Origin of the sequence: Streptomyces sp. NPDC059010 (assembly GCF_042740355.1) — a bacterium.
In the GTDB taxonomy this organism is placed as follows: Bacteria; Actinomycetota; Actinomycetes; order Streptomycetales; family Streptomycetaceae; genus Streptomyces.
Map to the genome: position 1 here is coordinate 122,362 of NZ_JBHYJA010000011.1, position 57,671 is coordinate 180,032.

A 57,671-nucleotide genomic window follows, 5' to 3' on the forward strand; every position below is an offset into this window, starting at 1 on the left:
CTCGGCCTGGGCATCAAGAACTCCGCCGACCTGGCCGCCAAGACGGCCAACAAGAAGGAGTACGTGCCGCCCGCCCGCCTCGTGCTTGTTCACACCTCTTGCCGTGACGCTTCTCTCGCATGGCCTAAAGAGCGGGAAGTCGTACATACCTGGCTTTCGTGGTGCTTTCGTCCCGCGTCCGACGTGTAGGGTCCCGTGGCTGAGCCATGGAAGGGACCAAACCGGTGAACAAGAAGCTCGCGGTCGCACTGTCCGGCGGTGCGGTACTGACGCTGGCACTGACGGGATGCACGAGCGACGAGGGCAATCCGGAGCTGGATGCCTGGGCCAAGAAGGTCTGCGACGCCGTGCCGGCGCAGAACGCGAAGATATCCGCCGCCTACGTCGCGATCACCAAGGCGGCCAAGGACACCACCAGCACGCCCAAGGAGCTCCAGCAGGCCGACTCCAAGGCCTTCCAGGACCTCGCGGACGGCTACAAGGCCCGCGCGGGCCTCATCGGCACTGCAGGGGCGCCTCCGGGCGTCGAGGACGGCGCGAAGGTCCAGAAGGACGTCGTCAAGCAGCTCACCGACCTCTCCGCGGCCTACGCCGACCTGAAGAAGCGGGTCGACGGGCTGAACACGAAGGACCAGGCGAAGTTCGCGTCCGGTCTGAAGGACGTGTCGGCCGAGATGAAGCAGGTCGAGATCCAGCGCAAGACCGCGGTCAACGCGCTGAAGAAGCTGGAGTCGGGCGACACCAAGAAGGCGCTGACGTCCCAGGAGGGCTGCAAGCAGGCCGCCGCGGCGTCCGAGTCGGCCGGGGGCACCGGCAGCTGAGCCGCCCCGCGGGGCGGGCACACGTCACAATGAGGGCGTGAGTGACTCCACGCTGCCTTCCCTGCCCGCCTCCGACCGCCCCGATGTCGCCGCCCGGCTGCGGGAGGCCCTGCTCAGGGCCTCCTTCACCGCCGACGGGTTGCTCGAACTGCTCGGTGCGCCCGCGTACACGGCGCTCGCCCGGAGCGAGACCGTGCCCGCGCTCCGGGCGACCCGCGGAGACACACCACTGGAGGCGCTCGTACGCCTCTTCCTGCTGCAGCAGCCCGTGTCGCACGCGCGCGTGGCGGACGTTCTGCCCGTCGACGCCCTCCTGGAGAGCGGCTGGCTGGTGCGGGTCGGGGGTGACTCCGACGACGACCTCGCCGCGACCGTCGACGTACGCCCTTACGGCGGGCCCGGCGGCGAGGACTGGTTCATCGTGTCCGACCTCGGATGTGCCGTCGGCGGTGCGGGCGGCATCGGCAGCAAGGACGAGGGTGTCGTCCTGGGTGTCGGCGGCGCCTCCACGACCCTCGCCGGCATCACCGTCCGTACGCCCGTCGCCTCCGCCCTGGACCTCGGCACCGGTTCCGGCATCCAGGCGCTGCACGCCGCGCAGCACGCCACGCGCGTGACGGCGACCGACCTCAACCCGCGCGCGCTGCACATCACCGCGCTGACGCTCGCGCTGTCCGCCGCCCCGGCCGCCGATCTGCGGGAGGGTTCGCTGTTCGAACCGCTCAAGAACGGCGAGACCTACGACCTGATCGTGTCCAACCCGCCCTTCGTGATCTCACCTGCCGCCCGGCTGACGTACCGCGACGGCGGGATGGGCGGGGACGATCTGTGCCGGTCGGTCGTTCAGGGAGCGGGGGAGCGGCTGAGCGAGGGCGGGTTCGCGCAGTTCCTCGCCAACTGGCAGCACGTGGAGGGGGAGGACTGGCAGGACCGGCTGCGGTCGTGGGTGCCGCGCGGGTGCGACGCCTGGATCGTGCAGCGCGAGGTCCAGGACGTCACTCAGTACGCCGAGCTGTGGCTCAGGGACGCCGGTGACCACCGGGGTGACCCGGCCGAGTACCAGGCGCGGTACGACGCGTGGCTGGATGAGTTCGAGGCGCGCAAGGTGAAGGCCGTCGGGTTCGGGTGGATCACCCTGCGGAAGGCGTCGGCCGCCGTGCCCTCGATCGTCGCGGAGGAGTGGCCGCATCCGGTCGAGCAGCCGCTCGGGGACGTGGTCCGGGCGCACTTCGACCGGGTCGACTACCTGCGCGCCCGCGATGACGCGGCCCTGCTGGAGGACCATTTCAGGCTCGTCGGCGAGGTCGTGCAGGAGCAGGTCGGGCTGCCCGGTGCCGAGGACCCCGAGCACGTGGTGCTGCGCCAGCACCGCGGTATGCGGCGGGCCACCCAGGTGGACACGGTGGGCGCGGGATTCGCGGGCGTGTGCGACGGTTCGCTGAGCGCGGGCCGCATTCTGGACGCGATCGCCCAACTGATGGGCGAGGACCCGGTGTTGCTGCGCGACCGCACGCCCGCACAGATCCGGCTGCTGGTGGAGCAGGGGTTCCTCGAACCGGCACGGTGACCTGACTGGGGTCGCGCCGCGGGGAGCCTGCGCGGCCTTGCTCTGCCTGACGTGGCCCTGCCCTGCCCGATGAGAGCCTGCGTCGCCCGTGTCGCGCCCGAGGTATTTTGTCCCCTCTGATGCCATGCGTCCGATCTGATGGGATTGCTCACGAAAAGGTCTCCTGTCAGTGGTGGGTGCGAAGCTACCTTCGAGACACGGAATCGACGCGTCCTCGGGGGAGGCGCGCTGTCTCGGCTCGGGGGAGGCGTGATGGCGGGGGAGACGTCGGAGCACGGCGAAGGCAGGGGCATCAGCGGCCGGTACCGGCTGCTGCGGACGCTCGGCGCGGGGGTGTGGGCCGCGCGCCGGACGCTGTGGATCTCCACGGCGGTCGTACGGCGTTCAGGGCCGCTGACGCCTGTTCAGGTGGCCCACGTCGGACTCGCCGTACTCGACGCGCTGACCGCCGGGCACCGGATCGGCATCCTCCACAGGGAAGTGAAACCGGCCAACATCCTTCACGCGCTGGGCGCTTCGGGCGCCCCCTACGCGCGCGTGCCGCTCACCGACTACGGCATCGCCCTCCGGCCCGAGTCCCGCGAGCCCCGGCTCACGGCCGCCGCGAGCCCGTTCGGCACCCCCGGCTACCTCGCCCCGGAAAGCGCCTGTGGCGAACCGCCCACCCCGGCCGCCGACCTCTTCTCCTTCTCCCTCGGCGCCACGCTCTACACCGCCGTGGAGGGCCGCGGCCTCTCCGACCGGGCCGGTGTATCCGTACAGCGAAGTCGTGGGGCTCACCGAGCCGCTGGAGACGGGGGAGTGTGTGCAGGCGGTTACGCCATGTCTCGTACTCGGGCGGCATGCCGCGACAGGCGGCGAGGTGGGCCGATTCCGGGACGACGGCGAGAACCTGTGGGTCGGTCAGATGAGCGTCGGCGACTGCTGGGTCTACGTGGAACAGATGGAACGGACGGAACAGGAGGACGGATACAACGCCCCGTTGATCGACTGCGCCAAACCCCACACCGACCAGGTCATGGGCACTGTTCAGGCGCCCGGGGAAATGAGCCACAAGAACGGTTCCGACAACGCAGCCAAGCTGTGCGGCAACAAATTCGAGTCGGTCTGGGCGCCGGGTCCGGAGCGCCACGGTCTATGGCCGGATCTCGGACGCGGAGGACGAGAACTGGGAACAGGACCGGAGATACCCGCGCCCGGTCAGGTCTGAGGCGGGTGACACCCATGACATCCAGGAGACCCATGAGATCCGTGAGGTCAACAAGGTCCATGAGGTCCATGAGGTCTCTGAGGTCTGTGAGGCCCACCAGGGCAATGGCTCCTATGGGATCGATGGGTCCCTTGGGGCTGTCGTGGCGGACGCGGTCCGTCGGGCTTCCGGAGTCCACCGCCGTGTCGGCCCCGCGTTCACCTGAGGTTCGCCTGTGCGCCGTCCGCGCGTGTCAGCCTCGCCGGGCTGGGCACTCGCGGACAGGAGAAAAGGGGCGAACGGAACCATGGAAAGGGGACCGGCGATCTTCGCGGGGGTCGTGTTCGCCCTGTTCGGAGGTGGGCTGCTGGCATGGACGGCGGTCCGGGTACGACAGCGTCAGCCCGTCGCTCACGGTGTGAGCCCCGTCGCATCGGCGACACTCGCGGGCCTTGCCTCGGTGATCGCGCTGATCCTCGGAACGTGGTGCTTCACCCGCCTGTGAGAACGGCCCGCGAGCTGGGCGGCCGATAATTGGGAGGGCCTCTTCCGGAAAGGCTCGAAAAGGCCGGTGAGCACTCCGGGCGGCAGGAATGGCGGAAGTCGGGTTACCGTTCGAGTGGCCGTTGCGGGCTTTTCCCGTTTGACAACGGGGCGGGATGTACCGTCACACTCCGCAGCGTCACCACCACCCGCCCCCGGGAGCCAAGCGACCCTGGGGAGGCCCCAGCGTCGACCGGAGAGAAGAGCGAAGTTGTCCCCGACCAGCGAGACCGCACAGGGCGGCCGCCGACTCGTCATCGTCGAGTCGCCTGCCAAGGCGAAGACGATCAAGGGCTACCTGGGCCCCGGCTACGTAGTCGAAGCGAGCGTCGGGCACATCCGCGACCTCCCCAACGGCGCCGCGGAGGTGCCCGAGAAGTACACCGGTGAGGTCCGCCGCCTCGGTGTGGACGTCGAACACGACTTCGAGCCGATCTATGTGGTGAACGCCGACAAGCGGGCCCAGGTCAAGAAGCTCAAGGACCTGCTGAAGGAATCCGACGAGCTCTACCTCGCCACCGATGAGGACCGCGAGGGCGAGGCCATCGCCTGGCACCTCCAGGAGGTGCTCAAGCCCAAGGTCCCGGTCAAGCGGATGGTCTTCCACGAGATCACCAAGACCGCGATCCAGGCCGCCGTGGCCAACCCGCGCCAGCTCAACCAGAAGCTGGTCGACGCCCAGGAGACCCGCCGCATCCTCGACCGGCTCTACGGCTACGAGGTCTCGCCGGTCCTGTGGAAGAAGGTCATGCCGCGCCTGTCGGCCGGCCGTGTCCAGTCGGTCGCCACACGACTCGTGGTGGAGCGGGAACGCGAGCGCATCGCGTTTCGTTCTGCCGAGTACTGGGATCTGACAGGCACCTTCGCGACCGGCCGCGCGGGGGACCCGTCGGACCCGTCGTCGCTGGTCGCCCGCCTGCAGACCGTCGACGGCAGGCGGGTCGCGCAGGGCCGCGACTTCGACTCCCTGGGACAACTCAAGAGCGCGAACACCCTGCACCTCGACGAGGCGAACGCCCGCGCCCTCGCCGCCGCCCTGGAGCAGACGCGGTTCGCCGTCCGGTCCGTCGAGTCCAAGCCCTACCGCCGCTCGCCGTACGCCCCGTTCCGTACGACAACGATGCAGCAGGAGGCCAGCCGCAAGCTCGGCTTCGGTGCGAAGGCCACCATGCAGGTCGCGCAGAAGCTGTACGAGAACGGCTACATCACCTACATGCGTACGGACTCCACGACGCTGAGCGACACCGCCGTCGCGGCCGCTCGCGCCCAGGTCACGCAGCTGTACGGCGCCGACTACCTGCCGTCCGCCCCGCGCACGTACGCCGGCAAGGTCAAGAACGCGCAGGAGGCGCACGAGGCGATCCGCCCCTCCGGCGACCGCTTCCGCACCCCTGCCGAGACCGGGCTGACCGGCGACCAGTTCAGGCTCTACGAGCTGATCTGGAAGCGGACCGTCGCCTCCCAGATGAAGGACGCGACCGGTAACTCGGTCACCGTCAAGATCGGCGGCACGGCGGCCGACGGACGCGACGTCGAGTTCAGCGCCTCCGGCAAGACGATCACCTTCCACGGCTTCCTGAAGGCCTACGTCGAGGGCGCCGACGACCCGAACGCCGAGCTGGACGACCGCGAGCGCCGGCTGCCGCAGGTCAGCGAGGGCGACGCCCTCAGCGCCGAGCAGATCACGGTCGACGGGCACGCCACCAAGCCCCCGGCCCGCTACACCGAGGCCTCCCTGGTCAAGGAGCTGGAAGAGCGCGAGATCGGCCGCCCGTCGACGTACGCGTCGATCATCGGCACGATCCTCGACCGCGGCTATGTGTTCAAGAAGGGCACGGCACTCGTCCCGTCCTTCCTGTCGTTCGCCGTGGTCAACCTCCTGGAGAAGCACTTCGGCCGGCTCGTCGACTACGACTTCACCGCCAGGATGGAGGACGACCTCGACCGCATCGCCCGCGGTGAGGCCCAGTCCGTGCCGTGGCTGAAGCGCTTCTACTTCGGCGAGGGCACCCACAACGGCGGCGCGGCCGACGCCGGCAACGGCGACGGGGACCACCTCGGTGGCCTCAAGGAGCTGGTGACGGACCTGGGCGCGATCGACGCGCGCGAGGTGTCGTCGTTCCCGGTGGGCAACGACATCGTGCTGCGGGTCGGCCGCTACGGCCCGTACATCGAGCGCGGTGAGAAGGACTCCGAGAACCACCAGCGCGCCGACATCCCCGAGGACCTGGCGCCCGACGAGCTCTCCGTCGAGCTGGCCGAGGAACTGCTGGCCAAGCCCAGCGGTGACTTCGAGCTGGGCACCGACCCGATCTCCGGCCACGCGATCGTCGCCAAGGACGGCCGCTACGGCCCGTATGTCACCGAGGTGCTCCCCGAGGGCACCCCGAAGACCGGCAAGAACGCCGTGAAGCCGCGTACGGCCTCGCTGTTCAAGTCGATGTCGCTGGACACGGTGACGCTGGACGACGCGCTCAAGCTGATGTCGCTGCCGCGGGTCGTCGGTGCCGACGCCGAGGGCCAGGAGATCACCGCGCAGAACGGCCGCTACGGGCCGTATCTGAAGAAGGGCACGGACTCGCGCTCGCTGCAGACCGAGGAGCAGCTCTTCACCATCACCCTCGAAGAGGCGCTGGAGATCTACTCCCAGCCCAAGCAGCGGGGCCGCGCGGCCGCCAAGCCGCCGCTGAAGGAGCTGGGCGAGGACCCGGTCAGCAAGAAGCCGGTCGTCGTCAAGGACGGTCGCTTCGGGCCGTACGTCACCGACGGGGAGACCAACGCGACCCTGCGCTCCGGCGACAGCGTCGAGGAGATCACCCCGGAGCGCGGCTTCGAGCTGCTCGCCGAGAAGCGCGCGAAGGGGCCCGCCAAGAAGACGGCTGCGAAGAAGACCGCCGCGAAGAAGACGACCGCCAAGAAGGCCCCGGCCAAGAAGACGGCTGCGAAGAAGACCGCGGCGAAGAAGACGACCACGGCCGCGAAGACGACGGCGAAGAAGACGGCCGCCAAGAAGGCGACGGCTTCCAAGTCGGCGGCGGAGGACTGAACCGCCCTCGCTCGGGACCAACCGGGTCCTGACCGGGGCCGGTTGACGGTCCGGTTCTTCACTTCCGGTTCGCAAAACGAACGCCTCGGCATCAGTTTGGTGTCGGGGCGGGCGTACGTTCGGGCGCGCGCGTCGGGCTGTCAGTGCGTCCCGATAGGCTGAAAGCATGACCCGAGCCGACGAGCCAACGGCGCCCGACACCGCTTCCGACGACGCCTTCGCAGCGGATTCCCGCGAGCGCGCCGTCCGTGCCCTGCTGCGCCGACCGCAGCTCAAACGGCTGTGGAGCGCGCAGTTGGTGGGCGGTGTCGGCGACATCCTCGCCCTTTTGGTGCTGGTCCTGCTCGCCCTGCAGGCGGCGATCGCCGAGGGCTCGTTCGGCGGCGGATACCGAGGCGTGGCGTTCGCAGTGGCGACCGTCTTCGGCGTGCGCATCCTGGCGACGCTGCTCTTCGGCGCCGTACTCCTCGGCCCGCTGACCTCGCTGACCTCGCAGGAAGGCCCGCTCGACCGGCGCTGGACCATGGTCGGCGCGGACGGCCTGCGGGTCGCCCTGCTGATCGTCGCGCCGCTGTGGATCGACTGGACGCCGGACAGCGCGCTGGCGGTCCTCCTGGTGACCGTCTTCGTGACCGGCGTCGCCGAGCGCTTCTGGACGGTGTGCCGGGAGAGCGCGGCGCCCGCGCTGCTGCCGCCCCCGCCGCCGGAGGGCGCGACGGTCCGACCGCTGCCGGACCACATGGACGCGCTGCGCCGCCTGTCGCTGCGTACGGGCTTCGTGGCGATCCCGCTGGGCGCCGCCGCACTCGTCGCCGCCGCCCTGCTCAACAACCTGCTAGGTGCCGGGCTCGACTGGTTCGAGCAGCACCAGGCGGCCCTCGCGTCGTATGTCGCGGCCGGTCTGTTTGCCGCGTCGTTGTCCGTGCTGACCTTCCTGGAGCTGCCCGACACGCGCACCCCGCGCGCGCGGTCGCCGCTGGAGGGGCTGCGCCGGCCGAAGACCGGCTCCGGCGTCGACAAGGGCCGTACCGGTGCGATCCCGCTGCTCGTGCTCGCCTGCGCCGCGGTCGCCGGGGCGGTGTCCGCCGTGGTCGCCGTGGCCGTCCTGCACGCCAAGGACCTGGGCGGCGGGCCGGTGCTGTACGGCCTGCTGGTGCTCGTGCTGACCGGCGGCGTGGTCGTCGGCATCCGTACGGCGCCCGCCGTGCTGCCCGCCCTGTCGCGGCGCCGCCTGCTGGCGCTGGCGATCGCCTTCACCGGCATCGCGCTGCTGGCCGCGGGACTCGTCCCGGACGTCACCACCGTGCTGCTGATCCTCGCGCTGGCCGGGATCGGCGCGGGTGTGTCCGCCAACACCGGGCACACCCTGCTCGACCAGGAGGCCGAGGAATTCCGCCGGCCGCGCACCACGGAGCACCTGCACGCGGTCGTACGCGTGTGCGTGGCGCTCGGTTCGGTGATCGCCCCGCTGGTGGCCGCGCTCATCGGGCCGCACCGGCTGGAGAGCGGCAAGTTCGTCTTCGCGCACGGCGGCGCGGCGTTCACGCTGATGCTGGTCGGGGCGCTGCTGCTGCCGGTGGCCGTGCTGGTGCTGGCCAAGGTCGACGACCGTTCCGGCGTGCCGCTGCGGAAGGACCTGCGGGACGCGGTGCTCGGCGGGGACGACCCCGAGCAGGTGCCCGCCACGACCGGCTTCTTCATCGCCCTGGAGGGCGGCGACGGCGCCGGCAAGTCCACTCAGGCCGAGGCGCTCGCCGAGTGGATCCGGGGCAAGGGCCACGAGGTCGTCGTCACGCGCGAACCGGGCGCGACGCCGGTCGGCAAGCGGCTGCGCTCGATCCTGCTGGACGTGTCGAGCGCCGGGCTGTCGCACCGCGCGGAGGCGTTGCTGTACGCGGCGGACCGCGCGGAGCACGTGGACACGGTGGTCCGGCCCGCGCTGGAGCGCGGCGCGGTCGTGATCTCGGACCGCTACGTCGACTCCTCGGTCGCCTACCAGGGGGCGGGCCGCGACCTGTCGCCGACGGAGATCGCCCGCATCAACCGCTGGGCGACAAACGGACTCGCACCGCATCTGACCGTGCTGCTGGACGTCTCGCCGGAGGTCGCCCGCGAGCGGTTCACCGAGGCACCGGACCGGCTGGAGTCGGAGCCGGCCGAGTTTCACGCGCGTGTGCGCTCCGGATTCCTGACGCTGGCCGCGGCCGACCCCGGCCGGTACCTGGTGGTGGACGCGGGCCAGGAGCCGGAAGCCGTGACCACGGTCGTCCGGCACCGGCTCGACCAGATGCTGCCGCTGTCCGAGGCGGAGATCCAGGCGCAGGAGGAAGCGCGCCGCAAGGCCGAGGAGGAGGCCCGTCGCAAGGCCGAGGAAGAGGCCGCCCGCAAGGCCGAGGAGGAGCGCCTGGAGCGCGAGCGCCAGGAGCAGCTCGCCCGGCTGCGCGCCGAGGAGGAGGAGCGCAAGCGGCGCGAGCTGGAGGAGGCACAGCGCCGCGAGGCCGAGCGGCAGGCGGAGGAGGCCCGGCAGCGGGCCGAGGAAGCGCGCAAGCGGGCCGAGGAGGAGCGGCAGCGGCTCCTCGCGGAGGAGAAGGTGCGCGCCGAGGAGGAAGCGCGCCGCAAGGCCGAGGAGGACCGGCGCCGCAAGCAGGCCGAGGAAGAGGCCCGGCTGCGCGCCGAGGCGGAGGCGGTCCGCCTGGAGAAGCAGCGCAAGGCGGAAGAGGCTCTGCTGCGGGCCGAGGAGGCACGCCGGCTGGCCGAGCAGGCGGCGGCCGCGGCGGAGGCGGGGCCGAAGTCGACGGGGCCCGGATCCGGTACGCAGCACGGGGATGCGGCGACGGTTCCCACGCCCGTGGTGACGCCGGGGAAGGCGCCTTCCGGGGCGTCGAACGACGAGACGACCGTGTTGCGGCCGGTGCGCGACGAGGAACGGCCGCCCCGTGACCGTGCCGCGCGGGAATCCGAGTCCGAGGTGACCACGAGGCTGCCGCAGCCGCCGGCGCCTTCGGGTCCGGCCGACGAGACGACGGTGCTGCCGCCGGTGGCGCCGGGTGCCGCGGACGAGACGACCGTCCTGCCTCCCGTGGCGCCGGGTGCGGCCGACGAGACGGCGGTGCTGCCGCCGGTTCCTCCGGGTGCCGCGGATGAGACGGCCGTACTGCCTCCCGTGCCGGCGGACGAGTCCGAGGGTCGGGTTCCGCCCGGCTACTTCCGGGACGAGGAACGTACGCGCGAGATGCCCCAGGTCGACGACACGGGCACACCACGGCGCCGAGCCCGGTCCGACTGGGCCGAGGAGACACCGCTGGACGATCTGCCGACGCTGGCGGACGAGCTGCTGGGCCCGCATGAGGACGAGTACGACGACGAGGGCGGCCGGGGGCGGGGGCGGCAGCGCTGACGTCGGTGAGCCGGGCGTCGGCGTGAGGTTGGTCGGTGAGCTGGGTGGCGGCGTTGAGGTTGGTCGGTGAGCTGGACGGCGTTGGTGCTCGGCCGCGTTGCCGCGTCGGCCGCATCGCTCGCGTCGGTCCGCTCACCGGCGCCGACTGTGGTGTCGCGCTGGCGGACGCCCGCGGCTGCTGGTACTTCCGCCCACCCGGCCCCCGTTGCCGTTGGCTGGCCCCCGTTGTCAGTGGTGCCGCGCACAATGGATCTCGCACCGCGAAATGTGAGCGAAGGGCGGCGTGACCCATGACGGTATGGGACGACCTGGTCGGCCAGGAGAGGGTGAGTGAGCAGCTGGGCGCTGCCGCTCGGGACGCCGACGCGCTGGTCACCGCCGCTGCCGCCGACGCACCACCCCCCGAGGCGTCCAAGATGACGCACGCCTGGCTGTTCACGGGGCCCCCCGGGGCGGGCCGGAACCAGGCGGCGCGGGCCTTCGCCGCCGCGTTGCAGTGCGTCAGCCCGGACCGGGCGCTGGGCGGCGCCCCTGGATGCGGTTTCTGCGACGGATGCCATACGGCGCTCATCGGCACGCACGCCGACGTCACCACCGTCGCCGCCGTCGGAACCCAGATCCTCGCCGACGACATGCGGGACACCGTCCGAAAGTCGTTCACCTCGCCGGCGAACGGCCGCTGGCAGATCATCCTCGTCGAGGACGCCGAGCGGCTGAACGAGAAGTCGGCCAACGCCGTGCTGAAGGCCGTGGAGGAGCCCGCCCCCCGCACGGTCTGGCTGCTCTGCGCCCCCTCCATCGAGGACGTCCTGCCCACGATCCGCTCCCGCTGCCGCCACCTGAACCTGAGCACTCCGTCGGTCGACGCCGTGGCCGACATGCTCGTACGGCGAGAGGGCATCGAGCCCGACGTGGCCGCAGCGGCGGCACGCGCCACCCAGGGCCATGTCGACCGGGCCCGCCGACTGGCCACCGACCCGGCAGCCCGCGAGCGCCGGGCCTCCGTCCTCAAGCTGCCGATGCGCCTCGGTGACGTCGGCGGCTGCCTCAAGGCCGCGCAGGAACTCGTGGACGCCGCCAGCGAGGACGCCAAGCAGCTCGCCGAGGAGATGGACGGCAAGGAGACCGAGGAGCTGAAGGCTGCGCTCGGTGCGGCCCAGGGCGGCAGGATGCCGCGCGGTACGGCGGGCGTGATGAAGGAGTTGGAGGACAAGCAGAAGCGGCGCCGTACGCGGACGCAGCGCGACAGTCTCGACCTCGCCCTGACCGACCTCACCGCCTTCTACCGCGACGTCCTCGCCCTCCAGCTCGGCTCCCGCGTCGCCCTCGCCAACACCGACGCCGAGGACGCCCTGCAACGCCTCGCCCGCGACAGCGCCCCGGAGGCCACCCTCCGCCGCATCGAGGCGATCGCCGCCTGCCGTGACGCCCTGGACCGCAATGTGGCGCCGCTGCTGGCGGTGGAGGCGATGACGATGGCGCTGAGAGCGGGCTGAGGGGCGGGGCCTCGGGGCTGGTTGCCGGGGCTCAGGGCCGGATGTCGGGTCTCGGGGTCGGATGCCCGGGCCTGCGCCACCGTTGCACGGCCGTGCGCGTAGTTACGGCCCTCGTTGAGTTGTCGGGCCCTCGCACCGCGCTGCCCCGGCGTGCGTGAGACCCCATCCGACGCACTCGTACTCCCGCCGGGGTGCTCTCCCCCCGGGGCTCCCGGGCCCACCCGACGCACTTCCCCTCGCCCCACAAGTGATCAACAGGAGGTTGACCATGTAACTCGTACGAGCCGCGATGTGCACGCAGGGCATCCAATCCACTGCACAGAGTTACGCTCGCCAGATGCACACCAGGCGCAGCTCTCCAGTCAGCCCGGACCCGAGCCCGACCGGGCACGGCCGCCAACGCAACAGCCGCTCAAGCCCTTGGCGAATCCGCACGGCCGGTGCCTTCCTCGCCGCCGCCGCGATGATCGTCTCCGCCTGTACGTCCGGTGGGTCGACAGGGTCGGCGAACCCGGGAAGGCCCGCGGCCGAGGCGGCCCTGGCCGCGCTGCCGCAGGCGACACCGGACGCGCTCGCGCCGTACTACGGACAGAGGCTGACCTGGCGCAGCTGCGGGGCGCCCGGCTTCCAGTGCGCCACTATGAGGGCGCCGCTCGACTACGCGAAGCCGGAGGCCGGGAGCATCCGGCTCGCCGTGGCCCGCAAGAAGGCGACCGAACCGCGGGAGCGGCTCGGGTCGCTGCTCGTGAACCCGGGCGGACCGGGCGGCTCGGCGGTCGGCTACCTGCAGCAGTACGCCGGGATGGGCTACCCGGCCGGCGTGCGCGCCCGCTACGACATGGTCGCGGTCGACCCGCGCGGAGTCGCCCACAGCGAGCCCGTCAAATGCCTCGGCGGGCGGGCGATGGACACATACACGCAGACGGACTTCACGCCCGACGACGCGAAGGAGACCGACGAGCTCGTCGTCGCGTACAAGAGGTTCGCGGAAGGCTGCGGGGCGGACGCGCCCGGCGTGCTGCGCCACCTCTCCACCACGGAGGCGGCCCGGGACATGGACATCCTGAGGGCGGCGCTGGGGGACGAGAAGCTGACGTACGTGGGGGCGTCGTACGGCACCTTCCTCGGGGCGACGTATGCCGGGCTCTTCCCGAACCGGGTGGGCCGGCTCGTGCTGGACGGCGCGATGGACCCCTCCCTGCCCGCACGCAGGATGAACCTCGACCAGACGGCGGGCTTCGAGGCGGCGTTCCGGGCGTTCGCGCGGGACTGTGTGCGACAGCGGGACTGCCCGCTGGGCACGAAGGCCGCCGAGGTGGGCAAGAACCTCAACGCCTTCTTCAAGAAGCTCGACGCGAAGCCCATCCCGACCGGCGACACGGACGGCCGTGCACTCGGCGAGTCCCTCGCCACGACCGGCGTGATCGCGGCGATGTACGACGAGGGGGCGTGGGCGCAGCTGCGGGACGCGCTGTCCGAGGCGATGAAGGAGAACGACGGCGCCGGCCTGCTCGCCCTGTCCGACAGCTACTACGAGCGCGACGGCGACGGCCGCTACACGAACCTGATGTTCGCCAACGCGGCCGTGAACTGCCTGGATCTCCCGGCGGCCTTCGCCACCCCCGACGACGTCCGCAAGGCACTCCCCGCCTTCGAGAAGGCGTCCCCCGTTTTCGGTGAGGGGCTCGCCTGGGCCACTCTGAACTGCGCGTACTGGCCGGTGGCCCCGACCGGCGAGCCGCGCCGCATCGAGGCGAAGGGTGCGGCCCCGATCGTCGTCGTCGGTACCACCCGCGACCCCGCGACCCCGTACCGCTGGGCCAAGGCCCTCTCCCGCCAGCTCTCCTCCGCCCGCCTTCTCACCTACGAGGGGGACGGCCACACGGCGTACGGTCGAGGCAGCGCGTGCATCGACCGGACGATCAACGCGTACCTCCTCCGCGGAACCCCGCCCACCCGCGATAAGCGCTGCTGAGAGCCGGTTTCTACGGCCCCGGTGCGCCGCGCTCCCGCCGCACTCCGGGGCCGTCGAGGGGCTGGTACGGAGCACCTCGGAAACTGTGTAGACTTACCGACGTTGCTGATCGCACCATAGTGCGGACAGCGCGCCGCCTTAGCTCAGATGGCCAGAGCAACGCACTCGTAATGCGTAGGTCTCGGGTTCGAATCCCGAAGGCGGCTCCATTAAAACCCCAGGTCGGATAGTCGATGACCTGGGGTTTTCTGTTGCTCGGGTCATGGCGGGGCGTGCGGCCGCTCGTCGGTGGCCTCGGCGGTGTTCTTGCCGACTTGGCGCAATCCGATCGGTTCTCGATCGAGATGCCGAGGCCGACCCCTTGACCTCGGTGGCCTCGGCCACTAATTTGCGGTAGACGTCGACCCATAACGACCGAAAGGAGGCGACCAGCAGATGAACACCAGCTCTGATCTTGGTCGCCTCGCCCAGCGCACGGTCTGGGTTCCGGGTCGGATCGCGCACGGCTGCTGAGCACGCCGTTCTGATGTGCCCGTCCGTGGCACATTCCGGGTTTCCCGTCACCACCTTCCGGTACGTCGCTGTTGCGTGCCGTTTTGCGCCCGCTCCTCTCATGTGGCGCGCCTGAACACAGAAAGCTGCCTGAAATTGGCGAACATGATGAATCGACCTATCACGCACCGGAACGAAGGCCTGTCATGACAGAGGCGCGGATCACGGTCAACGGGAAAGAAACACCGATTTCACCGGCTGCGCCCCACACCACCGTGCTGGACTTTCTGCGCGAGCGTGGCCTCACAGGCACCAAGGAGGGCTGCGCCGAGGGTGAATGCGGCGCCTGTTCGGTCCTGGTGGCCCGTCCCGGGGTGAACAAGCCCACTGACTGGGTGGCGGTCAACGCCTGCCTGGTACCGGCCGCGGCGCTCGACGGTCAGGAGATCATCACCTCCGAAGGCCTCGCCACTGTCGGCGAACCCGGCACGCCGCCCACCCTGCACCCGGTGCAGGAGGAGATGGCGGTCCGCGGCGGCTCCCAGTGCGGTTACTGCACACCGGGATTCATCTGCAGCATGGCCTCCGAGTACTACCGGCCCGACCGCTGCGCGCACGCGGGCTCGGGGGTGGACGCGGACGCGGCCGACAGTTCCGACCACGAGCACGGTCCGAACGGTTTCGACCTGCACGCGCTGAGCGGAAACCTCTGCCGCTGCACCGGCTATCGCCCGATTCGCGATGCCGCGTTCGCCGTTGGGGAACCCGCCGACGAGGACCCGCTGGCGCAGCGTCGCGAGCAGGCCCCGCCCGCACCGATCGCCACCGAATACGCCCAGGACGACAGCACGTTCCTGCGGAAGAGCACCCTGGCCGAAACGCTGCAGCTGCTGCGCGAGCGGCCCGACGCGGTGGTGGTCGCCGGCTCCACCGACTATGGCGTCGAGGTGAACATCCGCTCCCGCCGGGAGGGTTGCGTGGTCGCCATCGACCGACTGCCCGAACTCCGGGAGCTGCGCGTCGAGTCCGACCACATCGAGATCGGGGCGGCGCTGACGCTCACCGAGATCGAGCGCCGCCTCGACGGCGACGTCCCACTCCTCGCAGAGCTGTTCCCGCAGTTCGCCTCCCGGCTCATCCGCAACAGCGGGACCCTCGGCGGCAACCTGGGTACCGGCTCGCCCATCGGTGACAGCCCGCCGGTGCTGCTCGCCCTTGAGGCGTCGTTGGTGCTCGCCGATGCCGACGGTGAGCGCGTGGTCCCGCTGGTGGAGTACTTCACCGGCTACCGGCAGAGCGTGCGTCGTCCCGGTGAGCTGATCCGCGCGGTGCGCATTCCGCTGCCGCTGTCGCCGGTCGCGGCCTTCCACAAGATCGCAAAGCGGCGCTTCGACGACATCTCCAGCGTGGCGGTCGCCTTCGCGCTGGACATCGAGGACGGGATCGTCCGCAAGGCGCGCATCGGCCTGGGCGGCGTGGCCGCCACCCCGATCCGCGCGCTCGCCACCGAGGCGGCCCTGGAGGGCAAGCCGTGGTCGGCGGAGACGGTTGAGGCCGCGGCCCGGGTGCTGCGGGGTGAGGGCACGCCGATGGACGACCACCGAGCCAGTTCCCTCTACCGTTCCGCGATGCTCGGCCAGAGCCTCAAGAAGCTGCACGCACAGAACACCGAGGCGGTGTCGTCATGAGTCACCTGTCCGAGCGTCCCGAGAAGCCGGTCGTCGGCGTCTCCCTGCCGCACGAGAGTGCCTTCCAGCACGTCACCGGCACCGCGCTCTACACCGACGACCTGGTGCAGCGCACCAAGGACGTGCTGCACGCCTACCCGGTCCAGGTCATGAAGGCCCGCGGCCGGATCACCGCACTGCGCACCGAGCCCGCGCTCGCCGTGCCCGGCGTGGTCCGCGTGCTGACCGGTGCCGACGTGCCCGGCGTCAACGACGCCGGCATGAAGCACGACGAGCCGCTGTTCCCCGACGAGGTCATGTTCCACGGCCACGCAGTCGCCTGGGTGCTCGGCGAGACCCTTGAGGCGGCCCGGCTCGGTGCGGCGGCCGTCGAGGTGGAATTCGACGAACTGCCCTCCTTGATCACGCTGCAGGACGCGATCGTGGCCGAGAGCTTCCACGGCGCCCGGCCGCTCATGGTGCACGGCGACATCGACGCCGGCTTCGCCGACTCCGCGCACGTGTTCACCGGCGAGTTCCAGTTCTCCGGCCAGGAGCACTTCTACCTGGAGACGCACGCGGCCCTCGCCCAGGTCGACGAGAACGGGCAGATCTTCATCCAGAGCAGCACCCAGCACCCGTCGGAGACGCAGGAGATCGTCTCCCACGTGCTCGGCGTGCCCGCCCACGAGGTGACCGTGCAGTGCCTGCGGATGGGCGGCGGCTTCGGCGGCAAGGAGATGCAGCCGCACGGGTTCGCGGCCATCGCCGCGCTCGGCGCCAAGCTGACCGGCCGGCCGGTCAGGTTCCGGTTCAACCGGACCCAGGACCTGACCATGTCCGGCAAGCGGCACGGGTTCAACGCCACCTGGAAGATCGGCTTCGACGCCGAGGGCCGTATCCAGGCCCTGGACGCCACCCTGACCGCGGACGGCGGCTGGAGTCTGGACCTGTCCGAGCCGGTCCTCGCCCGCGCGCTGTGCCACATCGACAACACCTACTGGATCCCCAACGCGCGCGTCGCCGGACGCATCGCCAAGACCAACACGGTCTCCAACACCGCTTTCCGCGGCTTCGGCGGGCCGCAGGGCATGCTGGTGATCGAGGACATCCTGGGCCGCTGCGCGCCGCAGCTCGGCCTGGACCCCATGGAGCTGCGGGAGCGCAACTTCTACCAGCCGGGCCAAGGCCAGACGACGCCGTACGGGCAGCTCGTCACCCAGGCCGAACGGATCTCCACCGTCTGGCAGCAGGTGCGGGACGACGCCGGCATCGCCGACCGGGGGCGCGAGATCGCCGCCTTCAACGCCGCGCACCCGCACACCAAGCGGGCGCTCGCGATCACCGGCATCAAGTTCGGTATCTCGTTCAACCTCACCGCCTTCAACCAGGGCGGGGCGCTGGTGCTGATCTACAAGGACGGCTCCGTCCTGATCAACCACGGCGGCACCGAGATGGGCCAGGGCCTGCACACCAAGATGATCCAGGTGGCCGCGACCACGCTGGGCATCCCGCTGCACAAGGTGCGCCTCGCCCCGACGCGTACCGACAAGGTGCCCAACACCTCGGCCACCGCCGCCAGTTCCGGTGCGGACCTGAACGGCGGGGCGATCAAGAACGCCTGTGAGCAACTGCGCGAGCGGCTGCTGCAGGTCGCCGCCACCCAGCTGGGGGTGAACGCCTCGGACGTGCGCATCATCGAGGGCGTCGCGCGCGCCCTGGGCAGCGACAAGGAGCTGGCCTGGGACGACCTGGTGCACTCCGCGTACTTCCAGCGCGTTCAGCTGTCGGCGTCCGGCTTCTACCGGACCGAGGGGCTGCACTGGGACGCGAAGTCTTTCCGCGGCACGCCGTTCAAGTACTTCGCCTACGGCGCCGCGGCGACCGAGGTGGAGGTCGACGGCTTCACCGGCGCGTACCGGATCCGGCGCGTGGACATCGTGCACGACGTCGGCGAGAGCCTCTCCCCGATGATCGACATCGGTCAGGTCGAGGGCGGTTTCGTGCAGGGCGCGGGCTGGTTGACGCTTGAGGACCTGCGCTGGGACACCAGTGACGGCCCGAACCGCGGTCGGCTCCTGACCCAGGCGGCGAGCACCTACAAGCTGCCGAGCTTCTCGGAGATGCCGGAGGAGTTCAACGTCAGGCTGCTGGAGAACGCCACCGAGGAGGGAGCGGTCTACGGCTCCAAGGCGGTGGGTGAGCCTCCGCTGATGCTGGCGTTCTCGGTGCGCGAGGCGCTGCGGCAGGCCGCCGCCGCGTTCGGGCCGAGCGGGGTCAGCGTCGATCTGGCCTCGCCCGCGACGCCGGAGGCGGTGTACTGGGCGATCGAGGAGGCCCGCCGGGGCGATGCCTCGCGGCTCGGTCATGTCGTGAACGGGGTTGCCGCGGGCGGCCACGTCGACGGCAGGATCAGCACCGGCGCAGCAGCGTTGAGCGGTGCCTGACATGACGTGGGTCGCCGCGGTCGCGCGGTTGCGGGCACGCCGGGAGCCCGGCGTTCTGGTGACCGTCGCGACCGTGCGCGGCCATGCCCCGCGTGACGCCGGTGCGAAGTTGGTCGTGGGTCAGAGTGCGACGTGGGGCTCGATCGGCGGTGGCAACGTCGAGGCCGTCGCGATCGATCGGGCCCGCGAGATGATCGCAGCGTCCAAGCCGGAGCCCGAGCTGATGGATTTCGCGTTGAACGACAAGGTGACCAACCAGCATGGCGTGCAGTGCTGCGGTGGCACGGTCCAGGTGCTGCTCGAACCGCTGCCGGTGGTACGGGCGGTGGCAGTCTTCGGTATCGGGCACGTCGGTCTTGAGCTGGCGCGCATCCTGGCGCGTCAGGACCTCGACCTCCATCTGATCGACAGCCGGGCCGACATGTTCACCGAGGAACGGCTCGACGTCCTTGGGGACGCGGTGGCGCAGGTGCACACGCATCACACGCCGCTGCTGCCCGAGGAGGTGCTGGAGGAGTTGCCGCGCGGCACCCACATCCTGATCATGACCCATGATCACGCCGAGGACGCCGCGCTGTGCGACGCAGCCCTGCGCACCCCCCATCTCGGCTCCATCGGGCTGATCGGGTCGGCAGCCAAGTGGGTGCGGTTCCGTAAACGTCTCGCCGACGAGGGCGGTCACGACGAAGCCACCATCGCTCGGATCAAGACCCCGATCGGGCTGGCCGACATCACCGGCAAGGAACCCGCGACGATTGCCGTGAGCGTCGCTGCCGATCTGCTGCGCACCCTCGAAACCGAGGAGAACTGACTCTCCGGACGCTCTTCGCTCATGTTGCGGGCGGAAGGCGCTGGAGTTACCGAATCCTGCCATTCATGCGAATCTACAAGAGGGGCCACCCGACCAGCAGACTCCTTCATGGTTTCGGTGACTGACCCTCAACGGGGCCCGGCGGGTGTACTGGGGCTGTTCCGCTTGAACAGCACGTGAACGAGTCACGGAAGGGACTTCAGCCCTCCGGCTCGAAACGAACGGCGCCGACACGAATGAAGAGAGCCATCGTGAGCACATGGTCGGCGTCCAGCCGCGCTGATATCCGCGGGTGTCGCCGACCGGGCTGATCTCAAAAGCGGCGTCTGCGGAGCCCCACTATTTGCCCCACCGTCTGCAAAAAAGGAGTGCCCGTGACCGCGCACACCCAAGAAGCGAGCATCCAGGAAGTCGAGCGCGCCTGGATGGAAAAGGCCATCGGCCTTGCCACCGACAGTGTGAGGAACGGCGGCGGCCCGTTCGGCGCACTGATCGCCAAGGATGGCGAGATCGTTGCCATCGGGAACAACAAGGTCACTTCGCACTTGGACCCGACGGCGCACGGCGAGGTGAGCGCGATCCGTGCCGCCTGCCAGAAGCTGGACACCTTCTCGCTTGAGGGCTGCGTACTGGTCACCTCGTGTGAGCCGTGCCCGATGTGTCTTTCCTCCGCGCTGTGGGCGCGAGTCGACCGGATCATCTTCGCCGCTGATCGAGATGATGCTGCAGTGGCCGGTTTCGATGACCGCAGGTTCTACGACCTGTTCGAAAAGAAGCCCGCGGAGCTGTGGCCGATGGCGATCGAGCGAGTGGACACGCCGAACCGTACGGCGCCGTTCGACGCATGGCTGGCCAAGTCCGACCGCATCGACTACTGAAACCCGGTTCACCGGGCCGGGCCGGCCGACGCGAACCCGAACGAGGCCCCTGGGCTGTTGAGCGAGATGCCTGACATCTCGGCACAGCAGCCCAGGGGCCTCGTTGGCTTTCGGCGTCGGCCCGGTCCTGTTCGGCCGGACGATGCAGCACCCTTTATGTGGCCACCAGTTACTCCCGATCTGCCTGAATCCCCTGAGCTGCAGTTTCGTAGAAACACACGAAGTGCGGATCTCAGGTCGATCAAGGTTTCATGGTTTCAACGCCTGGCTGGAACAGGCCAGTTGGCGATGAACTCCTTGGACAAGCCGAATCGACGAACTGGAAAAGCCTTGTCCGAGAAGCTGCCTGGCCGTCAGATCGAGATTTCCTGGCCCGACCTTGGCATCGTGGTCACCGCCGACCTTGACGACCGCAATCCGGCACTCGCCGACGCCCTGTGGGAGTCCTTGCCCTACCAGAGCCTCCAGGGACACGCCCTCATCGCGGGAGAGCACCTTTACCACGTAGCTCCGATCCCCACTCTGCTGCACACCCCTCACAACACCCGCATCCCCGACCGGCGCGAGGCCCCCAACGGCACCGTGTTCTGCTCCGGCTTGCAGCATCTGGGTATCAAGTACGGCACCCTGACCGAGCCGATGCCCGCCACCCCCGTCGGCCAGGTTCGTGAGGCAGACATGCCCGCCCTGCTGGAAGCCGGGGCCGCGATCTGGGACGCCGTCTACTCCACGAAGAAGCAGATCCTCGCCGAAGTCCGCCGCGCGGGCGAGCCAGGCGGCCACCGCATCCCGATGCTCCACGCCACCAACACGGCTGCCAGCCACCTGATCGCCGACATCTACGCCGAGACCGAGAAGATCTGGCTCGCACCCCCGGCCGAGCTGGACGACCTCCACCAGGGCATCATCCCCTCCCGGGCAGGTAACTTCGGCACGGTCCTTCCCACCCTGCTGTTCGTCAACGGCGAGACCCGGCCCCTGGGTTACGCCGCCTACGGCGGACTCGTCCGCGCCGCGGTCCAGGACATGCCCATGGACTCCCTCGTCCGCATGGCCCGCCTCCTGGTCGGGGTCCCCGCCGAGTTCCTGGGCTATTGCGGTCTGGAGAAGCTGTGGGCGTTCACCCAGCGCTTCCTCGACGTCCTCGACCGCCTCGACCGTGACGACTTCTACGCCGTCACCAGCCAGATGGCCCTCTACATCAACTGCCTCGGCGGCTGGAACCTCCAGCTGTACCCGTGGGAGACCGGCGACCACCTGCGCCAGCAGGGCACCAAGGCGGCGTAGCCATGCCCGGAGCGGAGTCCGCCGAGGAGATGACGACACCGGCACTCATCCCCGCCATCCGAAACCACACCACAGGAGAAGGAAGACCTTGAGCGCCCTGCCTGCCCGCGCTGACGCCGTCGTCGTCGGCGGAGGAGTGATCGGAACCTCCGCCGCCCATCACCTCGCCGAAGCCGGCGTGAACACCGTGCTGCTGGAACGCGGAAGCCTCGGCGGTGGTGCGTCCGCGCACACGGCGGGCATGGTCCGCACGTACTTCCCGGGCAGCCCCGACACCGGGCGAAGGGCCGTGCGCAGCCTGAAGGCCTACCACGACTTCGCCCGGCACACCGGGGCCCCGCTCGGCCTGAAGCGGCTCGGGTTCATGGCGCTGTTCACCGATGAACAGCAGATCGCCGACTTCGCGGCCGATCGTGAAGCGCAGCAGGCCGCCGGCGTCGAGGTCGATCTGATCAGTGCGCGTGAAGCGGTGCGACACAATCCGCTGATCAATGAGCGTGCCGTGCTGGCCGCCGCCTGGTCCCCGGAGGCGTACCACGTGGACGGCCTGGACATCGTGCGTGGTTACGCGGCCGGCGCCCGCAACCACGGCGCCCGGCTGTTCACCCACACACCCGTGACGGGCATCGACGACGACAACACCGTCCACACCCCGCGGGGCAGCATCAAGGCGGACAGCGTGGTCTGCACGGCCGGGCCCTGGTCCGGTGAGGTGGCCTGCATGGCAGCGGTCGACCTGCCGCTGGCACCCCACACGATGGAGATGCTGTTCACGGACGTCCCGCCCGCCCCGACCCCCGAGCTGCCCATGACGATGCACGCCGCATCCGGGCTGCGCATCCGCTCGTGGAAGGACCGCATCCTGCTCGCCATGGGCGCACCCAAGGACGGCGAAGAACGGGAGGCCTGGCTCGGCCGCATCGACGGTCATCTCGGCACCCTGTTCCCGTCCTTGGACGGCATCGGCCTGCAGCGCGCATGGAGCGGCGACTTCGACGCCAGCCCCACCAACGCCGCCTTCATCGGCCGGCACCCGGACCGCCGGTTCCTGTACGCGGCCGGCTTCACCGGCGCCGGTCTGGGCCAGGCACCCGCGGCCGGGGAGCAGCTCCGCGACCTGCTGATCGCCAAGTAGTCCTACATCAGGCTCCATACCAAGAAAGATTGCCGTGATTGTTCTCGGATGTAATGGTTTCAGCCGGGTGTCGGAGTTCTTCTCCGAACGCCTCGGCGCGACCGGCATCAACAAGCACTACCTCTTGGGCCACGACGCCGCCGCCGCGCTCCTGATCGACGGCCGGCTGGTCGCCGCGGTGGAGGAGGAGCGCCTCAACCGGGAGAAGAAGACCACCGACTTCCCCACGAACGCGATCGACTGGTGTCTCAAGGAAGCCGGGATCACGTTCGACGACGTCGACCTGTTCGCTTTTCCCTGGAACTGGTCCCCCCAGGTGCTGGACGAGACCCTGGACGGCATCCGCAACTCGCCGCTGCCGGAGGCCGACAAGGCCGGCATCGGTGGCACCATTGCCGACTTGTTCGACCAGGTCGTCAGCCACGAAGCGATGCTCGCGGACTTCGAGGCCCGCACTGGTCACCGCCCCGACCCGGCCAAGGTCCGCTTCGTGCCGCACCACTTGGCGCACGCCACGACCGGCTACTACCTCGCCGGGATGACGGACGCCGCGTTCGTCGTCAGCGACGGCCGCGCCGAGCGCTTCTCGACGTTGACGGGCGAGATCCGCGACGGCCGGATCACCGTCTTCGAGGACACCGTCACCGGCTCCGAGTACTCCATCGGCACCCTGTTCTCCTCCATCACCCGCTTCCTCGGCTTCGTCCCCAACAACGACGAGTACAAGGTGATGGGCCTTGCCGGATACGCCGGTCCGCCGAGCCCGAACCCGTTCGTCGAGCAACTGCTGGTGCTGCACGACGACGGCCGCTACTCCTTCAGCAAGCCGCTGCGGACCAACGATCTGCACAGCCACGACGCCCTGTTCGAGGAGTACTTCGGACCCTTCGAGGACACCCTCGAATACACCTCCCGCGTCTCCGCCGCCGCGCAGGAGATGCTGAACGTCGCCACCGCCCACCAGGTCGCCCACCTGGAGAAGCGGACCGACCTCAACCTGCTGTTGTTCGAGGGCGGCGTGGCCCTCAACTGCCTGAACAACACCCCGATGTTCGAGGGCTCCCGCTTCGAGGACATGCAGGTCAGCTTTGGTGCCTCGGACACCGGCATCACCATCGGAGCCGCGGCCCACGCCTGGCTCAACGACCCCGGCACCGACCCCGCGCACATCCGCGAGGCCGCCGCCGCACCCGTCACCCCCTATCTGGGACCGGTCTACGACGAGGCCGCGATCGAGGAGGCCATCGAGGGCTTCAGCGACCGCGTCACCGGCTTGCGCCTGGACGAGGGGGAGATCGTCGATCAGGCGGCGCAGTTGCTGACGGAGAAGGTTGTCATCGGCTGGTTCGAGGGCCGCGTCGAGCACGGGCCGCGCGCGCTGGGGCACCGCAGCATCATCGCCAACCCCGGCTTCAGTGACATCAAGGACATCATCAACACCCGGGTCAAGCACCGCGAACCCTTCCGCCCGTTCGCTCCCCTCGTCCTGGAGGAGCAGGCGCCGGAGATTTTCGACATGGGGCGCAAGACCAACTCCCCGTACATGACGTTCGTCTTCCCGGTCCGCGACGAGTACAGGGACCGCATCCCCGGTGCAGTACACGTGGACGGCACCTCCCGCATCCAGACCCTGACGGACGAGGGCACCCCACGACTGACGGCACTGCTGCGGAAGTTCATCGAACTCACCGACACGCCCTGCCTGATCAACACTTCGTTCAACGTCGCCGGCGAACCCATCGTCTGCACGCCCACCGACGCCCTGAACTGCTTCCTGGGAACCGAGATCGACTACCTGATCCTCGGCAACCACCTCGTCACCAAGAAGAGCTAGAAGAACCAGAAAAGGAACAAACCGTGCTGATCCAGCGCAAGCACACCATGTACCACTCCACGATCCTCGATGCCGACCCGGACACCGTGTGGGCGACCATCCGCGACGCCATGCAGATCCTGGAGATCGTGTCCCCCGGCGATCTGGACGTCCACCGGGACGTCAGCTGGGTCGAGGGCGGCTCGGTCGAAACGGTCCCGGCCCGCTACGACTTCAGGCTCACGCTCAGCGGCAAGGTCGTCCAGCAGGAGATCGCGGCCCGCGACGAGATCAACAAAACCCAGTCCTACCGGGCCGTCGCGCCCACCAGCGGAGTCGCCGCCTACCAGGCCACCATCCGCGTATTCCCCATCACCAACGACCCGGCCCGCAGCTTCTTCGACTGGTCGCGGACCCTGGAGATCGCCGAGGACGCCGACCTGAACGTGGTCGAGGGCATCATCGACATCATGGAGAAGCAGACCGACGCCGTACGAGACCACTTCGCGCAGACTTCGAAGTGAGTGACGTGACGACGCTCGTCCTGCTGCGGCACGGCGAAACCCTGCTCACCCCGCATCGGCGGCTCTCCGGCAGCGGAGGTACCAACCCGGGCCTCTCACCGGCCGGCCGCCGCCAGGCCGAGGCGACAGCGGACGCCCTCGCCGATCGCGGCGACATCGACGCGATCGTCACGTCACCGATGCGGCGCTGCCGGGAGACCGCCCATTCCGTGGCCACGCGCCTCGGCCTGAGCGTCCGGGTCGACCGGGACCTGCGGGAAGCGGACTTCGGCGCCTGGGAGGGCCTGACCTTCACCCAAGTCCGCGAACGCTATCCGGACGACCTGAGCGCATGGCTCGCCTCGCCCGAGAGTCCGCCCTCGGGCGCAGACGAGACCATGCAACAGGTCGCCCGCCGGGTCGCCGCCGTACGAGACGGCCTCGTGGCCCAGTACGCCGGCGCCACGGTTGTGGTCGTCTCCCACGTCGGACCACTCAGAACCCTGATCCGCCTCGCTCTCCAAGCCCCACCACACTGCTTGTTCCGCATGGAAGTCTCAGCGGCCTCCCTGTCGACGGTGACGTACGACGAGGACGGCACCGCCACGGTGCAGGCCCTCAACGACACCCACCACTTGAACTGAACTGCCGCCAAGGGTCCCGGCACACTTCGCGTGTGCCGGGCCCCTTGGCGTGCCCTTGGGTCCCTCCCGCCCCTCACCCACCTCAACCCGCCTCCCCGCCAGGGCCGTTGACCCGCCTCACCCGTACCAGCAGAATGAGCCCGCATCCATGAGAGCGCTCTCAAGACTCGGTAAGGGAGACCCATGACCGGCATGACCGACAGGCAGGGCCCGGCGCTCAGCCGGCGCACACTCATCGGGGCCGGGATCGGCGCGGCCGTCCTCACCGCGGCCGGTGCCCCCATCGCCCAAGCCGACGGGACCTCGGCCAACGCCGCTCCAGGCACCGCTACTCCAGGCACCGCTGCCCCCGGCACCTCCGCTCCCGGCCCCCGCCCCACCTCCGCCCCGAGCCGGGCCCAAGCCTTCCTCGGGTCCGTCATGGACGCCTACCCCGACCACGGCACCACCCGTCTCGCGCAGAGCTACGCCGATCAGGCCGGGCTCTTCAGTACCGCCTTCACCTATGACAACGCCCTCGGGATTCTCGGTCTCCTCGCCACCCGTACTCCCGACGGGCAGGACCGGGCCGTCGTGCTCGGGGACGGGTTGTTGTACGCGCAGGCGCATGATCCGGTCCATGACGACGGTCGGCTTCGGCAGGGGTACAACGTCGGGCCGTACACCTTCTACGACGGGTCGCGGCAGCCGGACGGGTTCGTGCGGGCGGATGGCAGCGTCAATGTCGGGACGCAGTTCGGGTTCACGGGGACGGCCGTGGGGGACATGGCCTGGTCCGGGATCGCGCTCGGCGCGCTCGCTCGGCGGACCGGGGAGCGGCGGTTTCTCGACGGTGCCGTGCGGATCGGGGAGTGGATCGAGCGGAACGGGCGTACCGATGAGCCCCTCGGGGGCTACAAGTTCGGGGTCGACGGGGCCAACCAGAAGCTGCCCTTCACCTCCACCGAGCACAACACCGATCTCGTCTGTCTCTTCGGGCGGCTCGCCCGCCTCACGGGGGACGGGGTCTGGCTGGAGCGGCGTGCTCGGGCCCGGGCGTTCGTGGAGAGGATGTGGGAGGCGGACGGCGGGTTCTTCTACACCGGGACCAATGACGGGGTGACCGTCAACAAGTCGCCGATTCCCGAGGACACCCAGACCTGGACCCACCTCGCCCTCGACTCCCGTGCCCACGCCTCGTCGCTGGACTGGGCCGCCCGGGAGCTGGCCGTCCTCGACCATGCCGAGCGGCGTAACAGCACGGTTCCGGCGGGGCAGTCGTACGAAGGTGTCACCTTCAGTTCCGCCAGTCTCCTCGCGAACGAGGACGTTCCCATCGCCGACTCGCAGCCCAAGCCCGACCGCAACGGGGTGTGGTTCGAGGGGACCGCTCATCTCGCGCTCGCGCTGCGGGAGCGGCGCGGGCCGGGTGACGAGGCACGTGCGCGGCGGCTGATCGACTCCCTTGAGCGGGCTCAGGAGCGGCTCGGGGGTGGCCAGACCGTGGGCGGGCGGGCGTTGCCCGAGCGGTCCGGGGTGGTGTCGGCGAGCAGTCCGCTCGATACGGGGTTCGGGTTCGGGTACTACCCGTACCGGCACTTGGGGGCCACCGCCTGGTATCTGATGGCCGTCACGCGGTCCAACCCGTTGCGCGGCTGACCCCCGCCTCGTCTGCCGTCGTGGCCCGCTTGGACCTGAGAGGGGCGGCCCTGACCGCGGTGCCCGGGTCAGCCGACCGGCAGCGGCTGTTCGGCCCAGATCGTCTTGCCGGTCGGGGTCTGCCGGGTGCCCCAGCCCTGGGTGAGCTGGGCGACCATGTGCAGCCCGCGGCCGCCCTCGTCGTAGGTGCGGGCGCGGCGCAGATGGGGGGCCGTGCTGCTGGCGTCGGACACCTCGCAGATCAGTGTGCGGTCCCGGATCAGACGCAGCCCGATCGGTACGTCGCCGTAGCGGATGGCGTTGGTGACCAGCTCGCTCACCACCAGCTCGGTGACGAACGCCGCCTCCTGGAGTCCCCACGCCGCGAGCTGCCGGGAGGCCTGTGCGCGGGCGTCGGCGACGATCGCCGGGTCGGACGGCAGGGCCCAGTCGGCGACCTGGTCGGCGTGCAGGGCACGGGTGCGGGCGAGCAGCAGGGCCACGTCGTCGGCGGGGCTCTCGGGGAGCAGGTCCCTGAGGACGGCGTCGCAGGTGTTCTCCAGCGACGGCGCCGCGGAGGCGAGGGCGGCGCAGAGGCGTTCCAGGCCGAGGCCGACATCGTGTTCGCGGTTCGCGATCAGGCCGTCGGTGTAGAAGGCGAGCAGGCTGCCCTCGGGGAGCTCCAGCTCGGTCGCCTCGAAGGGCATCCCGCCGACGCCGAGCACCGGACCGGGCGTGAGGCGGACGACGCTGACCGAGCCGTCGGGGAGCAGTACGGCGGGCGGGACATGGCCGGCGCTGGCGACGGTGCAGATCCGGGAGACCGGGTCGTAGACGGCGTACAGACAGGTCGCGCCGACCCCGCCGGTGTACGGCAGCTCGTGGACGATGGTGTCGTCGTCCGAGGTCAGATGGCTGACCAGGTCGTCGAGGTGGGTGAGCAGCTCGTCCGGGGGCAGGTCCACGTCGGCGAGGGTGCGCACCGCGGTGCGCAGCCGCCCCATGGTGGCCGAGGCGTGGATGCCGTGCCCGACGACATCGCCGACGACCAGCGCGACCCGGGTGCCCGACAGCGGTACGACGTCGAACCAGTCGCCGCCCACACCGGCGCTCGTACCGGCGGGCAGATAGCGGTACGCCACCTCGACGGCCGCCTGTTTCGGCAGGTCACGGGGGAGGAGGCTGCGCTGGAGAGTGAGGGCGTGGGTGCGCTCCCGGGTGTAGCGGCGGGCGTTGTCCACCCCGACGGCGGCCCGGCCCGCGAGCTCCTCGGCCAGGATCAGGTCGTCCTGGTGGAACGGCGGGGAACCCTTGCCGCGCACGAAGACCGCGACGCCGAGGGTGGTGCCGCGGGCCCGCAGCGGGGTGGCCATCACCGAGTGGAAGCCGTGCTCGCGGACGATCGCGGCCCGTGCCTCGTGCTCGGTGACCCAGCGGGCGAAGTCGGGGTCGTGCGCGCCGCTGAGCACCGGCCGGCCGCTGATCAGGGAGCGGGCGGGCGGTGAGAACGGGGGATAGGTGTCGACCCCGCCGAGCTCGACGGCCGCCTCGGGCACGGCCTCGCCCTCGGCGGCCGACTGGTGGGCGATCCGGCGCAGCACCACGGCCGCGTCGACCGGCCCCGGCACCGGCTCCTCCCCGCGCAGCACCGAGTCGAGCAGGTCCACGCTGGTGAAGTCGGCGAGCCGCGGTACGGCCAGATCGGCCAGTTCCTGGGCGGTGCGGTTCACGTTCAGGGTGGTGCCGATGCGGGTGCCCGCCTCGTTCAGCAGGGCCAGCCGCTGCCGGGCGGCGTACTGCTCGCTGCTGTCGAATGCGGCGGTGCCGACCCCGGCGACCTCACCGGACGCGGGGTCGCGGACGGGCCACAGCTCCACGATCCAGGAGCGCTGCTGCCGGGCGGCGGCGGACGGCTCGGGGACGAATCCCTCGTACCGCATCGGCACGGCCTCCTCGGCGACCCGCCGTACGCAGCCGAGGAAGCCCTCGTCGGAGCGGGCCTCCCCGAGCGGGGCGGCCTGCGCGCCCGCGTTCGGCCACCAGGTCCCCGACGCGGCGCTGTACGTGGACAGGGCGATCGAGGACTGGGCGAAGGCCCACTCCGTCATCCGCCGGTCGCGCTCCGCGGCCGGGGTGCCCGTGGTGGCGGTGACGAGGTACGCCTGGGTCGCGCCGTCGCCGCCCAGGGAGGGATGGGCGTGCAGGGCCAGTTCGACGCGGTGGCCGTCGCGGTGGCGGAGGGCGGCGGTGCCGCTCCACTCCTGGGTGCCGACGGGCGAGAAGCCGGTCGCCTCCCGTTCCGTCAGGAGGTCGGCCGCGGCCCGCCCCACCACCTCGGCGGCGCCGTACCCCAGCAGTCGCCGGGCGCCCTCGCTCCACCCCGTGACGATGCCCGCCAGGCTGATGGTGGCTGTCGCGGCATCTCCTGACCACCCGCTGTGACCGAGATTCTGATCAAAAGTGGTCATTCTTGCTCAACTCGCGCTGTGAGGCTACTCACGGTTCCAGCGTGCGCGTCGCGAGAGAATCGGACAAGTCGGATTCCCGTGCATGGAGATGGCCGTCATGAGTTATTCCGGTACGCCACTCGCCAAGAAGATCGGCATCAAGCCGGGCCACCGGGTCCGACTCCGCCACGCCCCCGCCCACTGGGACATCCCCGGGCTGCCGGAAGGCTGCGAGGTGGGGGAAGGGAGCCCACGCGGCGCGGACGTCGCCGTCGCCTTCTACCGCTCGTACGGCGATCTCGTGGCCGAAGGCCCCGCCCTGGCCCGCGACCTCACCGACGACGCCATGCTGTGGATCGCCTGGCCCCGCCGGGCGGCCGGCCACGTGAGCGACATCACCGAGAACGCACTGCGGGACCTCTTCCTCCCGCTGGGCATCGTGGACGTGAAGGTCGCGGCGCTGGGGGAGGACTGGTCGGGCCTGAAGTTCGTACGGCGCCGGGAGAACCGCAGCGCGTAGCCCGCCCCGCGATACGGCGAACTTAAGAAGTCCTTACCGTGAACCACTAGCATCGCGCCGGTAATCACAGCCGGGACGAGGCGCGGGGCGCGGCGAGGGGGCGTTATGGCGGAGCTGAGGATCGCGGTCGCCGTGGTGACCATGGGCAACCGCCCCGCCGAGGTCGACGCGCTGCTGGAGTCCGTGGCGAAGCAGGACGTCGCCCCCCACCGGATCGTCATCGTCGGCAACGGCTGCCCGCTGCCCGACTTCGCCGAACGCCTCACCCTGCCCGGCGAGGTCACGCCGATAGAGCTGGACGAGAACCTCGGCTGTCCCGGCGGGCGCAACGCGGCCCTCGAACAGCTGCGGGAGTTCGGGGACGTCGACGTCGTGGTCGACCTGGACGACGACGGACTGCTCGTCGACCCCGACGTACTGCGCCGGGTACGGGACCTGTACGCCGCCGACGACCGGCTCGGCATCGTCGGCTTCCGCATCGCCGACGAGAACGGCGAGACGCAGCAGCGGCACGTGCCCAGGATCGGCAAGTCGGACCCGCTGCGCGGCGGATACGTCACCGGCTTCCTCGGCGGCGGGCACGCGCTGCGCATGACGATGCTGGCCGAGACCGGGGACTGGCCCGCCGAGTTCTTCTTCGCCCACGAGGAGACCGACCTGGCCTGGCGGGCCGCCGACGCCGGCTGGCGCATCCTCTACGCCCCCGAGATCCTCCTCCAGCACCCGAAGACCTCGCCCGCCCGGCACGCCATCTACCACCGGGTGACCGCCCGCAACCGCGTCTGGCTGGCCCGGCGCCGGCTGCCGCTCGCGCTCATCCCCGTCCATCTGGGCATCTGGGTCCTGCTCACCCTCGCCCGCAACCGCTCGCGGGCCGGACTGCGCGCCTGGTTCGGCGGTTTCCTGGAAGGCCTGCGGGAGCCGGCGGGCGAGCGACGGCCGATGCGGTGGCGCACGGTGTGGGGGCTGTGCAGGCTCGGCCGTCCGCCGGTCATCTGAGAACGCGCGGGAACACGCGGGAACGCGCGGAAGCGCAAGGGGAAACGCAAGAAGGGGACGCGGGCCCCGGTCGCTCACCTCTGCCGACCGGGACCCACATGCGTCCCAGGATCCGGCCACGGCGGCGTCACTCCCCCGAGCTACGCGTTCTACGCGCGCACCGTCGGGCCAGATCCGATGTAGTGATCACATCAGGCTGCACCAACGGATCGCTAACATGTGGCCAACGACGTTCCGTTTCGGCGCCGTTCGATTGGCGTGAAGTCGATGACGCTATCGGTTAAAGGCCTGGACTGGAACCGTTTTCCGCCTTTACACATCAAGTAGAGGTGGCGGGAAACCGTCGTACAAGGGGCGGCTCTCCGCCAGGGAAGGCAGTGGCGGCGTGAAGCGGTGCGGGCTGCGGTTCGGACTGCTGGGGCCGCCGGTTCTGTACGAGGTCTCGACGGCCCGGAGCGGTTCCGAGGACGGGGCGGGCCAGGAAAGTTCCGAAGGCCGGGCGGGCCAGGGTGGTTCCGAGGGCCGGTCGGGCCGGGGTGGTTCCTACGACGGTCAGGGGCCCGGCGACGACTCGGCGACCGATGTACCCGGGTGCGCCGTCCGGACCATCAGCAGCCCCAAGGTGCGGGCCCTGCTGGCCGCGCTGCTGCTCGAAGGCGGCCGGATCATCTCCGTGGAGTCGCTGACGGACGTGCTGTGGGGCGGTGCGCCGCCCGCCTCCGCGCGGGCCTCGCTGCACAACCATGTGGCCCGGCTGCGACGGCTGCTCGACGACCCCGAGCGGCTGCGCGCGGTGCCGCCCGGCTATGTGCTGCGGGTGAACGAGGGCGAGCTGGACGTCGACGTCTTCGTGCGCCGCGCCGCCGCGGCCCGCGCCGCCCACGCCGGACGGGACTGGGAGCGCACGCTGCGCGAGTGCGAGGCGGCACTCGCCCTGTGGCGGGGCACGCCCCTGTCCGGGCTGCCCGCCGAGGTGGGCGGTTTCGCCCTGGTCCAACATCTGAAGGAGGCACGGCTGCTGCTCCTGGAGCGGCGCTACGACGCCGAGCTGGCCGTGGGCGGCCCGCGCCTGGACGCGCTGGTCCCCGAACTGGCGGCACTGGCCGTCGAATACCCCCTGCGCGAGTCCTTCCACCGCCACCTCATGCTCGCCCTCCACCACACCGGCCGCCGCGCCGAGGCCCTCGCCGTCCACCGCGACCTACGCACCCGCCTGATCGAGGAACTCGGCGTGGAGCCGGGGGCGGGGGTGCGGGAGGCGCATGTGGAGGTGCTGAGAGGGGGGTCGGAGGCCGAACCCGGACGCGCGACGCGAACGCCTGCCGGGGACGCGGTTGGTGGATCCGGGGGTGGGCTGGGGGGTTCTGCCGGGGGTGCGGTCGGTGGATCTGGGCGTGGGGTGGGAGGTGCTGTCGGGGACGCGGTTGGTGGATCCGGAGGTGGGCTGCGGGGTTCTGCCGGGGGTGCGGTCGGTGGATCCGGGCGTGAGCTGGGAGGGCCTGTCGAGGGCGCGGTCGGCCGGGACGGTGCGGTGCCGCGCGGTGCCGTCGGGGCTGCCGCCTTCCACGAAGACGCCGTACTCCGCGGCGCCGTGAGCCCGGACGGCGGCGCCGCGAGCCCGGACGCCGCGCACGACGATGCGGTCCGGCGACCTGCGCACACCGATGCCGTCCGCGATGCGCACGCGGTGCCCGTCCCGGCGGGGGCGCCGACCACCCTGCCTCACCACACCCCGGACGCCCCGGATACCCCTGTCATCCCTGCCACCCCGCCCCACGACGCACCGTCGCGCCCACTCCGCCCGGCCCAACTCCCGCCACCCCCTGCCCACTTCACCGGCCGCACCACCGTCCTCCGCGACCTGAGCAACACGCTTGCCCCAGCCCCAGCTGCAGCCCCAGCCTCGGCCTCCGCGCGGCAGCGCCCCCGCACCGTCACGGTCGCCGTGATCAGCGGTATGGCCGGCGTGGGCAAGAGCGCCCTCGCCCTGCACACCGCGCACGGTCTCGCGAACCGTTTCCCCGACGGCCAGCTCTACGTCAACCTGCACGGCGCCACCCCCGGCATGCCCCCGCTCACCCCCGGCCAAGCCCTCACCGCGCTCCTCCGCGACCTGGGCGCCGCCCCCCGCTCCATCCCGGAACACCCGGACGCGGCAACCGCGTTGCTGCGCTCCCTGCTCGCGCCGACCCGCACCCTCATGGTCCTGGACGACGCCGCGAGCGCCGCACAGGTACGGCCCCTGCTCCCGGCCGGCCCCGGCTGCGCGGTGATCGTCACCAGCCGCTCCCCACTGACCGCGCTGGACGGCGTCCGCCGCTTCCCGCTCACCCCCCTCACGGCGGAGGACAGCGCGGCACTGCTGCGCGCGGCCTCGGGTCGCGACGGAGCGGTCGCCCGAGCTACGTCCCTGGACGCCGGTGACGGTGTTGCCGGCGCCGTGGGCTCCGCGATCGAGGGCTCCGCGATCGAGGGCCCGGCGGTTGGAGGCCCCGCGGTTGAAGGCCCCGCGACAGCTGACCGCACCGAAGCCCACCCGACCAGTTCCGGTACCGGCACTGAGGTCCGCCCGGCGGTTGCCGCTGCCGAGGTCCGCCCGGCGGCTCCCCGTACCGAAGCCCGCCCCGCCGACGACCACCCCATGACCCACCCCCCGACCACCCCCGCCATCGACGCCGTCCACCCCCTCGTCCAGCTCACCGGCGGCCTCCCCCTGGCGCTCCGTATCGTCGCCGCCAGGCTCGCCGCCCGCCGTGCCCTCACGCCCGAGGCGCTGGCCCGGCAACTGGCGGCCACCGAGAGCCGGTTGCACCACCTGGAGTACGACGACCTCAGCGTCCGCCGCTCCCTCGCCGTCGCGCACGACGCCCTCGCCGCCTCCGACCGCGAGGCCGACCGGGACGCGGCCCTGGCCCTGCGCCGTATCGGCGCCGTGGACCTGCCGACGTACGGTGCGCCCCTGCTGTCCCGCCTCACCGGCACCGACGAGCGCCGCGCCGAGGCCGCGCTCGACCGGCTCGTCGACGTGGCCCTCCTGGAGGAGACGGCGTACGGCCGCTACGCCCCCCACGACCTGGTGCGCGACTTCGCCCGCGAACTCGCCGAGCCCGACGGCGACTTCACCGACACCGCCCTGCGCTGGTACGCCGCCGTCGCCGAACGCGCCCTCACCGCCATCGTCGAACCCGGCCTCGACCGGGACGACCGCCGCCGCCCCACCCCGACCCAGCCCGCGGACCACCCGGCCACCGTCGACTCCGTGTCCCCCTTCGACTGCTCCGAAACGGCCTTCGCCTGGGGCGACTTGGAACTGGAGAACGTCGTAGCACTGGCGGAACGCCACGGCGGCGACACCGGCACGGACAACCTCACAGGCACCGACACCGGCACGGCCATCGGCGTCCACGAAGCAGGCACCCTCACCCCGGCCGCCGACAACCACCCCCTCACCCCCCACCTCTCCACCCTCATCCGCCTCCTCTTCCCCTACCTCCAACGCAGCGGCCGAGTGGCCGAGATGGAGGTGCTCGGCCAGGCAGCACTCCGCATCGCCCGTCGGCTCGGCGACGACGCCGCCGAGGCGTACGCGCTGGTCGACCTCGCCGGCCTGCACTTCCTCACCGGCCGCCAGAGCGAGGCGCTCCACCTCAACGACCGGTCCCTGGCGATCTGGCGGCGGCTCGGGGTGGTCTCCTGGATGCGCCGTTGCCTCAACAACCGGGGCCTGCTGCTGGAATCGCTGGGCCGCCACGCCGAGTCCGGGCAGGCGCTGCGGCAGAGCCTGGAGTACTCACGGCAGCTGAACGACCCGTACGGCGAGGCCGTGACCTACAGCCACCTCGGCAACCTGTACGAGCACACCGACCCCCGCGCCGCGATCGAGCAGCACCACCGCTCGCTGACCATCGGGGACGAGATCGGCAACGTCATCGTGCAGCACTCCGCGCACTGCAACATCGGCTACGCCCACCTCGCCCTCGGCGAACCGGCGGCAGCCGCCGCGCACTTCGAGGAGAGCCTGCGCATCCTCGGCGGCCACGGCGACTGGCACGGCGAGTCCCAGACCCGCCTCGGCCTGGTCCGCGCCCTGCGCCTGCTCGGCCGTACCGACCGCGCGGGGCACGAATGTGCCGACCTGCTGGGCCGGGCCGAGGCCCGCGCCGACCGCTACACCGGCGGCCTGGCCCGGCACCAGCGCGGTCTGCTGCTGCGGGACGGGGGGCGTGTCCAGGAGGCGTACGCCGAGTGGCGCACGGCGCTGGACGCCCTGGACGGCACGGACGCGAAGGAGGTAGTCCAAGAGCTGGGGGAGTTGCTGGCCGCGGCCGACGTACGGTGATCACTTCGCGTCGGCATAGCACTCCACCACCGCGGTCGTGAACGGGAACCGCACCGGAGTCTCCCCGAACGTCAGCCGCCCGGCCAGCTCCGCGGCATCCCGGATCGCCGTCACGACCGCCTCGGCCTCCTGCTCGGGACAGTGCACGATCACCTCGTCGTGCTGGAAGAAGACCAGTTCCGCCGCCATGCCCGCACAGGACTGCCGCAGCGCCGCGAGCAGCAGCAGCGCCCAGTCGGCGGCGCTGCCCTGGACGACGAAGTTGCGGGCGAAGCGGCCCCGGGCGCGGGCGTTGGTGGAGGCGTAGCCCGGCACCCACTCCTGGGTCCGGGCCCCGGAGCCGTCGGCAGGGTCGTTCCCCGACTCGTCCAGGATCGGGATGCCCGCCTCCTCACCCGCGTCGTCGGACGCCCCGGCCGCCGGCGGGCACGTCCGCCCCAGCCAGGTCCGCACGAGCCGCCCCTCCTCCCCGGCCCGCGCCGCCTCGTCGACGTACGCCACCGCCTTGGGGAAACGGCGTCTGAGCGCGGCGAGGTTCTTCAGCCCGTCGCCGGAGGTCTGGCCGTAGACCGCGCCCAGCACGGCGAGCTTGGCCTGGCCGCGGTCTCCGGAGAAGGCGCGGTCCGACACCGACTGGTACAGGTCGCTCTCCCGGCCGGCCACCTCCATCAGCCCGGGGTCACGGGAGATGGCTGCCAGCACCCGCGGCTCCATCTGGTCGGCGTCGGCCACGACGAGCCGCCAGCCGGGGTCGGCGACCACGGCACGCCGGATGACCTTGGGAATCTGCAGCGCGCCCCCGCCGTTGGTCACCCATCGCCCGGTGACCGTCCCGCCCGCGAGGAACTCCGGCCGGAACCGCCCCTCCCGCACCCAGTCCTGCAGCCAGGTCCAGCCGTGGGCGACCCAGATCCGGTACAGCTTCTTGTACTCGACCAGTGGCTTCACGGCCGGATGGTCGAGGGACTCGATCTCCCAGCGGCGGGTCGATCTGACCTTGATCCCGGCCTGCGTGAAGGCCTTGATCACATCGGCCGGCAGATCGGGCCGCACCCGGCGCCCGAACGCGGCCGACACCTCGTCGGCCAGCTCGGCCAGCCGCCGCGGCTCCCCGCCCCCGGCATAGCGCTCACCGAGCAGCTCGTGCAGCACCCGGCGGTGCACCTCGGCGCTCCACGGCAGCCCGGACCGGTTCATCTCGGCGGCGACGAGCATCCCCGCCGACTCGGCCGCCGTCAGCAGCCGCATCCGCTCCGGGTGCGCGGTCCTGTCGTGCCGGCGCTGCTGGTCGGCGTACACCTCCACCAGGTCGGCGAGCGGCAGATGGACCGCCTGTGGCTCGAACAGCGAGGACTGTGAGCCGGGTTCGGCCGCGCGCTGGGGCGGATCGGGCGGCACGGGGCCGCCGCGCAGCCGGGCGAGCGCCGCCGCGGCCGATCGCGGCTCGCCGTACCGCCCCTCGTGGCCGAGCAGGAGCGTCTCGGCGGCCTCGATGTCGTAGCACCGCTCCACTCGCACCCCCGTGGCGAGCAGGCGTGGATAGACCTCGGCGGTGGACCGCCACACCCACCGCGCGACCTCCGGACGCCCCCGCACGGCCTCGGCGGCGTCCGCCGTCCACCGCACCGGCCCGGCGAGCAGCCCGTCCGGACCGAGGGGGGCGCTGTGCACGCCTGAGTCCTCGGCCGGAGCGAGTGCCCACCGGTCGGTCATGCTGCGAGTGTGGCACCCGGGTCTGACAACGGCTTCAGTCCTTGGCCCCGCCCTCCTCACGGGCCTCCTTCGTCGTCTGCTCGCCGCTCTGCAGGAACTGGGAGAGCAGCTCGACGACGTACTCCTCCATCGCCTGCTTGGTGAGGCCGAGGCCGGACAGGACGCCGGTGCCGTTCTCGAACTCCAGCAGGGCCAGCAGGATGTGCTCGGTGCCGATGTAGTTGTGGCCGAGGCGCAGGGCCTCGCGGAAGGTGAGCTCCAGGACCTTCTTGGCGTCGGAGCCGTAGGGGACGAGCTCGGGGACCTCGTCGGCGGCGGGCGGCAGCGCGGCGGTGGCGGCCTGGCGCACGGAGTCCAGCAGGACGCCCTGTGCCGTGATCGCCTTCGCGGCGAGGCCGTCGGGGTCGGCCAGCAGACCGAGGACGAGGTGCTCGGGGCGGCCCTCGGCGTTGCGGGCCGCGATGGCCTCGTTGTGCGCGGCCACCACCGCGTTACGGGCACGCGGCGTGTAGCGGCCGAAGCCCTGCTGCGGGTCGAGGTCGATCGACTCCTTCGGCACGAACCGCTTCTGCGCGGCCTGCCGGGTGACGCCCATGCTCCGGCCGATGTCGGTCCAGGAAGCCCCCGACCGCCGCGCCTGGTCCACGAAGTGCCCGATCAGATGGTCGGCCACCTCCCCGAGGTGATCGCCGGCGATCACCGCGTCCTGGAGCTGGTCGAGGGGCTCGTCGTGGACCTTCTTGATGGCCGCGATGAGTTCGTCGAGTCGTACGGATGACGTGATGCTCGGGTTCGTCGACATGTGTCAACCGTAGGTTGACGCTCTAGGGGTGTCAACCCGTGGTTGACATCAGGTGGAAGCTATCAAGGGAGCGATCAAGGGAGCTATCAAGCGAGGGATCAAGGGGGCTGTCACGAGGGCTATTACGATCCCTTGGTGAGTACGTCCAGCACAGTCGACCGCGCCTTCGAGGCCGCCCTCTACGACACCGGCCACACCGCCCTCGACGCCGGTGCCTCACTCCTCGCCGCCGACCCCGGGGCGGACGCCGAACTCGCCCGGCGCGGCCGGGAGTTCGTGGCGGCGGCCTGGCGGCGCGGCTGGCAGCCGGCGGACGTGATGCGGCTCGCACGCCGTGACCTGGACGACGTACACATACGACTGCTCGCGGCGCTGATCCGCGACCAGCGACCGGACGACCGCCCCCGCGGGCCGCGCTGGCAGGCCCAGCTCGCCGACCTGCCCACCGAGGCCGCGCCCCGCACGGACCGTTTCTCGCACGCGACCGCGGTCCTGGAGCTCTACCGCCTGCTGCTCCGCCTGCCCACGCTGGAACCCCTGGAGGAGGCGGCGGAACCGGCCGCCAAGTCCTCAAGGCCCGAGTCCCGCATGCTCACCCGCATCCGTGCGCTGCTGGCGAAGGCGGAGGCGACCGGCTTCCCCGAGGAGGCGGAGGCGCTCACCGCCAAGGCGCAGGAGCTGATGGCCCGGCACAGCGTCGACGAGGCGCTGCTGGACGCGCGGGCACCGTCGCACGACACCCCCGGCGCCTGCCGGATCGGGGTGGAGCCGCCGTACGAGCAGGCGAAGGCCGTCCTGCTGGACGCGGTCGCGAGCGCCAACCACTGCCGTGCCGTGTGGAACGAGGCGTTCGGCTTCTCCACGGTCGTCGGTTTCGAGGCCGATATGGAGGTGGTCGAGCTCCTCTACACCTCACTCCTTGTCCAGGCGCAGACCGCGATGACCAGGGCGGAGGCGGCGCAGCGTGCGGGCGGCCGCAAACGGACCAAGACCTTCCGGCAGTCGTTCCTGGCGGCCTACGCCCACCGCATCGGCACCAATCTGACGGCGGCGGCCCGGACGCAGGTGACCCAGGACCTGCTCCCGGTCCTCGCCACCCGCGAGGTCGCGGTCACCGACCGCCTGGACCGGATGTTCCCGGAGACGACCACGACCCGCCTGCGCGGAGTCAGCGACGAGGCGGGCTGGGTGGAGGGCGCGGAGGCGGCCGACCGGGCCCAGGTCAAGCCCCGCCGGCCGCTGCGCTGACCACCGCGGACCGGCCCGTCAGTCGCCGGCCTGCTGGAACCCGGTCACCGAGGCGTCCGGGGTCTTTCCGTCGCTCTTCAGCGCGACATCGCCGTACGACCACTTGAAGCCGTGTGCCTCGGTGGACCCGGGCAGATAGATCCGTGCCGTGCCCACGGCGAGGCTCTTGGTGCCGCCCCCCTCGCCCCGGACATAGGTCAGGGTGAAGGACGTGACGCCCTCCTTGGCGAGGGTCGTCTTCCGTGCGTCGGCGGCCTCGTGGGGCTTGACGGTGGTCGAGGCGCCGCGGGCGTGGAACTCGACGGTGGGCAGCCCGTCCAGGGTGCACCCGGCGCCGCTGCGGTTGGTGAGGGTGACGGGCAGGTTGCCGGTGTCCCCGGCGGCCGGGGCGGCGTTGGCGGGCCCGACCTGCACGTCCATCTCACTGATCCGGCAGGCGGAACCGGCCTTGCCGTCCTGGCCGTTGCCCCCGTTCCCACCGTCCCCGCCGTCACCGCAGGAAGTCAGGACAAGGGCCGCGGCGAGGGTGGCGAGGGCGGCGGCGGGGACGGAAGTGGTGCGCATGGGGTCCTCTGGGAGTGACGTCGGTGACCGGAGTGGCACCGATCGGACATCACGATCCCAGACCGGCCGTGGGCAGCCCCGTAGGCAGCTTCGCGCCGTCACCCTTGACATAGGACTCGGCGCCGACGCCGCCCTCCCAGGTCACCTTCAGTGACGTCTTGCCGACGGAGTCGACCATCCCGGACGTGCGGTCCTTGCTGCCGGTGGGGCACTTGAGGCGGATCATCCGCATCCCGCTCTCCTCGGCGGCGGTCCCGTTGCACACGGTCCCGCCGGTCGCGAAGAGCGCGGCCTCCTTGCCGTGGATCATGAGCACGACGGCCTTGCCTTCGGCCGTGGCGAGCCAGCTGCCCTCCAGGCCGGCGGCGGTGGAGCCGGACCCTCCGCCAGTGCCTCCGCCCGTGTCGGCGCCGGCGGAGGCACTGGCACCGGTCGAGCCGTCCTTGGAGCCGGAGTCCGAGTCGGAGCCGCCGTCACCGCTGCACGCGGTGAGGACGAGCGCGCCCGCCAGGGACACGGCCGCGGCCGCACCCCGCATCCGCCGGCCCGACATCGTGCGCGTGCGCGAGAAAGTCGCCGAGGTCACTGGAAGCTCCCAAGCTGTAGCGGTCGGCATACGGGCCGATCCGGCCACCCGGACCGAAACGACCGCAGCAAGTTACCAGGGAGTCCTGTCCGGGCCCCAGGGCCTACGGGCCGCTCTACCAGGACGCCTTGCGCACCCCCGGCAGATACCCGGCGTGCGCCTGCCCCCGCAGCGACACCCGGGACAGCCCGAAGGCGCGGAAGTACCCGCGGGGCCGCCCGTCCACCTGGTCCCGGTTGCGTACGCGCGTGGCGCTCGCGTCCCTCGGCTGGTTGCGCAACTCGCGCTGGGCGGCGAGCCGTTCGGCGTCGCTGGAGGACGGCCTGCGGATGATCTCCTTCAGCTCGGCGCGCCGCGCGGCGTACCGGGCGACGACCTCCTGCCGCCGCTGGTTCTTCGCGATCTTGCTCTTCTTGGCCATCAGACCTTCACTCCCCGGGCGCGGATACGGGCGACGGCGGCCTCGACGCCGATCGCGTCCACGGTCTTGATCCCCTTGGCGCTCAGCCGCAGCCGCACATACCGGCCCTCGCCGGGCAGCCAGTAGCGCTTGCTCTGGATGTTGGGGTCGAAGCGGCGGGAGGTCCGCCGGTGCGAGTGGGAAATGGACTTGCCGAACCCGGGCCGGGCGCCGGTCAGCATGCAGTGGGCGGACACAGGTGACGAACCTCTCCTCGCTGGCTTCTGTTAATGGAATTCATTTTCAGTAAGATAGCAGCATGGCACGCAACGAACTCCGCCCGGTCATCAAGCTCCGGTCCACCGCCGGCACCGGCTACACCTACGTGACCCGCAAGAACCGCCGCAACGACCCGGACCGTATGACCCTGCGCAAGTACGACCCGGTCGCCGGCCGCCACGTCGACTTCCGAGAGGAGCGCTGAGCCCCGCCATGCGCAAGGGAATCCACCCCGCCTACGGCCCCGTCGTCTTCCGCGACCGCGCCGCGAACCACGCCTTCCTGACCCGCTCGACGCTGGCCGGCGCACCGGCCGGGAAGACGATCGAGTGGGAGGACGGCAACACCTACCCGGTCGTCGACGTCGAGATCTCGAACGTCAGCCACCCCTTCTACACCGGCACGGCCCGCGTCCTGGACACCGCCGGCCGCGTCGAGCGCTTCGAGCGCCGCTACGGAAAGCAGGGCTGACGACGTGCCCGAGCTCTCCGTCGTGATCGTCGGCGGACTGCACGCCGACGCCCGCAAGGCGGCCGTGGCCCGGCTGCTCGCCGACGTCCCCGACAGTGTCGTACTCCACCACGACCTGGGGACGGCGGCGGCCGGCACGGTCGTACGGACCATCCGGGACGCCGCCGGCATCATCAGCGCGGGCGAGACACCCCTGGTCAACGACTGCGCCTGCTGCGCCCTGCGCGAGGATCTGGTGCCGGAACTGCGCAGCATCCGGGACGCGGGCGCCACCCGTATGGCGATCGTCGAGCTGTGGGAATCGGTGGAGCCGAAGGCGATGGCCGAGGTGGTCACGGCGGGCGGCCTCACGCTCACCGGCGTGATCACCGCGGTGGACCCGGCGCTGGTCCTTCCCTATCTGGGCAACGGCGACGACCTGGCCGAACGGGGCCTGGCCGCCGCGGCGACGGACCAGCGCACGGTCGCCGACACCTTCGCCCGCCAGCTCGAATACGCCCCCGTCCTCGCCGTCGCCGACTCCCCGGAGGCCGACGACGAGGACCGCGAACTGCTGGCCCAGCTCCACCCCACGGCCCGCCAGATCCCGATCACCCACACCCCCCACACCACTCACACCACCCCCACGACCGCACCTGCCGACGACCTGACGGTGCCCGCCCCGCGCCGTCTCCCCCTCTCCCCGCTCGCCCAGGCCGCTCTCGCCGGCTTCGACGTCGAATCGGCCGCCGCGGCCCAGCACCCGGCGTGCGCCCTGCTCCCCGCCGAGGCGGACGCGCACGGTGTGTCCACCCTGGTCTGGCACCGTGACCGGCCCTTCCACCCCGAGCGGCTGTACGACGCCCTGGAGGACATCACCTGCGCGGCGGCCCGCAGCCGGGGCCGCTTCTGGCTCGCCGACAAGCCCGACGTCCTGCTCCACTGGGACGCGGCGGGCGGCGCCCTCTGCGTGGAGAGCGCGGGCCCCTGGCTCGCCTCGCTCCCCGACGCGGCCTGGGACATGGTCCCGCCGGTCCGCCGGGCCGCCGCCGCGCTGGACTGGCACCCCGAGCACGGCGACTGCTGCCAGCACCTGGTCTTCACGTCCCCCGGCCTCGACCGGGACGGCCTGTGCCACCTGCTGGAGTCCTGCCTCCTCACCGACGCCGAGTACGCCGCGGGCCGAGCCGCCTGGAAACGACTCCCGCCCGCCTTCGACACCCTCCTGGAGGTCTGACAGTGCCCCGCACCCCCGCCCGCAAGCCGATCAAGCCCCGCCCCAACCCCCTGGACCAGTCCGGCATCACCTACATCGATTACAAGGACACCGACCTGCTGCGCCGCTTCCTCTCCGACCGCGGCAAGATCCGCAGTCGCCGGGTCACCCGGGTGACGGCTCAGCAGCAACGCCAACTGGCAAAGGCGATCAAGAACGCCCGCGAAATGGCCCTGCTGCCGTACGCGAGCCGCTGACCCTTGCGCATGCCCTGCGCTGCATTGACCAACTCCGCCAATCGGAACGGCACTTGGAGTTTGGAACAACAAAGGCGCGGAACGCGTCTCTTCCTAGTGCACGAGGGAATCCATCCACGCGCGACGGGCGCACGCATGTGATGCGATCTCTGGGGCATGCGCTGGAACGCATGTAGGGCCGCGTACGTCACAGGAGTAACCGCAGGAACACCCCGCGTGCACGTGCATCTGCTCATGTAGGTGCACGTGAAACAGAGCTATGATCCGGGAGCAGTTGACCTCTGCACGACCACTGCATCACCTCTCGCATCAATGGCCTCGAAGCCACCGCACCACCGGGGAGCGACCTGTGGACCACGACGTGTACAACGGCATGGCAGCCACGGCTCTGACCGGGGTCGCCTGGCAGAAGAGCCGGCACAGCAACTCCCAGGGCTCCTGCGTGGAGTTCGCCCGGCTCCCCGGGGGTGAGGTGGCCGTGCGCAACTCGCGCTTCCCGGACGGCCCGGCCCTCGTCTACACCCGGGCCGAGATCGAGGCCATGCTCCTGGGCATCAAGGACGGCGAGTTCGACCACCTGGTCGCAGGCTGAAAGGCCGGGTCAGCGGCCCGGGCAAACGGCGCCTTCCGCACCGTAACGCCCTCATCGCCCACCGTAACGCGCGTAGAACTTCGGCGTGGACAAGCGCCGGGGTTCGTCATTCCGTGGGGGTCGAGGCCGAGGCGGTCGCCGACGGGCCCTGGAGCCGGAACAGCGCCCAGACCACCTTCCCGCTCAGCGTCCCCGCCATCGGATGCCACCCCCAGCTGTCGCTGAAGGAGTCGACGAGGAACAGTCCTCGCCCCGACTCCGCGGAGAAGTCGTCGGAGTCGCGTGCGACCGGGCTGTCATGGCTGGGATCGCGCACCGCGCACACCAGCCGCTCCGTCCACCGCATCAGATGCAGCCGTACCGGCGGTGGCTGGTCGGCCAGGCGCGGCGCGTTCGCCGGCAGCGCGTGGCGCAGCGCGTTGGTCACGAGCTCCGAGACCACGAGGCAGACATCGTCGAAGCGGTATCCCAGTTCCCACTGGTCAAGGGTGCGCCGGGTGAACTTCCGCGCCTCACGCACCGCTTCGTAGCGGGCGGGCAGAGCGCAGGAGGCGGCGTTGGACACGGCTGCGGGATCCAGCGGTGGAAGGCCCTGCCGTAACGGCTTGAGCATGGTCGATCCATTCGTCCCCATGCGAGGCACTCCCGGGAATTCGCGGTCGTTGCGATGCAGCGGTTGCGCGGGACCATGGTTTCTGATGCGCAGAGCAGATGCAAGGGCAGATGCACGTGCACCTGACCGAATTGGACGTTCCCGTACCGCTTGTTGGCCATTTTTTCCGCCAACTTCTCGCCCTCTCCTTGCCCGTCCGTCACCCTCTCCTGAGAGGAATCTTTGTCTTCTTTCCATCTCTGTAATCGGACGAGTACTGCTCGAAGTGATTTAGTGGCAGACTGCGGGCCCTGAAGACGGTTGGGGAGGCTGGCGAACGTGAGCGCGGGAGAGCCCGGATCGGTGGTGCGGCGCATGCTGCTCGGCTCGCAACTGAGGCGACTGCGGGAAGCGCGCGGGATCACGCGCGAGGCTGCGGGTTACTCGATCCGTGCCTCCGAGTCGAAGATCAGCCGGATGGAGCTGGGCCGGGTGAGCTTCAAGACGCGTGACGTCGAGGATCTGCTGACCCTGTACGGCATCACGGACGAAGCGGAGCGCAACTCGCTCCTCTCCCTCGCCCGCGAGGCCAATGTCGCCGGCTGGTGGCACAGTTACTCGGACGTCCTGCCCAGCTGGTTCCCCACCTACGTCGGTCTGGAGGGCGCGGCCAGCCTCATCCGCGCGTACGAGGTGCAGTTCGTGCACGGCCTGCTGCAGACCGAGGCGTACGCGCGCGCGGTCGTCGAGCGCGGCATGAAGGGCGCGAGCAGGTCCGACATCGAGAAGCGGGTGGCGCTGCGCCTGGAGCGGCAGAAGTACCTCGTCTCGGAGAACGCCCCCGAGTTCCACATCGTCCTGGACGAGGCCGCCCTGCGCCGCCCCTACGGCGACCGCGAGGTGATGCGCGGTCAGCTCCAGCATCTGATCGAGATCTCCGAGCAGCCGAACGTACGGCTGCAGGTCATGCCGTTCAGCTTCGGCGGACACTCCGGTGAGTCCGGCGCCTTCACCATCCTCAGCTTCCCGGAGTCGGACCTCTCCGACGTCGTCTATCTGGAACAGCTCACCAGCGCGCTCTACCTCGACAAGCACGAGGACGTCGCCCAGTACGAGAAGGCGCTCAAGGAGCTCCAGCAGGACAGTCCGGGTCCGGACGAGAGCCGGGATCTTCTCCGGGGACTCCTTCAACTCTCTTGAAACACAAGTACGATGACGTGTGATCAGACCGTGAGGGATTGAGGGATCACATGTCGTCCTACTTCACCGAACTGGCCCAGCAGTACATCGACGGTGAGTGGCGCCCGGGCACCGGTTCCTGGGACATCATCGACTTCAATCCGTACGACGGCGAGAAGCTCGCGTCGATCACCATAGCCACGGTCGACGAGGTCGACGACGCCTACCAGGCCGCCGCCCGCGCCCAGAAGAAGTGGGCCGCCACCAATCCGTACGCCCGCCGTGCCGTCTTCGAGAAGGCGCTGCGGCTGATCGAGGACCGCGAGCAGGAGATCGCCGAGGCGATCATCGCCGAGCTCGGCGGCACCCGGCTGAAGGCGGGCTTCGAACTCCACCTCGCCAAGGAGTTCCTGCGCGAGGCGGTCCATCTGGCGCTGCGCCCCGAGGGCAAGATCATCCCGTCCCCGACGGACGGCAAGGAGAACCGCGTCTACCGTGTCCCGGTCGGCGTCGTGGGCGTCATCAGCCCCTTCAACTTCCCCTTCCTGCTCTCCCTCAAGTCGGTCGCCCCGGCGCTCGCGCTCGGCAACGCCGTGGTGCTGAAGCCGCACCAGAACACGCCGATCTGCGGCGGCTCCCTGGTCGCGAAGATCTTCGAGGACGCGGGTCTGCCCGCCGGTCTGCTCAACGTCGTCATCACGGACATCGCCGAGATAGGCGACACCTTCATCGAGCACCCGGTCCCGAAGGTCATCTCCTTCACCGGCTCCGACAAGGTCGGCCGCCACGTCGCCACCGTCTGCGCCTCGCACTTCAAGCGCTCCGTCCTCGAACTCGGCGGCAACAGCGCGCTGGTGGTCCTGGACGACGCCGACATCGACTACGCGGTCGACGCGGCGGTCTTCAGCCGGTACGTCCACCAGGGCCAGGTCTGCATGGCCGCGAACCGTGTCCTGGTCGACCGTTCGGTCGCCGACGAGTTCACCGAGAAGTTCGTCGCCAAGGTGAAGTCGCTCAAGGCCGGCGACCCGCGCGACCCCGAGACGGTGATCGGCCCGGTCATCAACTCCTCCCAGGCGGACTCCATTTCGGCCGCCGTCGAGCAGGCCATCGCCGAGGGCGCGACGGCCCTGGTGCACGGCACGACGACGGACAACCTGGTCGAGCCGTCGGTCCTGACCGGCCTCCCCGCCGACTCGCCGCTCCTCCGGCAGGAGGTCTTCGGCCCCGTGGCCTTCCTCGCCACCTTCGACGGCGAGGAGGAGGCCGTACGTCTCGTCAACGACACTCCGTACGGCCTGAGCGGAGCCGTCCACACCGGTGACATCGAGCGCGGCGTCTCCTTCGCCAAGCAGATCGACACCGGCATGTTCCACGTCAACGACGGCACCGTCCACGACGAGCCGATCGTGCCCTTCGGCGGCGAGAAGCACTCCGGCCTCGGCCGGCTGAACGGCGAGACGATGCTGGACGCGTTCACCACGATCAAGTGGATCTCGGTCCAGCACGGCCGGAGCGGCTTCCCGTTCTGAGCGGCCCGGGGCCGCGTTCCACCGGGGCTGACCTCGGTCCCGGTCCGGCGCGGCCCTAATCTGGACCGTATGTCAGCAATCCGTCTCCTAGTGCTCGGCGCGGTCCGGATGCACGGCCGTGCCCACGGCTATCAGGTGCGCAACGACCTGGAGTACTGGGGCGCGCACGAGTGGTCCCATGCCAAGCCCGGCTCGATCTACCACGCCCTGAAACAGATGGCCAAGCAAGGGCTGCTGCACGCGCACGAGATCGCCCCGTCCACGGCCGGAGGGCCGCCGCGCACGGAGTACGAACTCACTGACAAGGGCACCGAGGAGTACCTCACGCTGCTGCGCGACGCGCTGGTCACGTACGACCAGCGGGGCGACGTGAAGACGGCCGCCCTCGGCTTCATGGTCGACCTGCCGAGGGCCGAGACCGTGACGCTGCTGAAGGAGCGGACCCGGCGGATCGAGGAGTGGCGGGCCTCCGTCGTGGCCCACTACGTGCCCGAGGACGGGCCGGAGCAGCTCGGTCACATCGGCGAGATCATGAACATGTGGGTCCACACGGCGGACTCCGAGCGGGAGTGGACCGTCGGGCTGATCGAGCGGCTCGAAAGGGGCGCCTACACCTTCGTCGACGAGGGCGACCCGTTCGTCGGCGTGCTGGCCGAGGGCGAGGAGAACCCGTACGCGACGGGGGAGTCCCACCCCGGGGACGCCCTCTAATCAAGTTTGACTAACCCTGCGAATCGGGTCTACCTTCGATCTGGTAGTCAAGTTTGACTAGCGAGGGAGTCTCTCAGTGGCCGACGCGGCGATCACCGTCGAAGGGGCACGCAAGAAGTACGGCGGCAAAGCCGGCAAGAACGCACTGGACGGGCTCGACCTCACGGTCGCGCGCGGCACGGTGCACGGAGTGCTCGGGCCGAACGGCGCGGGCAAGACAACACTGGTCCGGATCCTGTCCACCCTGCTGCGGCCGGACGCCGGACACGTCGAGGTGGCCGGGCACGACGTGCTGCGCCAGGCGTACGAGGTACGTCTGCGCATCGGCCTGCTCGGCCAGCACGCGGCCCTGGACGAGGAGTTGGGCGGCCACCAGAACCTGGAGATGTTCGGCCGCCTCTATCACCTGGGCACCCGCCACGCGCGCGTGCGGGCCGACGAGCTGCTGGAGCGCTTCGGCCTCGCGGACACCGGCCGCAAGCCGGTCAAGCAGTACAGCGGCGGCATGCGACGTCGACTGGACCTGGCGGCCTCACTCATCACCGACCCGGAGGTGCTCTTCCTGGACGAACCCACCACCGGACTCGACCCGCGCGGCCGCGCCGAGGTCTGGTCCGCGGTCCGCTCCCTGGTCGGCGGCGGCACGACCGTCCTGCTGACCACGCAGTACCTGGAGGAGGCCGACCAACTCTCCCACCGCATCTCGGTCGTCGACGCCGGCCGGGTCATCGCCGACGGCACCGCGGACGAGCTGAAGGCGCTGACCGGCGGCGACCGCATCGACGTCGTCCTGCGCGACGCCGGTCAACTGGGCGCCGCCGTGGCCCTGCTGCCCGTACCGAAGGACGACGTGCGCGTCGACCCCGACCGCCGTCTGCTCAGCGCCCCGGTCACCGACCGGATGTCGGCGCTCTCCGGCGTCGTACACGCCCTTCAGGAGGCCGGAATCGAGGCGGAGGACGTCGCGCTGCGCCGGCCCACGCTGGACGAGGTGTTCCTGCACCTCACCGGGGACGACCACCGCGTCAAGGAGGCCGCGTGAGCACCCACACCTACGCACTGACCGACTCCTGGACCATGACCCGCCGCGAACTCGCCCACTGGGCGCGGCAGCCCGTGCAGGTCGTGGTCAACCTGGTCTTCCCCGTGATGCTGCTGCTGATGTTCGGCTACCTCATCGGCGGCGGCCGGGGCGTCAAGGGCGACTACCTCGACTATCTGCTGCCCGGCATGCTCGCGCTCACCATGGCCTTCGGGCTTGAGGGCACGATGATCGCGGTCACCCAGGACCTCAACAAGGGCGTGATCGACCGCTTCCGGTCCATGCCGATGGCCAACGGGGCGGTCCTGGTGGGCCGTTCGGCGGCCGACATGCTCCAGTCGACGCTGGCCGTGCTCGTCCTCATGGGTGTCGGCTTCGCGCTCGGCTGGCGCGTCGACGGCGGCCCCGGGGGCTTCCTGGGCGCCCTGGGACTGCTCCTGCTGTTCCGGTTCGCCATGCTGTGGATCGGCATCCATCTGGCGCTGCTGGCCGGGAAGCCGGAGCTGGTGCAGGCGGTGCAGATCCTGGTCTGGCCGATCGGCTTCCTGTCCAACGCCCTCGCCCTGCCCGGGGCCATGCCGGGCTGGCTGGGCACGGTCGTCGAGTGGAACCCGATGTCCCACACGGCCACGGCCGTACGGGACCTGTTCCGCGGCACGGGCACGGAGCACCTCGGGGCGGCGATCGTATGGCCGCTGCTGCTCCTGGCCGTGTTCTTCCCGCTCGCCGTACGCCGGTTCGCACGCCAGAGCCGTTAGCCCGCCGGACCCGCCTCAGTGATGGAAGCCGGTGGCCGCCCCCTTGTCCCGGGTCCCGGGGTGCGGCTGCCGGCGCAGCTCCGGCAGCAGCTGGGTCAGGTCCTCCACGAACAGCTCGGCGAGGTCCTCGGAGAAGCCGTTGCGGCAGACGACCCGCAGGACGGACAGGTCCTCGCGGTTCGGCGGGAAGGTGTACGCCGGGACCAGCCAGCCCCTCTCGCGCAGCCGCCGGGAGACGTCGAAGACGTCATACGCCGTCACCTCCGGGGCCGTCGTGAAGGCGAACACCGGCAGCTCGTCGCCCCTGGTCAGCAGCCGGAAGTCGCCCAGCTGCTCCACCGCGTCGGCGACCTTCGCGGCCACGTCCCGCGAGGCCTGCTGCACCGCCCGGTACCCGTCGCGGCCCAGCCGCAGGAACGAGTAGTACTGCGCGACGACCTGGGCGCCCGGCCGGGAGAAGTTGAGCGCGAAGGTCGGCATGTCGCCGCCCAGGTAGTTCACGCGGAAGACGAGTTCCTCGGGCAGCGACTCCCGGTCCCGCCACAGCGCCCAGCCGACACCCGGGTACACGAGTCCGTACTTGTGCCCCGAGGTGTTGATCGAGGCGACCCTCGGCAGCCGGAAGTCCCAGATCAGGTCCTCGTCCAGGAACGGCGCGACCATGGCGCCGGACGCGCCGTCGACATGCACCGGCACATCGGTCCCGGTCCGCTCCTGGAGGGCGTCCAGGGCCGCGCACAGCTCCGAGATCGGCTCGTACGACCCGTCGAAGGTCGAGCCCAGGATGCCGACGACCCCGATGGTGTTCTCGTCGCACAGCTCGGCCGCCGCCTGCGGATCCAGATGGAACCGCTCGCCCTCCATCGGGACCAGCCGTGGCTCCACCTCCCAGAAGTTGCAGAACTTGTCCCAGCAGACCTGGACGTTGACGCCCATCACCAGGTTGGGGCGCGCGCCGGGGTACCGGTCGGCGTTGCGCTGCGCCCAGCGCCGCTTCAGCGCCATCCCGGCGAGCATGCACGCCTCGCTCGACCCGGTCGTCGAACAGCCCACGGCGGCCGCCGGGTCGGGCGCGTGCCACAGGTCCGCGAGCATCGCCACACAGCGCCGCTCCAGCTCTGCGGTGCGCGGGTACTCGTCCTTGTCGATCATGTTCTTGTCGCGGCACTCGCCCATCAGGATCCCGGCCTGCGGCTCCATCCAGGTGGTCACGAAGGTGGCCAGGTTGAGCCGGGAATTGCCGTCCAGCATCAGCTCGTCATGGACCAGCTGATACGCCGTCGACGGCGGCAGGGGAGTGTCGGGCAGGCGGTGCCTGGGCGGCGCCTGGGTCATGCCGCCGGCCGGGTTCGCCTCGCCGTAGAACGGGTTGACGGCGAGCCTGCGCCCGTCGCCCTTGTCGTCGGGTGCTTCGCTGTCCCCTCGATGCAGTGGCATGTAATCGACGGTAGAACCGTGCCGCCGGACTTGCACCTCACGCCGCGTGAGGCCGCACCGTGGAGCGCGTACCGAGAAGGGAGCGGAAGTGAGCTACTCCGTGGGACAGGTCGCCGGATTCGCCGGAGTGACGGTGCGCACCCTGCACCACTACGACGACATCGGCCTGCTCGTGCCCAGCGAGCGCAGCCACGCGGGCCACCGGCGCTACAGCGACGTCGACCTCGACCGGCTGCAGCAGATCCTGTTCTACCGCGAGCTCGGCTTCCCGCTCGAAGAGGTCGCCGCCCTGCTCGACGACCCGGACGCGGACCCGCGCGCACACCTGCGCCGCCAGCACGAGCTGCTGACCGCCCGGATCGAGAAGCTGCAGAAGATGGCGGTGGCCGTGGAACACGCCATGGAGGCACGCAGGATGGGACTCAACCTCACGCCTGAGGAGAAGTTCGAGGTGTTCGGGGACTACGACCCCGACCAGTACGAGGACGAGGTGCGCGAGCGCTGGGGGCAGACCGACGCCTATCGGCAGTCACAGCAGCGCACGGCCTCCTACACCAAGGAGGACTGGAAGCGCATCACCGAGGAGATGAACGCGATTCACGGCCGCATGGCCGACCTGATGACCGACGGCACACCGGCCGACTCCCCGGCGGCGATGGACACGGCGGAGGAACACCGCCGCTTCATCGCCGGCGCGTACTACGACTGCTCGCACGAGATGCACACCTGCCTGGGCGAGATATACGTCGCCGATCCGCGGTTCACCGCGATGTACGACAACATCCGCACCGGCCTGGCGGCGTACCTGCACGACGCGATCCTGGCGAACGCCGCCCGGCACACCTCGTGACCCCTGGCCCGGGACCCCGTACGGGTCACTCCCGGGCCAGGACCACCGCCGTTCCGTAGGCGCACACCTCGGTGCCCACGTCGGCCGCCTCGGTCACGTCGAACCGGAACGCCAGCACGCCGTTGGCGCCACGCGCGCGTGCCTGTTCGACGAGTCGCTCCATGGCCTGGTTGCGGGTCTCCACGAGCGTCTTGGTGAGCCCCCTGAGCTCACCGCCGACCAGTGACTTCAGTCCGGCGCCGATCTGGGAGCCGAGGTGCCGCGAGCGCACCGTCAGCCCGAAGACCTCGCCGATCACCTCGGTGACCCGGTATCCGGGAACGTCGTTCGTGGTCACTACCAGAACGTCTGGCTGGGGCCCCTGGCCGCCGCCGTATTCGTCGATGCCCATGGCTCACAGCTTTGTCCCAGCAGGGCCACAGTGCATCCTGAGGGGGTCCATGGAACCTGGGCGGCGAGTGCCACGTTGGTACGTTGAGCTGTCAGCCGCAGCCCGCCCGTCCCCACCCAGCAGGAGCCACATTCCCGTGACCACGCTTGCGCTCGGCCCCGAGTGGCTCGATCCGAATTATCTGATCGAGACCTTCAGCCTGCCCGGCATCCTGCTGATCGTCTTCGCGGAGTCCGGCCTCTTCGCGTTCCTGCCCGGTGACTCCCTGCTGTTCACGGCGGGCCTCTTCGTGGCCCAGGGCCAGTACATCAGCCAGCCCCTGTGGCTGGTCTGCACGCTCATCGTCCTGGCCGCCGTCATCGGCGACCAGGTCGGCTACATGATCGGCAAGTTCCTCGGCCCGAAGCTCTTCAACCGCCCGAACTCCAAGCTCTTCAAGCAGGAGAACCTGGACAAGGCGCACGAGTTCATGGAGAGGTACGGCCCCAAGGCGATCGTCCTCGCCCGCTTCGTGCCGATCGTGCGCACGTTCGCGCCCATCGTGGCGGGCGCCGGCCGCATGCAGTACCGCACGTTCCTCACGTACAACGTCATCGGCGGTGTCGCCTGGGGCACCGGCGTCACCCTCGCCGGCTACTGGCTCGGCCAGATCGACTTCATCAAGACCAACGTCGAGGCGATCCTCGTCCTGATCGTCCTCGTCTCCGTGGTCCCGATCCTCATCGAGTTCCTGCGCGAGCGCGCCAAGAACAAGCGCGCGGCGGCCGAAACCCCGGCACCCGCCCAGACCCGGCCCCAGCAGATGGACGACGCGACCACCCAGCTGCGCCGCATCCCGTCCCACGACCAGCCCCAGCAGCCGTACGGGAATTCGGGCCACCAGCAGTACGGCGACCAGGGCGGGCAGCAGTACGGCTACGACCAGCAGTACTACGACCCCCAGCCCCCGCAGCAGCCGTACGCCCAGCAGTACCCGCAGGGGTACGGCGAGCAGCAGCCCTACGGCAACCAGCAGAACCAGCAGTACCCGCCGAACCAGGGCTACTGACGAGGGCGGCCGCGGGACCGGCAGGACAAGGCCGGTCCCGCTGACATCGGCTCAGCCGACGTACATCCACCTGGTCACATAGACCTTTCCGTCGGTCATCATGATGCCGCGGATGGCGTCGTCGGAACCCAGGTTGCTGAGGTACCTCTTGAAGGAACCGCATTTCCCGGCCGCGATGAACTGGTTGTCCCAGCCGTCCCAGACCCGGCTTCCGCCGTCGATCTGGTAGCCGAACCGTACGTTGATCGTCCCCGAGCCGCCGGTCCTGCAGTACTCGGTGGTGTAGTCACCGGAGACCGACTCCGGGCCGTAGAGGCACAGCTCGCCGTTGTCGAGCGAGCCGCACTTGGACGCCCGGTCGGCCTTCAGGGAAGCCGCGTCGGCGGATGCGGCGGGCCCGAACAGCGCGAGGGCGCCGGCCAGCGCCGCGACCGTGGCGAACGCCTTCCTGGTGACTCGTGGCATGGCAGTTTTCAAGTTTCATCCCCGAATTCAAAAACGGTCTTGCGTGGTCCTTACGGAGGCTAGGGGACGGCTTGACGGCGAGGTAAGGCGTATACCCGGGACGGATATCGAGCGGAGTGACGGAGGGTAAACGGAGGGCGGTTTTCCACATCAGGTAAAAGCGACATGTCTGCGTATGGAATCCACTGGAATCCACGCGCCGGGAGCGCCGCGACTACCGGCCGTCCACGGTTCCGTTGTATGTGAGATCCGCCACTCAGAAGCCTCGTGTCCGCTTGGCCGCACGACGGCTGGCGGCCGTGGCCCCGCCCGGAAGCCGCAGGAAGAGCCGGGAGATCTCCGAGCCCAGGTTCACTCCGATCGCGATGGCCATGGCCAAAGAGGCGGCCGTGGCCAGCGAAACGAGGCCCTGGTTGGGTTCGTTCTGTGCGATCGACAGCAGCCCGAAATAGGTGGCGGACCCTGGCAGCAGGGGCCCGATCGCAGCGGTCGTATAGGGCAGCGCGGAAGCGAATCGGTATCGCGACAGCAATTGCCCGAACAAGCCCACCAGCCCCGCGGCAGCAGCCGTGGAAGCAACCGCGGAGAACTCCCCGACATAGAACATCGCGCCGTACACCACCCACGCGACGCCCCCGTTGAGGGTCACCGCGAGCACGGTGGACCGTTCCTGCTGGAGCAGCACCGCGAAGGTCAGTGACAGCAGCATCGACGCGGCGATCTGCCAGTACGGCCTCTGGGAGGCGTGCAGTGCCTCGTCCGGGGTCAGCTTGGCGCCCAGGTTCACGCCGAAGTACAGGATCACCAGCACCCCGACGACGATGCCGACGAAGAAGTACATGACCTCAAGCAGTCGCGCCGACGCGGTGATGTAGAAGCCGGTCAGCCCGTCCTGCACGCCCGCCACCAGCGCCCGCCCGGGCAGCAGTGCGAACAGCCCACCGGTGATCACCGCGGACGCCTTCACGTCGACATGCGCCAGCGTCAGGGCGACCCCCATCGCGGCCGGCGGCATCGCGGCCACCGTGAACTGGTAGAACTCCGGCAGCCCGCGCCCCGCGCACAGCCACGCCAGCCGGTCGCCGAGCATCGCGCCCAGCATGGCCGCGATGAACACGATCAGATCACCGCCGACCAGCACGGAGGCCGCGCCCGCGAGCAGTCCGCTCGCCGCGGTCAGCACCCAGGTCGGATACGGGTGCCGGTTGCGGCGGATCTCCGCGAGCCGCCCGTAGGCCTCCTCAAGGGAGATGTGGGTCTCCGGGTCGCTGAGGTCGTCCACGAGCCGGAACACGGCCGCCAGACGCGTGTAGTCGGTGCCGCGCCGCCGCACCGTACGCGACGCCGACACCGGGTCGTCCACCAGCGACGGCTGGTACGAGACCGACAGCAGGGTGAAGGTGACGTTCGGCTCGCACCGGTCCAGGCCGTAGGAGCGGCAGACCGCGAACATCGCGGCCTCCACGTCCTCCGCGCCCTCACCGCCCGCCAGCAGCAGCTCGCCGATACGCAGGGTCAGGTCGAGTACACGCGGGACGGCCGGCCCCTCGTCCTCCGCCTTCGGCATCCGCTCCGGCGCGGGCCGCTCGGCCACCGGCATGCGCAGCATCGTCCGCATCCGGTCCTGCCAGGGCAGGTCCTTGGTCAGCCGCACCACCGGGACGCCATTGGCCGGCGTGAACGCCGGCGCGTCCTCGGGGCTGTAGAGGGCAGGCGTACTGAACGCCGAACCCTCCGGTTCGTGGGACGGTGCCTGTGGCACGCCCAGCCCCTTGGGCAGCGCGAACTCGGACGTGGTCTCCGATTCGCTGTCTGCCACCTCGACGCCGGCGGGCGGCGCGAAGGCCATCCTCGCCTCGTCCGACTGCGGCTTGCGGTCTTCCGCGTCCGTCACGTGCGTTGCACTCCCTGTACGACACCTCCTGCCGTCACTCAGTATGCGCACAGACACACGAACGGGCTGCACGCGCATGCGTACAGCCCGTTCGGACGGCCAGAAGCCAGGGGGTGTCTCAGTGGCCGCCCTGGTCCTTGAAGCGCTTGTAGGACCGCTCGATCTCGGCCTCGGCCTCGGTGCGGCCCACCCAGTCGGCGCCCTCGACGGACTTGCCGGGCTCCAGGTCCTTGTAGACCTCGAAGAAGTGCTGGATCTCCAGGCGGTCGAACTCCGACACGTGGTGGATGTCGCGCAGGTGCTCCTGACGCGGGTCCGTCGCCGGGACGCACAGCAGCTTGTCGTCGCCGCCGGCCTCGTCCGTCATCCGGAACATGCCGATCGCGCGGCACTTGATCAGGCAGCCCGGGAACGTCGGCTCGTCCAGGATGACCAGCGCGTCCAGCGGGTCGCCGTCCTCGCCGAGGGTGTTCTCGACGAAGCCGTAGTCGGTCGGGTAGGCGGTCGAGGTGAAGAGTCGACGGTCCAGGCGGATCCGACCGGTCTCGTGGTCCACCTCGTACTTGTTCCGCGAACCCTTCGGAATCTCGATCGTGACGTCGAACTCCACCGGTGGCTCCTCCATGATCAGCACATAGTTCTGGTGGTTAAGTGTCCCTCACGCAGGTGTGTGATCGCGAAAGGGGCTGGTGGTCGTGCCAGATCTGAGGCCGTGGCGAGCCGCGAGACCGCATGCGGCGCGGATCGCGGACGCCGTACGACCGCGTCTGGCACGGGCCGCGGAGGCCGCACGCCCTCGTCTCGCACGCGCCGCGACGGCCGCGAAACCACGGGTGGCACGGCTCGCACGAGCCGTCTCCCCGCAGGCCGCGCGGACACGCAAGCCGAAGACCTGGCAGTACACCGCGGGCGCCGCCACCGCCGGACTGGCACTGGCCGCCGGAGTGGTGACCACCGCCGGTCCCTGGGACTCCACCGGTCAGCGTACGGCCGAGCGGGACCGGGCGGTCGCCCAGGAGCGTGCAGGTGGCGCAGATCACGGCCGTAATACCGATACGTCCGACACGGCCACGGCGGCCCCCCTTCCCGCCCCCAGCGCGGGCTCCGTCCTCACCGGCCTCGGCGGCGGCACCAACACCGTGAAGTCGGCCCCGAACGCAAAGGCCCTGAGCGGCGTCCTGGGACCGCTGCTGGACGCACCCGAACTCGGCAGGCGTACGGCAGCCGTCGTGGACGTCGCGAGCGGCAAGCGCCTCTACGGCGACGGAGCCGCCAAGGCCCTCACCCCGGCCTCCACGACGAAGATCGCCACCGCCGCGGCCGCCCTCGCCGCCCTCGGCCCCGACCACCGCCTCACCACCCGCACCGCCCTGGAACCCGACACCAGGGAACTCGTCCTGGTCGGCGGCGGCGACCCCACGCTGACGGCCCGCGAGGACTCGGGCGGCTGGGCGAGCCTGCGCGACCTCGCCGCCGCCACCGCGAAGAAGCTGAAGAAGCAGAACCTGCGCGAGGTCACCCTCTCCTACGACACGACCCTCTACGCCGGGCCCGAACTGCACCGCATCGGGGTCAACGACAACCTCGCCCGGGTCACCGCCCTGATGGCCGACGAGGCCCGCACCGACGACTCCACCAGAGGCCCGGTACCCCGGGTGGCGGACCCGGCGAAGGACGCGGCGACCAAGTTCGCGTCCTTCCTCGCCGACCACGGCATCAGGACCACGTCCCCCGGCCCCTCCAAGGCCACCAACCGGGCCGGTTCACTCGCCGAGGTCGCCTCGCCCCCGCTGTCCGCCCTGGTCGAGCGCATGCTCACCAACAGCGACAACGACATCGCCGAGGCCCTGGCCCGCCACACCGCCGTGGCCGGCGGCCGACGCGCCGACTTCGACGGCGCCGACGCCGCGATCCGGGCCCAGCTGAAGAGGCTCGGCCTGCCGGTGTCCGGCTCCGCCTTCAAGGACGGCAGCGGCCTCGACCGCGCCGACAGACTGACGGCCGACCTCCTCACCGCCCTCCTCGCCAAGGC

General features: G+C 70.5%; 49 protein-coding genes, 1 tRNA gene and 1 pseudogene (1 of these 51 running past the window's edge). 38 read left to right on the forward strand and 13 right to left on the reverse strand.

The genetic code is table 11. The features are described 5' to 3' along the window. The 21 genes and pseudogenes from ACFWYS_RS13995 to ACFWYS_RS14095 all read left to right on the forward strand — a co-directional run. The coding region (locus ACFWYS_RS13995; protein ID WP_384767441.1) for a hypothetical protein at positions 1-189 on the forward strand (189 nt) is incomplete at its 5' end. 17 nt (positions 190-206) lie between these two features. Then, positions 207-821, forward strand: a complete 615-nt coding sequence (locus ACFWYS_RS14000) for a small secreted protein (RefSeq protein ID WP_384767127.1) — start codon at positions 207-209, stop codon at positions 819-821. A 37-nt stretch (positions 822-858) separates the two neighbouring features. Beyond that, positions 859-2,388, forward strand: a complete 1,530-nt coding sequence (locus ACFWYS_RS14005; RefSeq protein ID WP_384767129.1) for a methyltransferase — start codon at positions 859-861, stop codon at positions 2,386-2,388. Between the two features lie 252 nt (positions 2,389-2,640). Continuing rightward, positions 2,641-3,063, forward strand: a pseudogene (locus ACFWYS_RS14010) (hypothetical protein); the annotation flags it as partial. 94 nt (positions 3,064-3,157) lie between these two features. Continuing rightward, positions 3,158-3,598, forward strand: a complete 441-nt coding sequence (locus tag ACFWYS_RS14015; RefSeq protein ID WP_384767131.1) for a hypothetical protein — start codon at positions 3,158-3,160, stop codon at positions 3,596-3,598. A gap of 286 nt (positions 3,599-3,884) precedes the next feature. Continuing rightward, positions 3,885-4,082 carry a hypothetical protein gene (locus tag ACFWYS_RS14020; RefSeq protein ID WP_384767134.1) on the forward strand — a complete coding sequence of 66 codons (198 nt, stop codon included), beginning with the start codon at positions 3,885-3,887 and terminating at the stop codon, positions 4,080-4,082. A 249-nt stretch (positions 4,083-4,331) separates the two neighbouring features. Next, positions 4,332-7,166: a type I DNA topoisomerase gene (gene topA, locus ACFWYS_RS14025; RefSeq protein ID WP_384767137.1), complete on the forward strand. Its 2,835-nt coding sequence runs from the start codon at positions 4,332-4,334 to the stop codon at positions 7,164-7,166. Between the two features lie 166 nt (positions 7,167-7,332). Next, a complete protein-coding gene (tmk, locus tag ACFWYS_RS14030) occupies positions 7,333-10,563 on the forward strand; it encodes a dTMP kinase (RefSeq protein WP_384767140.1) in 3,231 nt (1,076 codons plus the stop codon). Between the two features lie 290 nt (positions 10,564-10,853). Continuing rightward, positions 10,854-12,059 (forward strand): DNA polymerase III subunit delta', encoded by a 1,206-nt coding sequence (locus ACFWYS_RS14035; protein WP_384767143.1) that lies wholly within the window; start codon positions 10,854-10,856, stop codon positions 12,057-12,059. Positions 12,060-12,396: 337 nt separating this feature from the next. After that, entirely contained in the window at positions 12,397-14,034 is a 1,638-nt protein-coding gene (locus ACFWYS_RS14040) for an alpha/beta hydrolase (protein ID WP_384767146.1), read from the forward strand. Positions 14,035-14,166: 132 nt separating this feature from the next. Continuing rightward, a tRNA-Thr gene (locus ACFWYS_RS14045) sits at positions 14,167-14,243 on the forward strand. Positions 14,244-14,732: 489 nt separating this feature from the next. Beyond that, a complete protein-coding gene (locus ACFWYS_RS14050) occupies positions 14,733-16,214 on the forward strand; it encodes a xanthine dehydrogenase small subunit (protein ID WP_384767149.1) in 1,482 nt (493 codons plus the stop codon). Further along, entirely contained in the window at positions 16,211-18,640 is a 2,430-nt protein-coding gene (gene xdhB, locus ACFWYS_RS14055; RefSeq protein WP_384767152.1) for a xanthine dehydrogenase molybdopterin binding subunit, read from the forward strand. The genes ACFWYS_RS14050 and xdhB overlap by 4 nt, the downstream gene beginning before the upstream one ends. A gap of 1 nt (position 18,641) precedes the next feature. Continuing rightward, the gene (gene xdhC / locus ACFWYS_RS14060; protein WP_384767155.1) at positions 18,642-19,451 is read left to right on the forward strand and encodes a xanthine dehydrogenase accessory protein XdhC; all 810 of its coding nucleotides are present in this window, start codon (positions 18,642-18,644) and stop codon (positions 19,449-19,451) included. A 425-nt stretch (positions 19,452-19,876) separates the two neighbouring features. Further along, complete coding sequence (locus ACFWYS_RS14065) at positions 19,877-20,329, forward strand: nucleoside deaminase (protein WP_384767416.1); 453 nt, start codon at positions 19,877-19,879, stop codon at positions 20,327-20,329. 330 nt (positions 20,330-20,659) lie between these two features. Next, entirely contained in the window at positions 20,660-21,616 is a 957-nt protein-coding gene (locus ACFWYS_RS14070) for a hypothetical protein (protein WP_384767158.1), read from the forward strand. 88 nt (positions 21,617-21,704) lie between these two features. Continuing rightward, positions 21,705-22,751, forward strand: a complete 1,047-nt coding sequence (locus tag ACFWYS_RS14075; RefSeq protein WP_384767161.1) for an NAD(P)/FAD-dependent oxidoreductase — start codon at positions 21,705-21,707, stop codon at positions 22,749-22,751. A 67-nt stretch (positions 22,752-22,818) separates the two neighbouring features. Next, positions 22,819-24,585 carry a carbamoyltransferase gene (locus tag ACFWYS_RS14080; protein ID WP_384767164.1) on the forward strand — a complete coding sequence of 589 codons (1,767 nt, stop codon included), beginning with the start codon at positions 22,819-22,821 and terminating at the stop codon, positions 24,583-24,585. Positions 24,586-24,608: 23 nt separating this feature from the next. After that, positions 24,609-25,088 carry an SRPBCC family protein gene (locus ACFWYS_RS14085; RefSeq protein ID WP_384767167.1) on the forward strand — a complete coding sequence of 160 codons (480 nt, stop codon included), beginning with the start codon at positions 24,609-24,611 and terminating at the stop codon, positions 25,086-25,088. A 5-nt stretch (positions 25,089-25,093) separates the two neighbouring features. Continuing rightward, positions 25,094-25,711 (forward strand): histidine phosphatase family protein, encoded by a 618-nt coding sequence (locus ACFWYS_RS14090; protein ID WP_384767170.1) that lies wholly within the window; start codon positions 25,094-25,096, stop codon positions 25,709-25,711. Between the two features lie 192 nt (positions 25,712-25,903). After that, complete coding sequence (locus ACFWYS_RS14095) at positions 25,904-27,349, forward strand: Tat pathway signal sequence domain protein (RefSeq protein ID WP_384767173.1); 1,446 nt, start codon at positions 25,904-25,906, stop codon at positions 27,347-27,349. Between the two features lie 68 nt (positions 27,350-27,417). Here the strand turns inward: ACFWYS_RS14095 and ACFWYS_RS14100 are convergent, their stop codons facing one another. After that, on the reverse strand, positions 27,418-29,796 hold the full coding sequence (locus tag ACFWYS_RS14100) for a SpoIIE family protein phosphatase (RefSeq protein ID WP_384767176.1): 2,379 nt from the start codon (positions 29,794-29,796) through the stop codon (positions 27,418-27,420). A 97-nt stretch (positions 29,797-29,893) separates the two neighbouring features. On the opposite strand from ACFWYS_RS14100, the gene ACFWYS_RS14105 reads away from it, so the two are divergent. The 3 genes from ACFWYS_RS14105 to ACFWYS_RS14115 all read left to right on the forward strand — a co-directional run bounded on the left by ACFWYS_RS14105 (position 29,894) and on the right by ACFWYS_RS14115 (position 35,633). Continuing rightward, positions 29,894-30,295: a DUF3052 domain-containing protein gene (locus ACFWYS_RS14105; RefSeq protein ID WP_384767179.1), complete on the forward strand. Its 402-nt coding sequence runs from the start codon at positions 29,894-29,896 to the stop codon at positions 30,293-30,295. 105 nt (positions 30,296-30,400) lie between these two features. Then, positions 30,401-31,294 (forward strand): glycosyltransferase family 2 protein, encoded by an 894-nt coding sequence (locus ACFWYS_RS14110; RefSeq protein WP_384767181.1) that lies wholly within the window; start codon positions 30,401-30,403, stop codon positions 31,292-31,294. A 385-nt stretch (positions 31,295-31,679) separates the two neighbouring features. Next, the gene (locus ACFWYS_RS14115; RefSeq protein WP_384767184.1) at positions 31,680-35,633 is read left to right on the forward strand and encodes a BTAD domain-containing putative transcriptional regulator; all 3,954 of its coding nucleotides are present in this window, start codon (positions 31,680-31,682) and stop codon (positions 35,631-35,633) included. Here ACFWYS_RS14115 and ACFWYS_RS14120 read toward each other — a convergent pair whose 3' ends face one another. Beyond that, positions 35,634-37,346, reverse strand: coding sequence for a bifunctional 3'-5' exonuclease/DNA polymerase (locus ACFWYS_RS14120; RefSeq protein ID WP_384767187.1), 1,713 nt, complete (start codon positions 37,344-37,346; stop codon positions 35,634-35,636). Positions 37,347-37,380: 34 nt separating this feature from the next. Then, positions 37,381-38,148, reverse strand: a complete 768-nt coding sequence (locus ACFWYS_RS14125; RefSeq protein WP_384767190.1) for a Clp protease N-terminal domain-containing protein — start codon at positions 38,146-38,148, stop codon at positions 37,381-37,383. Between the two features lie 135 nt (positions 38,149-38,283). Here ACFWYS_RS14125 and ACFWYS_RS14130 point away from each other — a divergent pair, with 135 nt between their 5' ends. Beyond that, positions 38,284-39,396: a DUF2786 domain-containing protein gene (locus ACFWYS_RS14130; RefSeq protein WP_384767192.1), complete on the forward strand. Its 1,113-nt coding sequence runs from the start codon at positions 38,284-38,286 to the stop codon at positions 39,394-39,396. A gap of 18 nt (positions 39,397-39,414) precedes the next feature. Here the strand turns inward: ACFWYS_RS14130 and ACFWYS_RS14135 are convergent, their stop codons facing one another. The 4 genes from ACFWYS_RS14135 to rpmB form a co-directional block, all read right to left on the reverse strand. Further along, entirely contained in the window at positions 39,415-39,960 is a 546-nt protein-coding gene (locus tag ACFWYS_RS14135; protein WP_384767195.1) for a DUF4232 domain-containing protein, read from the reverse strand. A 49-nt stretch (positions 39,961-40,009) separates the two neighbouring features. Beyond that, positions 40,010-40,498, reverse strand: coding sequence for a hypothetical protein (locus ACFWYS_RS14140; RefSeq protein ID WP_384767419.1), 489 nt, complete (start codon positions 40,496-40,498; stop codon positions 40,010-40,012). 163 nt (positions 40,499-40,661) lie between these two features. Further along, the gene (rpsN, locus tag ACFWYS_RS14145; RefSeq protein WP_384767198.1) at positions 40,662-40,967 is read right to left on the reverse strand and encodes a 30S ribosomal protein S14; all 306 of its coding nucleotides are present in this window, start codon (positions 40,965-40,967) and stop codon (positions 40,662-40,664) included. After that, complete coding sequence (rpmB, locus tag ACFWYS_RS14150) at positions 40,967-41,203, reverse strand: 50S ribosomal protein L28 (protein ID WP_272125117.1); 237 nt, start codon at positions 41,201-41,203, stop codon at positions 40,967-40,969. The genes rpsN and rpmB overlap by 1 nt, the downstream gene beginning before the upstream one ends. A gap of 62 nt (positions 41,204-41,265) precedes the next feature. Here rpmB and rpmG point away from each other — a divergent pair, with 62 nt between their 5' ends. The 5 genes from rpmG to ACFWYS_RS14175 all read left to right on the forward strand — a co-directional run bounded on the left by rpmG (position 41,266) and on the right by ACFWYS_RS14175 (position 43,740). Continuing rightward, positions 41,266-41,430 carry a 50S ribosomal protein L33 gene (rpmG, locus tag ACFWYS_RS14155; protein WP_030573688.1) on the forward strand — a complete coding sequence of 55 codons (165 nt, stop codon included), beginning with the start codon at positions 41,266-41,268 and terminating at the stop codon, positions 41,428-41,430. Positions 41,431-41,438: 8 nt separating this feature from the next. After that, the gene (locus ACFWYS_RS14160) at positions 41,439-41,696 is read left to right on the forward strand and encodes a type B 50S ribosomal protein L31 (protein ID WP_272125113.1); all 258 of its coding nucleotides are present in this window, start codon (positions 41,439-41,441) and stop codon (positions 41,694-41,696) included. A 4-nt stretch (positions 41,697-41,700) separates the two neighbouring features. Then, the gene (locus ACFWYS_RS14165; protein ID WP_384767204.1) at positions 41,701-42,912 is read left to right on the forward strand and encodes a GTP-binding protein; all 1,212 of its coding nucleotides are present in this window, start codon (positions 41,701-41,703) and stop codon (positions 42,910-42,912) included. 2 nt (positions 42,913-42,914) lie between these two features. After that, complete coding sequence (rpsR, locus tag ACFWYS_RS14170) at positions 42,915-43,148, forward strand: 30S ribosomal protein S18 (protein ID WP_384767207.1); 234 nt, start codon at positions 42,915-42,917, stop codon at positions 43,146-43,148. Positions 43,149-43,521: 373 nt separating this feature from the next. Continuing rightward, entirely contained in the window at positions 43,522-43,740 is a 219-nt protein-coding gene (locus ACFWYS_RS14175; protein ID WP_272125124.1) for a DUF397 domain-containing protein, read from the forward strand. Between the two features lie 106 nt (positions 43,741-43,846). On the opposite strand, the gene ACFWYS_RS14180 is transcribed toward ACFWYS_RS14175, so the two are convergent. Next, positions 43,847-44,374 carry an ATP-binding protein gene (locus ACFWYS_RS14180; protein ID WP_384767210.1) on the reverse strand — a complete coding sequence of 176 codons (528 nt, stop codon included), beginning with the start codon at positions 44,372-44,374 and terminating at the stop codon, positions 43,847-43,849. 333 nt (positions 44,375-44,707) lie between these two features. Between ACFWYS_RS14180 and ACFWYS_RS14185 the strand changes: the two genes are divergently transcribed. The 5 genes from ACFWYS_RS14185 (at position 44,708) to ACFWYS_RS14205 (ending at position 49,554) form a co-directional block, all read left to right on the forward strand. Next, positions 44,708-45,532 (forward strand): helix-turn-helix domain-containing protein, encoded by an 825-nt coding sequence (locus tag ACFWYS_RS14185; RefSeq protein ID WP_384767423.1) that lies wholly within the window; start codon positions 44,708-44,710, stop codon positions 45,530-45,532. A 50-nt stretch (positions 45,533-45,582) separates the two neighbouring features. Further along, positions 45,583-47,043 carry an aldehyde dehydrogenase family protein gene (locus ACFWYS_RS14190; RefSeq protein ID WP_384767212.1) on the forward strand — a complete coding sequence of 487 codons (1,461 nt, stop codon included), beginning with the start codon at positions 45,583-45,585 and terminating at the stop codon, positions 47,041-47,043. Between the two features lie 69 nt (positions 47,044-47,112). Then, positions 47,113-47,754 carry a PadR family transcriptional regulator gene (locus ACFWYS_RS14195; protein WP_384767215.1) on the forward strand — a complete coding sequence of 214 codons (642 nt, stop codon included), beginning with the start codon at positions 47,113-47,115 and terminating at the stop codon, positions 47,752-47,754. A 76-nt stretch (positions 47,755-47,830) separates the two neighbouring features. Continuing rightward, on the forward strand, positions 47,831-48,796 hold the full coding sequence (locus tag ACFWYS_RS14200) for an ATP-binding cassette domain-containing protein (RefSeq protein ID WP_384767218.1): 966 nt from the start codon (positions 47,831-47,833) through the stop codon (positions 48,794-48,796). Between the two features lie 35 nt (positions 48,797-48,831). Next, a complete protein-coding gene (locus tag ACFWYS_RS14205; protein ID WP_384767426.1) occupies positions 48,832-49,554 on the forward strand; it encodes an ABC transporter permease in 723 nt (240 codons plus the stop codon). A 15-nt stretch (positions 49,555-49,569) separates the two neighbouring features. On the opposite strand, the gene ACFWYS_RS14210 is transcribed toward ACFWYS_RS14205, so the two are convergent. Further along, positions 49,570-50,991, reverse strand: coding sequence for a glutamate decarboxylase (locus tag ACFWYS_RS14210; RefSeq protein ID WP_384767221.1), 1,422 nt, complete (start codon positions 50,989-50,991; stop codon positions 49,570-49,572). A gap of 88 nt (positions 50,992-51,079) precedes the next feature. On the opposite strand from ACFWYS_RS14210, the gene ACFWYS_RS14215 reads away from it, so the two are divergent. Beyond that, on the forward strand, positions 51,080-51,841 hold the full coding sequence (locus tag ACFWYS_RS14215) for a MerR family transcriptional regulator (protein WP_384767224.1): 762 nt from the start codon (positions 51,080-51,082) through the stop codon (positions 51,839-51,841). 25 nt (positions 51,842-51,866) lie between these two features. On the opposite strand, the gene ACFWYS_RS14220 is transcribed toward ACFWYS_RS14215, so the two are convergent. Beyond that, positions 51,867-52,232, reverse strand: a complete 366-nt coding sequence (locus ACFWYS_RS14220; protein WP_384767227.1) for a YbjQ family protein — start codon at positions 52,230-52,232, stop codon at positions 51,867-51,869. A gap of 136 nt (positions 52,233-52,368) precedes the next feature. Between ACFWYS_RS14220 and ACFWYS_RS14225 the strand changes: the two genes are divergently transcribed. Beyond that, positions 52,369-53,280, forward strand: coding sequence for a DedA family protein (locus tag ACFWYS_RS14225; RefSeq protein ID WP_384767229.1), 912 nt, complete (start codon positions 52,369-52,371; stop codon positions 53,278-53,280). A 51-nt stretch (positions 53,281-53,331) separates the two neighbouring features. Here ACFWYS_RS14225 and ACFWYS_RS14230 read toward each other — a convergent pair whose 3' ends face one another. From ACFWYS_RS14230 to ACFWYS_RS14240, 3 genes are all read right to left on the reverse strand, one after another. Further along, positions 53,332-53,745 carry a hypothetical protein gene (locus ACFWYS_RS14230; RefSeq protein WP_384767232.1) on the reverse strand — a complete coding sequence of 138 codons (414 nt, stop codon included), beginning with the start codon at positions 53,743-53,745 and terminating at the stop codon, positions 53,332-53,334. 256 nt (positions 53,746-54,001) lie between these two features. Then, positions 54,002-55,639 carry a threonine/serine exporter ThrE family protein gene (locus ACFWYS_RS14235; RefSeq protein ID WP_384767235.1) on the reverse strand — a complete coding sequence of 546 codons (1,638 nt, stop codon included), beginning with the start codon at positions 55,637-55,639 and terminating at the stop codon, positions 54,002-54,004. A 118-nt stretch (positions 55,640-55,757) separates the two neighbouring features. Continuing rightward, entirely contained in the window at positions 55,758-56,249 is a 492-nt protein-coding gene (locus ACFWYS_RS14240; protein WP_015658794.1) for an inorganic diphosphatase, read from the reverse strand. A gap of 79 nt (positions 56,250-56,328) precedes the next feature. Between ACFWYS_RS14240 and dacB the strand changes: the two genes are divergently transcribed. Next, a protein-coding gene (gene dacB, locus ACFWYS_RS14245; protein WP_384767238.1) for a D-alanyl-D-alanine carboxypeptidase/D-alanyl-D-alanine-endopeptidase crosses the window boundary here: on the forward strand, positions 56,329-57,671 show its 5' portion. 283 nt of this gene lie beyond the right edge of the window; only the first 1,343 of its 1,626 coding nucleotides appear in the window; its start codon is at positions 56,329-56,331; its stop codon lies beyond the right edge, outside the window.

Bases quoted from the DNA above. Each gene is read 5' to 3' on its own strand.
- ACFWYS_RS14140 (WP_384767419.1), bottom strand. From the start codon at position 40,498: ATGCGGGGTGCGGCCGCGGCCGTGTCCCTGGCGGGCGCGCTCGTCCTC.
- ACFWYS_RS14205 (WP_384767426.1), top strand. From the start codon at position 48,832: ATGACCCGCCGCGAACTCGCCCACTGGGCGCGGCAGCCCGTGCAGGTC.
- ACFWYS_RS14190 (WP_384767212.1), top strand. From the start codon at position 45,583: ATGTCGTCCTACTTCACCGAACTGGCCCAGCAGTACATCGACGGTGAG.
- ACFWYS_RS14125 (WP_384767190.1), bottom strand. From the start codon at position 38,148: ATGTCGACGAACCCGAGCATCACGTCATCCGTACGACTCGACGAACTC.
- ACFWYS_RS14050 (WP_384767149.1), top strand. From the start codon at position 14,733: ATGACAGAGGCGCGGATCACGGTCAACGGGAAAGAAACACCGATTTCA.
- xdhB (WP_384767152.1), top strand. From the start codon at position 16,211: ATGAGTCACCTGTCCGAGCGTCCCGAGAAGCCGGTCGTCGGCGTCTCC.
- ACFWYS_RS14195 (WP_384767215.1), top strand. From the start codon at position 47,113: ATGTCAGCAATCCGTCTCCTAGTGCTCGGCGCGGTCCGGATGCACGGC.
- ACFWYS_RS14095 (WP_384767173.1), top strand. From the start codon at position 25,904: ATGACCGACAGGCAGGGCCCGGCGCTCAGCCGGCGCACACTCATCGGG.
- ACFWYS_RS14035 (WP_384767143.1), top strand. From the start codon at position 10,854: ATGACGGTATGGGACGACCTGGTCGGCCAGGAGAGGGTGAGTGAGCAG.
- ACFWYS_RS14210 (WP_384767221.1), bottom strand. From the start codon at position 50,991: ATGCCACTGCATCGAGGGGACAGCGAAGCACCCGACGACAAGGGCGAC.
- rpmG (WP_030573688.1), top strand. From the start codon at position 41,266: ATGGCACGCAACGAACTCCGCCCGGTCATCAAGCTCCGGTCCACCGCC.
- ACFWYS_RS14065 (WP_384767416.1), top strand. From the start codon at position 19,877: ATGGAAAAGGCCATCGGCCTTGCCACCGACAGTGTGAGGAACGGCGGC.
- ACFWYS_RS14000 (WP_384767127.1), top strand. From the start codon at position 207: ATGGAAGGGACCAAACCGGTGAACAAGAAGCTCGCGGTCGCACTGTCC.
- tmk (WP_384767140.1), top strand. From the start codon at position 7,333: ATGACCCGAGCCGACGAGCCAACGGCGCCCGACACCGCTTCCGACGAC.
- ACFWYS_RS14220 (WP_384767227.1), bottom strand. From the start codon at position 52,232: ATGGGCATCGACGAATACGGCGGCGGCCAGGGGCCCCAGCCAGACGTT.
- xdhC (WP_384767155.1), top strand. From the start codon at position 18,642: ATGACGTGGGTCGCCGCGGTCGCGCGGTTGCGGGCACGCCGGGAGCCC.
- ACFWYS_RS14100 (WP_384767176.1), bottom strand. From the start codon at position 29,796: ATGACCACTTTTGATCAGAATCTCGGTCACAGCGGGTGGTCAGGAGAT.
- ACFWYS_RS14020 (WP_384767134.1), top strand. From the start codon at position 3,885: ATGGAAAGGGGACCGGCGATCTTCGCGGGGGTCGTGTTCGCCCTGTTC.
- ACFWYS_RS14175 (WP_272125124.1), top strand. From the start codon at position 43,522: ATGGCAGCCACGGCTCTGACCGGGGTCGCCTGGCAGAAGAGCCGGCAC.
- ACFWYS_RS14120 (WP_384767187.1), bottom strand. From the start codon at position 37,346: ATGACCGACCGGTGGGCACTCGCTCCGGCCGAGGACTCAGGCGTGCAC.
- ACFWYS_RS14180 (WP_384767210.1), bottom strand. From the start codon at position 44,374: ATGGGGACGAATGGATCGACCATGCTCAAGCCGTTACGGCAGGGCCTT.
- ACFWYS_RS14185 (WP_384767423.1), top strand. From the start codon at position 44,708: ATGCTGCTCGGCTCGCAACTGAGGCGACTGCGGGAAGCGCGCGGGATC.
- ACFWYS_RS14110 (WP_384767181.1), top strand. From the start codon at position 30,401: ATGGCGGAGCTGAGGATCGCGGTCGCCGTGGTGACCATGGGCAACCGC.
- ACFWYS_RS14040 (WP_384767146.1), top strand. From the start codon at position 12,397: ATGCACACCAGGCGCAGCTCTCCAGTCAGCCCGGACCCGAGCCCGACC.
- rpsN (WP_384767198.1), bottom strand. From the start codon at position 40,967: ATGGCCAAGAAGAGCAAGATCGCGAAGAACCAGCGGCGGCAGGAGGTC.
- ACFWYS_RS14105 (WP_384767179.1), top strand. From the start codon at position 29,894: ATGAGTTATTCCGGTACGCCACTCGCCAAGAAGATCGGCATCAAGCCG.
- ACFWYS_RS14160 (WP_272125113.1), top strand. From the start codon at position 41,439: ATGCGCAAGGGAATCCACCCCGCCTACGGCCCCGTCGTCTTCCGCGAC.
- ACFWYS_RS14135 (WP_384767195.1), bottom strand. From the start codon at position 39,960: ATGCGCACCACTTCCGTCCCCGCCGCCGCCCTCGCCACCCTCGCCGCG.
- ACFWYS_RS14230 (WP_384767232.1), bottom strand. From the start codon at position 53,745: ATGCCACGAGTCACCAGGAAGGCGTTCGCCACGGTCGCGGCGCTGGCC.